This window comes from Amycolatopsis vastitatis (genome assembly GCF_002234595.1).
In the GTDB taxonomy this organism is placed as follows: Bacteria; Actinomycetota; Actinomycetes; order Mycobacteriales; family Pseudonocardiaceae; genus Amycolatopsis; species Amycolatopsis vastitatis.
This window is the reverse complement of sequence record NZ_NMUL01000060.1, coordinates 57,053-107,641: the sequence shown is the minus strand read 5'-3', so window position 1 is coordinate 107,641 and position 50,589 is coordinate 57,053. Positions and strand designations below refer to the sequence as shown.

30 protein-coding genes and 2 pseudogenes (1 of these 32 running past the window's edge) are annotated in these 50,589 nt (G+C 66.2%); 17 read left to right on the top strand and 15 right to left on the bottom strand.

From position 1 onward, the window contains the following. Nucleotides 1–141 precede the first annotated feature (141 nt). Nucleotides 142–306, top strand: a complete 165-nt coding sequence (locus CF165_RS51475) for a hypothetical protein (protein WP_158226915.1) — start codon at nt 142–144, stop codon at nt 304–306. Nucleotides 307–744: 438 nt separating this feature from the next. Here the strand turns inward: CF165_RS51475 and CF165_RS50720 are convergent, their stop codons facing one another. The 4 genes and pseudogenes from CF165_RS50720 to cmtR all read right to left on the bottom strand — a co-directional run bounded on the left by CF165_RS50720 (nt 745) and on the right by cmtR (nt 2,949). Further along, nucleotides 745–969 (bottom strand): hypothetical protein, encoded by a 225-nt coding sequence (locus CF165_RS50720; RefSeq protein WP_143268821.1) that lies wholly within the window; start codon nt 967–969, stop codon nt 745–747. Between the two features lie 584 nt (nt 970–1,553). Continuing rightward, nucleotides 1,554–1,783, bottom strand: a pseudogene (locus CF165_RS42585) (transposase); the annotation flags it as partial. Between the two features lie 74 nt (nt 1,784–1,857). Then, nucleotides 1,858–2,581 (bottom strand): annotated as a pseudogene (locus CF165_RS42580) (cation efflux transmembrane domain-containing protein). Then, nucleotides 2,578–2,949, bottom strand: a complete 372-nt coding sequence (gene cmtR / locus CF165_RS42575) for a Cd(II)/Pb(II)-sensing metalloregulatory transcriptional regulator CmtR (RefSeq protein ID WP_093953266.1) — start codon at nt 2,947–2,949, stop codon at nt 2,578–2,580. Before cmtR ends, CF165_RS42580 begins: the two are co-directional and overlap by 4 nt. Before the next feature lie 384 nt (nt 2,950–3,333). Between cmtR and CF165_RS42570 the strand changes: the two genes are divergently transcribed. Then, a complete protein-coding gene (locus CF165_RS42570) occupies nt 3,334–4,257 on the top strand; it encodes a hypothetical protein (protein WP_093953265.1) in 924 nt (307 codons plus the stop codon). A gap of 115 nt (nt 4,258–4,372) precedes the next feature. Here CF165_RS42570 and CF165_RS42565 read toward each other — a convergent pair whose 3' ends face one another. The 4 genes from CF165_RS42565 to CF165_RS42550 all read right to left on the bottom strand — a co-directional run bounded on the left by CF165_RS42565 (nt 4,373) and on the right by CF165_RS42550 (nt 11,655). After that, nucleotides 4,373–5,221, bottom strand: coding sequence for a PIN domain-containing protein (locus CF165_RS42565; RefSeq protein WP_338023657.1), 849 nt, complete (start codon nt 5,219–5,221; stop codon nt 4,373–4,375). Then, complete coding sequence (locus tag CF165_RS42560) at nt 5,125–7,911, bottom strand: DUF4365 domain-containing protein (RefSeq protein WP_093953263.1); 2,787 nt, start codon at nt 7,909–7,911, stop codon at nt 5,125–5,127. The genes CF165_RS42565 and CF165_RS42560 overlap by 97 nt, the downstream gene beginning before the upstream one ends. A gap of 1,089 nt (nt 7,912–9,000) precedes the next feature. After that, nucleotides 9,001–10,392 (bottom strand): recombinase family protein, encoded by a 1,392-nt coding sequence (locus CF165_RS42555; RefSeq protein WP_093953262.1) that lies wholly within the window; start codon nt 10,390–10,392, stop codon nt 9,001–9,003. A 318-nt stretch (nt 10,393–10,710) separates the two neighbouring features. After that, nucleotides 10,711–11,655, bottom strand: a complete 945-nt coding sequence (locus tag CF165_RS42550; RefSeq protein ID WP_143268819.1) for a PIN-like domain-containing protein — start codon at nt 11,653–11,655, stop codon at nt 10,711–10,713. Nucleotides 11,656–11,873: 218 nt separating this feature from the next. Between CF165_RS42550 and CF165_RS42545 the strand changes: the two genes are divergently transcribed. The 7 genes from CF165_RS42545 to CF165_RS42515 all read left to right on the top strand — a co-directional run bounded on the left by CF165_RS42545 (nt 11,874) and on the right by CF165_RS42515 (nt 29,457). Continuing rightward, nucleotides 11,874–13,454 carry a TIGR02677 family protein gene (locus tag CF165_RS42545; RefSeq protein ID WP_143268818.1) on the top strand — a complete coding sequence of 527 codons (1,581 nt, stop codon included), beginning with the start codon at nt 11,874–11,876 and terminating at the stop codon, nt 13,452–13,454. Next, entirely contained in the window at nt 13,451–14,638 is a 1,188-nt protein-coding gene (locus CF165_RS42540; RefSeq protein ID WP_093953259.1) for a TIGR02678 family protein, read from the top strand. The genes CF165_RS42545 and CF165_RS42540 overlap by 4 nt, the downstream gene beginning before the upstream one ends. Beyond that, on the top strand, nt 14,635–18,804 hold the full coding sequence (locus CF165_RS42535) for a TIGR02680 family protein (RefSeq protein ID WP_093953258.1): 4,170 nt from the start codon (nt 14,635–14,637) through the stop codon (nt 18,802–18,804). Before CF165_RS42540 ends, CF165_RS42535 begins: the two co-directional genes overlap by 4 nt. Continuing rightward, the gene (locus CF165_RS42530; RefSeq protein ID WP_093953257.1) at nt 18,794–20,086 is read left to right on the top strand and encodes a Wadjet anti-phage system protein JetD domain-containing protein; all 1,293 of its coding nucleotides are present in this window, start codon (nt 18,794–18,796) and stop codon (nt 20,084–20,086) included. Before CF165_RS42535 ends, CF165_RS42530 begins: the two co-directional genes overlap by 11 nt. 272 nt (nt 20,087–20,358) lie before the next feature. Continuing rightward, complete coding sequence (locus tag CF165_RS42525; protein WP_093953256.1) at nt 20,359–23,895, top strand: AAA domain-containing protein; 3,537 nt, start codon at nt 20,359–20,361, stop codon at nt 23,893–23,895. Further along, nucleotides 23,892–27,131, top strand: coding sequence for a phospholipase D-like domain-containing protein (locus CF165_RS42520; RefSeq protein WP_093953255.1), 3,240 nt, complete (start codon nt 23,892–23,894; stop codon nt 27,129–27,131). Before CF165_RS42525 ends, CF165_RS42520 begins: the two co-directional genes overlap by 4 nt. Continuing rightward, nucleotides 27,124–29,457: an ATP-binding protein gene (locus CF165_RS42515; protein WP_143268816.1), complete on the top strand. Its 2,334-nt coding sequence runs from the start codon at nt 27,124–27,126 to the stop codon at nt 29,455–29,457. The genes CF165_RS42520 and CF165_RS42515 overlap by 8 nt, the downstream gene beginning before the upstream one ends. Here the strand turns inward: CF165_RS42515 and CF165_RS42510 are convergent. Further along, nucleotides 29,431–30,495 carry an AfsR/SARP family transcriptional regulator gene (locus CF165_RS42510; protein WP_143268815.1) on the bottom strand — a complete coding sequence of 355 codons (1,065 nt, stop codon included), beginning with the start codon at nt 30,493–30,495 and terminating at the stop codon, nt 29,431–29,433. The genes CF165_RS42515 and CF165_RS42510 overlap by 27 nt on opposite strands. A gap of 74 nt (nt 30,496–30,569) precedes the next feature. Here CF165_RS42510 and CF165_RS42500 point away from each other — a divergent pair, with 74 nt between their 5' ends. Then, nucleotides 30,570–31,937, top strand: a complete 1,368-nt coding sequence (locus tag CF165_RS42500; RefSeq protein ID WP_143268814.1) for a S1 RNA-binding domain-containing protein — start codon at nt 30,570–30,572, stop codon at nt 31,935–31,937. Nucleotides 31,938–32,763: 826 nt separating this feature from the next. Here CF165_RS42500 and CF165_RS42495 read toward each other — a convergent pair. Both CF165_RS42495 and CF165_RS53085 read right to left on the bottom strand, forming a co-directional pair. After that, complete coding sequence (locus CF165_RS42495) at nt 32,764–34,059, bottom strand: recombinase family protein (protein ID WP_240522061.1); 1,296 nt, start codon at nt 34,057–34,059, stop codon at nt 32,764–32,766. 567 nt (nt 34,060–34,626) lie between these two features. Then, nucleotides 34,627–34,968 (bottom strand): hypothetical protein, encoded by a 342-nt coding sequence (locus CF165_RS53085; protein WP_240522060.1) that lies wholly within the window; start codon nt 34,966–34,968, stop codon nt 34,627–34,629. A 182-nt stretch (nt 34,969–35,150) separates the two neighbouring features. Between CF165_RS53085 and CF165_RS42485 the strand changes: the two genes are divergently transcribed. Further along, the gene (locus tag CF165_RS42485; RefSeq protein WP_093953250.1) at nt 35,151–37,322 is read left to right on the top strand and encodes an NACHT domain-containing protein; all 2,172 of its coding nucleotides are present in this window, start codon (nt 35,151–35,153) and stop codon (nt 37,320–37,322) included. Between the two features lie 606 nt (nt 37,323–37,928). Here the strand turns inward: CF165_RS42485 and CF165_RS42480 are convergent. Continuing rightward, on the bottom strand, nt 37,929–40,178 hold the full coding sequence (locus CF165_RS42480; RefSeq protein ID WP_093953249.1) for a hypothetical protein: 2,250 nt from the start codon (nt 40,176–40,178) through the stop codon (nt 37,929–37,931). Nucleotides 40,179–40,534: 356 nt separating this feature from the next. Here CF165_RS42480 and CF165_RS42475 point away from each other — a divergent pair, with 356 nt between their 5' ends. The 5 genes from CF165_RS42475 (at nt 40,535) to CF165_RS42455 (ending at nt 45,104) form a co-directional block, all read left to right on the top strand. Further along, complete coding sequence (locus CF165_RS42475) at nt 40,535–41,830, top strand: CHAT domain-containing protein (protein ID WP_093953248.1); 1,296 nt, start codon at nt 40,535–40,537, stop codon at nt 41,828–41,830. Between the two features lie 23 nt (nt 41,831–41,853). Further along, on the top strand, nt 41,854–42,177 hold the full coding sequence (locus tag CF165_RS42470; protein WP_143268812.1) for a hypothetical protein: 324 nt from the start codon (nt 41,854–41,856) through the stop codon (nt 42,175–42,177). After that, entirely contained in the window at nt 42,174–42,797 is a 624-nt protein-coding gene (locus tag CF165_RS42465; RefSeq protein ID WP_093953246.1) for a hypothetical protein, read from the top strand. The genes CF165_RS42470 and CF165_RS42465 overlap by 4 nt, the downstream gene beginning before the upstream one ends. Nucleotide 42,798: 1 nt before the next feature. Next, nucleotides 42,799–44,031, top strand: a complete 1,233-nt coding sequence (locus tag CF165_RS42460; RefSeq protein WP_093953245.1) for a tetratricopeptide repeat protein — start codon at nt 42,799–42,801, stop codon at nt 44,029–44,031. A gap of 74 nt (nt 44,032–44,105) precedes the next feature. Next, the gene (locus tag CF165_RS42455) at nt 44,106–45,104 is read left to right on the top strand and encodes a tetratricopeptide repeat protein (RefSeq protein WP_143268811.1); all 999 of its coding nucleotides are present in this window, start codon (nt 44,106–44,108) and stop codon (nt 45,102–45,104) included. 15 nt (nt 45,105–45,119) lie between these two features. Here CF165_RS42455 and CF165_RS42450 read toward each other — a convergent pair whose 3' ends face one another. Together CF165_RS42450 and CF165_RS42445 are read right to left on the bottom strand one after the other, a co-directional pair. Further along, nucleotides 45,120–46,139: a hypothetical protein gene (locus tag CF165_RS42450; RefSeq protein WP_143268809.1), complete on the bottom strand. Its 1,020-nt coding sequence runs from the start codon at nt 46,137–46,139 to the stop codon at nt 45,120–45,122. A 78-nt stretch (nt 46,140–46,217) separates the two neighbouring features. Next, nucleotides 46,218–46,457, bottom strand: coding sequence for a hypothetical protein (locus CF165_RS42445; protein ID WP_093953242.1), 240 nt, complete (start codon nt 46,455–46,457; stop codon nt 46,218–46,220). A 965-nt stretch (nt 46,458–47,422) separates the two neighbouring features. On the opposite strand from CF165_RS42445, the gene CF165_RS42440 reads away from it, so the two are divergent. Continuing rightward, complete coding sequence (locus CF165_RS42440) at nt 47,423–49,579, top strand: tetratricopeptide repeat protein (RefSeq protein WP_143268808.1); 2,157 nt, start codon at nt 47,423–47,425, stop codon at nt 49,577–49,579. A 319-nt stretch (nt 49,580–49,898) separates the two neighbouring features. On the opposite strand, the gene CF165_RS42435 is transcribed toward CF165_RS42440, so the two are convergent. Further along, nucleotides 49,899–50,589, bottom strand: partial view of a recombinase family protein gene (locus tag CF165_RS42435; protein WP_093953240.1) — the 3' portion only. It continues 1,118 nt past the right edge of the window; only the last 691 of its 1,809 coding nucleotides appear in the window; the start codon falls outside the window, past its right edge; it ends in the stop codon at nt 49,899–49,901.

Sequence of the window (50,589 nt, the reverse complement as noted above, 5' to 3'; positions counted from 1 at the left end):
CGCGCAGATACGATCTATCACGGTTTGCCTCAGTTCAGGATAAGTCTGAGCAAGGCGTTCGAGATCGGTGAGACCTCCGATTCGCACGGCCGCCTTATCGCTTCCAAGCTGCTCGCTGGCTTTGGCGGATAGGTCTGTAATGTGATCAGCTTGGTCCGCGAGCCTTTTAGCTTCATCGGCACTGAGTTGCCTTCTATGTTCGTGCTGGCCAAGGCGCAAACGCTCTGCGGTAACGATCGCGGCCAGGATTGCCAGTACTGCGGCAGCACTTTTCCAACCTGTGTCGAACGCATCTCGGTGTTCTGACGTTGTCCGACCCCAAAGCGTCAAGGCTACGACGATCCCGACGGCGAGGCTTAGCGCTAGGAGCGTCCATACCCACCATCGGGAGAACGGCTCGTTCGCACGGACGACCTTCGCTGCGTTCATCCCCTTATTTCAACACGGCGGCTGCCCGCGACTTGTGACCAGAACGCCGTGTCCGAGGGCCTTTTGGCGAGCGAGCACGGGTGGTCGCAGATGGCGACGATCGGTCATGCCTATCTGAAGGTCATGCCGAGCCTGCAGGGGCTCGGCCGTCACCTCCGCGACCAGGTCGGCGAGGCCGAGCGGGACACGCCGACGCTGCGGCTGCCCGCGCAGGTGCAGACGACGCTGCTGAAAGAACAGCTACGGGTGGCGCCCGGGAAGGCGACCAGACTGCGGTCCGGCTTCTGGCTGAGCTGGCAGGTTGCAGCCACCGCGTCAGGGTCGTTGCTGCTTGTCCCGGCCGCCGGCCTCGCCGCCGCGGCCGCGATCGGCACGCTCAAGCTCGGGCTCTCGGGGTTCGCTGACGCGCATAATGAGAGCGACCCGACGAAGTACGCCGAGGCGATCAAGCAGTTGCCGCCCGCGATGGCGGCCGCTGCCAATGCCGCCCACGCCCTCCAACCCGCGCTGCTCGGCCTGTGCCAGGAGGTGCAGCAGCACCTGTTCGCCAGGCTAGCCACCGACATTACCGGGCTGGCAGGGACGTATCTGCCATTGCTGCGTACGGAGCTGGCTCGGGTCGCCTCCGGCTTGAACGCCGGAGCGCGCGGGTTCACGCGGTTCGCGCGCGAGGGCCGCACCCTCGCCGATGTCTCGGCCATCCTCAACGTCACCGCAGCGACCATCGGCTACCTAGCGCAGGGTGTGCAGCCGTTCCTGCAAGCGCTGCGCGACATCGCTGCGACCGGCGCGGAGTTCCTGCCCGGCTTTGGCCCCGGCCGCAATCCTGGTTCCGGCCGTCGCGGCACTAGACTGGCCCCGATCATCGGTGCGACGGCATCGCCCGGGGGAGTTCCGCGATGTCGGCGACGTGCAGGTCGCCGTCGAGCTGCCGCCCGGCGCATGCGGGCGGCCGCGAACGCATCAGCCGCGGCCCGGCCGCCTTCGCGGCCACGGTCGGCGCGGCGCAGGACATCGGCGATGGCGTCCCAGCGGCGGCCGGTCCCCACGGCCAGACAGCCGTGCTTCATCCAGGAGCGCGACGCGTCGAGAGGAGCACCGTGCCCACAACGATCCGTCCGCGCATCGAGGTCGCCGACGGCGTCGTCTTTGACGATCACCCGGTCGAGGATCTTGTCCCAGGTGCCGTCTTTGATCCACAACCGCAGCCGTTCGTGTGCGGTTTCCAGGGCCCGTAGCGTTTGGGCAGGTCACGCCACGGGGCGCCGGTGCGCAGCTTCCACAGGATCGCGTTGACCACCTGACGGTGATCACGCCACCGCCGGCCACCGCCTTGCACCGGCGGCTCGATCACCGCCCACGCTACCCGTCAACTACCGCGGCGGTCATCCATTCCGGTGCCACGAAGGCCCCTTCTTTACGCGACGGTCAGCAGCAGTGCTCGCCGCGCCAGGCTTCGCGGCCTTCCTTGATGGCGACGGCGGCGATGACCAGGGCGACGATCGGGTCGGCCCAGGACCAGCCGAACAGGGCGTTGAGCAGCAGCCCGACCAATAGGACACCGGAGAGGTAGGTGCACAGCAGGGTCTGTTTGGAGTCGGCGACCGCGCTGGCTGAACCCAGCTCGCGCCCGGCACGGCGTTGCGCGTAGGACAGGAACGGCATGACCAGCAGCGACACCGCCGCCAGCACGATTCCGACTCCCGAGTGCTGGGCGGCCTCGGTGCCGAGCAGGCTGCGCGCGGATTCCACGGTGACGTAGAGCGCGAGGGCGAAGAACGACAGCGCGATCACCTTCAGTGCGGCGCGCTCGCGAGCTTCGGGGTCCTTGCTGGAGAACTGCCAGGCCACTGCGGCGGCTGAGGCGACCTCGATGACCGAGTTCTAGGCCGAACCCGATCAACGCGGTCGACGAGGCCACGGTCCCGGCCGCGATCGCGATGATCGCCTCGATGACGTTGTAGGTGATCGTCGCGGCGACCAGCAGCCGCACCCGGCGCGACAGCACCGCGCGGCGCTGAGGGGCGACCTGATTCGTGCCAGCGGAGCTGGTGGCGGCCGGGGCGCAGCACCCGTCGGCACAGCCGTCCTGCTCGGTCGCCGGGGTCGCCGTCAACGGCAGGTCGAGCCGGTGGTCGGTGTCCTCGCTCATCGCCCCGCCTCCACCGCGCTCGTCGCGGCGGCAGGGGCAGCCGGGGCGGTCGTGTCGTCGACGCAGGGTTGTTCGGGATCGACGGCGAGCACCACCTGGACCAACTCGCTCAGCGCGCGGGCCAGGTGCTGGTCGGCCAGGGCGTAGCGGACCTGGCGGCCTTCATAGGTGGCCACAACCAGCCCGCAACCACGCAGACAGGACAGGTGATTAGACACGTTGGAGCGAGTTAGACCCAGCTGCGTGGCGAGCTGGCCGGGATAACTCACCCCGTCCAGCAACGCCACCAGTATCCGGCACCGGGTCGGGTCGGCCAGCGCCCGGCCGAGCCGGGCCAGCGCCGACTCGCGCGTCTCACACGTCAGCATGAAACGAACAGTACAGCCAACACTGATATGACAGCAACCGCTGAACAGTTCGCGGAACAGCAGGTCGCAAAGCCTGCCGAAAACTCGACCGCGCCAGCAGGTATCGATCCGGGGTTGTGCGACACGAGCTTGCCGGCCAGGAAACCCACCGACCGGAGCTAGGTCGTCCCCGAGCTGAGCACACAACCCGGTGGCGGCGCGGTCTACACCCGCCGGCTCCCGCGTCGTGTGTCTCGTCGAGTGGTGGCTGGGATGGCCTATGCTGTGAGGACGGATTGGCTCGGCGGTCGTGCCGCGGAGTTCCCGGATACCCCACTTCTTCCTCGTTGACGGCGAGCCTCGTGTGCTGGCTGCTGTCCACGAGCAGCCTCGTCAGGAGCATTCGTGACCAGCTACAGCGTTCTGCTCTCCGGTCCTCGCGCCACCGTCATCGCCACCTGGCCCGGCGAATGGGCTGACCACAGCGCCAAAGTCACCACCCTCACCGACGCCGACCAGGCCGGCGACCTGGCCCACTCGCTCACCCGCCTCTCCGAAGGCGCCTGGGATGCAGCCGCCTGGCTGGACGCCTCTCCCGCGATCGAGGTCGCCATCAGCGAACTCATCGACCAGCTACGCAGCCCGGTCGACAAGATCGAGGAGATCCAGTTGCCCGAGGACGGCTACCGCCACACCGACCAGTGGAGCTTCACCGACGTCAGGGACCTGCTGGCAACGGAACTACCAGCGGCGATCAACACGCTGGCCCGCGCGCAACGGCTCACACTCGCCGACGAACTGGCTGCCGACGCCGCCGGCCGCGCGGAGGCGTTGCGCGTACTCCGGACCGGACAGGAACCGCTGGCGAACTCCCGCGCGTGGCAGACCTGCGAGGTCACCCGGTCGCTGCGTAATGGCCAGGCCGGGCCGCTTCCGGAAGGTGCCGCCGCGTGGCTGGTCCGGGGCTGGGGGCCGGATCACTCGCCGGCCGAGCGGTGGGCTATCCGCGACCGGCTGGTCCGCATCGAGCAGCTCGTCGCGGCCTGCAAGGCGCACGGCGGCCGGGCGGCGGCCGAGGACGACCCCATGCTCGCGCACCTCGTCGTGCCCCACGGCGACAACATGGTCGATGACGAGGTCTTTTACGTATCGGGCCACGACGATCGTCGCAACTCGTGGGACAGCAGCCCCCAGGCACCGATGACGATCACCCGCTCCGGTAGCCGCGACCGCCAATCAGAGATCCTCGGCGAACTCGACCCGCACGATGACGACGGATTCGCCCGTGCGCTCGGCGAGTGGACCCGGCTGGTGCCCTACCGCCCGTGACCGGCCTTCCCGCCGCCGACCGGCTTGACGACGGGACTCAGCCTCGCCCGACGGGGCCTCGGGACGTTCACGATCGTGATCGGGCAGTCGGTGTCGCGAGTAGGCTGCCACGCTGTTATTGATGACGCTCGTCCCGCTGCCGCCGAATGGTTTCGGCTGCGGCGTGGGCGGCGTCGTGCAGCACGTCTCGAGTAGGCGCGTCGACGGCGAGATGGTCGGCGATCGTGTCGGTGACCAGGCCAAGGGCGTGTTCCAGGGCAGGGTCTGTCACATGGTCGGCGACACCCATGCAGACGTTGACCAGCCATGCAACGAGCAGGTCGGGTTCGTGTGCGTGGACGTTCTCGAAGATGGGCAGGCAGTCGGTGAGTGCGTTGTCGTAGTCGGACCAGAAGCCGCCGCGTTGCACGTAGGTGGCCGCAGCGCCGAGCGACCAGTTCTCGTCGCGAGCGAGACGAAGGAGTTCATCGGCGGTCAGGGTCAGATCGACGACGTGGGCGCGGGCCAACGTCTGTACGTCGGCGCGCAGCGTGTCCTCGATTAGTTCGTCCTCGATCAGCACGTGCAGCAAGGCGAGGGTGCTGAATGCGGGTATGCCCTGCCCTGTTGCCAGTTCGCGGACAACCACATCGTCGCTCCACAGCGTTTTGCCTGTCTGCGCCGCCGTTTCCAGTGGACTGACCCAAACTTCGCGATCGCCCAAACTTCCCCGGTCGGGGAAGACGTCGCGAGCAGGTGTATCCACCGCGACAAGATCGCGGGCGGCGGCGTCGATGTCGGTAATCCGGGTGATGGACTCGCTGGTCTGATGCGGGGAAGGTTCGGTCAGCGTCAGAGCGTCCTGGTCGGGGTCGAATCCGATCCAGCTCAGGCTGTCGGGATCGCGGCGCAGTTCTGCACCGGTGATCTGGATGTCGTGGAGCACGTTGCGAGGCACCACAAGTTCGGCGAACACGGCCCGCAGTACAGGCCACCGGTCTGGAAGCAATGTGGCCGTGGCCAGCGCGCTGGTGTCCACCACGACCGACTGGTTGAGCGAGGCCCTCGCGGCGGCGTTTCCCGGTCGAAGCGGACAGGGTCCAGGGTCATCGCCACAATCGGCCCGCAGGCGCGTTGGATCAGCGCCTGGGCATACGACCGACCGCGGGCGGCGGCCAGCAATCCGATGGGCAGTCGTCCCTGCCTCACCAGGTTCACCAACAGCCGATCCTGCTCGGCGCGTGGCGCCAGTTGCGCGCGCATCATCTCGGCGAAGTTCAGCCCGTCGATGTTGATCGCGCGGATCGGGCCGTCGGGATAACGGGCAATGTAGTCGCGGAGGGCGTCCTGGAATCTCTGCAGGCCAGCCTCGTCGAGATCGGGCAGGATCGGCCGGCCGTCGGGCGCGCGTCGGCCACCCGCGTGCATCAGGGTGGCCAGAATCTGGGCACCGACCTCGGGATCGTCGGACCACCGGGTCAGGCTGTCCAGGGCGGTGGTGATGTCGGCTTCGGTGAACCCGAACTGTGCGTGCAGCCCCATCCACACGCCCAGCGCGCCTCGGTGGATGATCGGCGGAGTGAGCTGCTGCAAGCGTGTCCATGCGTCGTCGAGGCGACCTTGGTTGACGGTGGCACCGATCAACGCCCATTGAAGATCGGCGTGTCCCGAGTGCTCGCCGAGCGCCGCTCGGCTGTGCGTTTCGACGTTCGGCCAGTCCGCTCGCACGGTGTAGAACCCGATCAGCCCACGTCGCAGGGACAGCCGCCGCTCGGCCGGAAGCTCGGTACGCGACAGGAGTTGGGCAGCCCAGTCCGCAGCGGCGTCACGCTGCTCGCTGCGCAGCAGCAAGTTCAATCGCATCGCGTCCAGCACGATCTCACCGAAGCGCGTGATGCCTCGCGCACACTCCTGCAGCGCTTGGTCGTACTGACCGTCGTTCTCCAGCACCTCGACCAGCAATTCCACGGCGCCGGCCGTCGTTGCGGTATGGCGGCGCAGCCGCATGACGGCGGCCTGCACTTGGCCGCGGGCGGCTTCACTGCGGGCGGTCAAGAGGTCGGCCGTGACCGGATCGAGGACCCCGGATTCGCGGGCTTGTTCGAGTTCGGGAAACGGCCAGGCACCCAACGCCGCAAGGCGGTAGAGGCCGCGCACGCGCAAGTCGTGCTGATCGACCGTGGGCAGCGCGTCCTGCCACAGTCGGATCTGTTCGTCTCGCGGAAGATCGGGGTCGGCGACCAGCGCGCGGAGGCCCGCGGCGATCGGGGTTCCTTCGGCCCGGTCGACGAACTCGGTCGCCTTGTCGCGTTGGCCCAGGGCGAGGGCCGCGATGGAGCCGAGGTAGGCGATGTTGCCTTCGCCTGCTTCTTGTTCGCTGGCTTGTCCTTGCGGCATGGGCGTGGCGAGGTTGATCATGGTTGTGTAGGCGCCGGTAAGTAGGTGCTTGCGCAGCAGTACCATCACTGCCTGTTCGCTGGGGCCAGCCCAGCGGCGTCGCTGCTGCCATGCGGCAGTGGCCAGGTTCTCGGCGCGGCGCAGGTCTTCGGCCGGTACCGCCGCCGAGCCGTCCGTCACGCGCCACAGCAGCGCCTCGGCCATCCGCAACTGCAGGCCGCTGTTGTCCGGGCCAGCGGCCAGAGCCTGCTCGGCGTAGGACACGACTCCGCTGATGTCGCGGCGGTTGCCCGCATCGACACCGAGGATCACCAGACACATCGGCTCGCTGGCCAACTCGTGAGGTGGGGCGGTCCGGAGGGCGTCCGGAACCGGGACCTGGTCGGTCTCGTTCAACTGCTGCACATGCCAGCGGACGGCCGCCAGGAGCACGGGTGGCGCACCGACAGCCTCAGCACGGTCCAGTAGTTCGGTTGCCCTCGGCAGGTCTCCGGTACCGGCGGTGAACGCGGCGGCCAGGGCATACAGCCTCCCCGCGCCCGCGTCGACTTGCTCAGCGGCCAGTGTGAATGCTCGAGCCGCCAGGTCAGAGTGCCCGTGTTCCACCGAGTACACACCCAGGACCGCTTCGAACTGGCCAACGCCGCGTTCCAACCAACTCGGCCGACTGGCCAGAATCGTCTCGACCGCCAGTCGCGGTTCATCGCGTCCACGGGCCAATGTGACGGCCAGTCGCAGCGTCCCACGTGGCTCACTGGCCGCGACGCGACGAATGGCGTCCGCCACCGAAGGCGGCAGGAACGGCATCGTCTCGTCCAAAGGATCTTCGGTTGCGCCCACCGCCGCATAGGCAATGGAGGTGATCGCATCCTTGGCGTCTGGAGTGATCGTCTGGTTGCGCGGAATGACGATCGTCCAGTCATTCGGCGTGTAGTTGATCCGCTCCGCGGTCACGTGCTGCCAGTACAAGGTCTCGGTCTCGGGATCACAGAAGATGATCAAGACGGGGAGGGTGTGCCCCAACCAGTAGTGCAGGTGACGCTCGTTGCCCTTCGCGCGATACCGCCACCCCTCCGGGGTGGGCTCGAAGTAGGACTGCCCGGTCTTGATCTGCAGAGCCACCGGGCGCCCCGACGGCACGCCGTCGGTCTTCGGCTCCACGTGCGCGTCGATGCCGTAGTCGCCGATGGGCTGGTTGCGAAACACCCATCCCCACTTGGTGAACGCGACATCAGCCAGACCAACGCCCAGCCGTTCGGTGTCCGAGCTGTCGGTCATGCCAACCCGCGCTGGGCCTGGCGCCGACGGCCGATGCGAGCAGCTCCTGACCCCGCCGAGAGCGCGCACGAGGTCCAAAGACCAACTCTTGCTCAGTGCACCGCACACAACATGCGCGAACCGCTTTTCGCATCGCACCGCCGTCCTACTTCTGCGACTCCCAAGGCGCCCATCGTGGAGGCTACGTGAAACGCCCGACCTTCCTACCGAGCTACGCGCTCCGACAGGCCGATCGGTTTAGGCCGGCCGGACTTCACCTCCGCCCCGGCCAGGACACCGCGGCCCGCTACCGTCTCCGGCACTCCCGCGCGGCCGGTTGCCAGCCCCCGTCCGCGGCCTCGGATCCGCCAAAAAGTAGACCGCGAATAGACCGCGACTGGCCGCACGCCACCGGTTTCAGCCGTACACAACCGGACATCCCGGACTGGATCGCCACTCCAACCAAGGCCGCTCAGAGACCTGTTTTCGCAGGTCAGAGGTGGTGCCCCCGGAGAGATTCGAACTCTCACTACACGGGTTTTGAATCCGTTGCAGCAGGCGATCGGCTCGGCGATGCGTCCGACAATCCCGCGGGCCAATGGATCTTGCCGGGTGTCGAGGTTGCCTGAGCTGTCAATGCGGTCACGAACGTCGTCGGTGCTGGGCCGCTGGACCGTTGGCGGCGGTCCAGCCCGCAAGAGGTCACCGTGGCTGGGTGTCGACCTCGAATTCCGCGTCTCAAAACGGCAGTGGTACGGCTCGCTTGTTCGTCCACCTGGACCCGTTGACGTTCATGTGGCGAAGCTGCTGTCGCCAGGTCGGTCGAGTTCCAACGGTGTGTGGTTTAGGCGGGATGCTATGTCGCCCTCGTTGGATGCTGCCGGGTCGATGATGACCGGGGACCGGCTGGGGCGTGGCGACTCGTCGCCGGTACCGCCCAAGATGGGAATAGGTGCTTGACCAGCAAAGATGGACGAATGTCAGCTAGCGACGGACGGCAGTGTGCAGCTATGGTCTGTCGCATGAACACGTATCCTGTGCATGGATGCTACGAACATGTGTTCGAGTCCCCTCGGACACATCATTGCCCCATGGACGATCGCCTCGCGATCAGTCGTGGGGCCGGGCCGGTCCTGTGGGTTGATCTCCCGCGGATCCTAGCGTCAGTGTCTCGGCGTCGCAGTTGATCGTCAAGTTCTGTGCGCGCAGGTACGCGGCAACATCGTGGGCGGGGCCGCCGTGGGCGTGCAGGTGCGTGGCAATCCGTGCGAGGAGTTCGTCTTCTCGTAGGTAGAGGTTCTTCGCGCCCGTCGCTGGGCGGGGTTGGGCGCTGGTGTACCCATGTCGGCAGCGGTAGCCGGGGCGGTCGTTGATCCAATGTGAGTCCATCCGACGTCCGCAGGACCCGCATCGCACCAGGCCCGACAGCTGGTAGACGCGTCTCGTGCCGTCGGACGCCGTCCGGGTGACCTGGACAGCCTGTGCTGCGACGAAATCCCGCTCGCTCACCAGCGCTGGATGAGAAGGCTTGGCCGCGATGGTCAACTTGCCCCGTGGTGCTTGCGGGTCTTGCAGGTTACGGCCGGGGACGCGGTCCCAGGCTTCTCGGCCGGTGTATCGCGGGTTTCGGAGGATCTCGACGATGGTGCGGAGTGACCACGTCTGGCCGGAACGGTGTCGGTTGCGGCCCGGATCCGCTGCGGACGGGCTTGGCACGCCTCGCTCGTTCAATGCGGACGGGCTTGGCACGCCTCGCTCGTTCAATTCGCGAGCGATACTCGCTGCGCTGCGGCCGCTGAGTCGCTTGGCGAAGATCCACTTCACGTGCGGTGCCGTCACTGGGTCCGGATCCAGTCGCTGGAGTCGGCGCCCCCAGCCGGCGTGTGTCCGGTTCGGATGCGGTCCGGCATCGACCAGGCGATACCCGTACGGCGGACGCCCTCCCAGGTAACGACCCTGCATGCGTACTTGGGCGCGCATCGCCGCCAGCGTCCGGTGTCGGGCCCGCAGCACCTCCCGTTGTGATTGTGCGCCGAGCACCGTCATTAGCATCCGGTGCAGGGGACTGCCGGCCTCGACCGGCCCGCCGGCCTCCGGGAGCCAGACCTGCACCCCGTGCCGGGTGAGTGTCGGGGCCAGCTGTTCGAACTGGTCCGCGGCAAAGGCGCGCTCGTACTCTCCCACCACGATCGCATCGAACCCACGACCCGGATCATGAAGAGCTGTCAGCAGTGCCGCTGCCTCCGGCCGGTCGCGCCACGGCAACCGCCGTGAGCAGCCGGCATCGAAATACTCCGTCACGATCAGACCGCGCCCAGCGATCAAGGTCTCGGCTGCCTCGCGCTGCCACGCGGCGGAACTCACCGGATCCTGGTGTTCAACCGTCGACGTCCGACCGTAGAACGCGAACCTGACCGCGCCGCGCGCCTGCTGGTGGGGACGGTGGGTAAGCCTCTGACGCGCTCCCTGACCCCATTCACTGAGAAGATCAGGAATTCCCATTTCCACCACCTCGCGTCACCAACTGCCACCTGTGCGACGTGAGGAAGGTCGATGCATGACACAACACCGCGTGCGATCACTCGGGTAGACCAACAGGCACGCCAGCGTCGATTGCAGCCACCGGAAAGATCGACTGCAACGCACCCGACCTGGTTGCCATGTGCTCGACGAAGCGGGTTAACACGCAGATGCCGGGGCTCCCGTGTGGGGCCTCGCGCCGAGGGAGTTGTGGTCGCTGTGGGCGCCGGTCGTCAGGTGCGGCGATGATCTTCTGTGGTCGGCGGGCGCTTTGTGTCCGGCCGGCTCGGTTCCCAGAGTTCAGTCGGGGAAGAACGACGGCACCGGGCGGATCGAGCTGGTGGATGCTTCCTCGCCCCAGCCGGTGTCGGCTTTCCACACCTGCTTGCTCTCCGAGTGCTTCACATAGGCCACCAGGTCTGCCGTTGTCATGACGATCAACTGCGTCGAAGTCTGGGCTCGCATTTCGTCCACCAGGTCCGGGTGCGCGCCGGCGGCCTGGCCGTTCCGGTGTGCGACCCAGCTGCCGTCCTTCAGATCCCGGGTGACAAAGACGACGGCTCGGCGAGGGACCTGCGCGCCCGCGAAGTCCAGCATCTCATGCCAGATCAGGCAGTCGTTGTGCCGCAGCAGCTCCTTCTTCTTCCGGTCACCCCAGCTCGGCGCTTTCTCTTCGCGTACTCGCCACTGGGAGTCCGCGATCCAGGCCGCGCGCTTCGCGGCGGTCGGCTCCGGGCCGACCCGGCCGCTCATGAAGTTTCGGATCCGGTCGGTCGCGGCGAGCGCGTGCGCGGTCAGCGCCTGCTCGGGATCGGAACCGTGGTGGCCTGCGGACACCAGAACCCCCTGCAGTGTACGGACCTCCAGTTCGACCTTCCGAAGCACCGTCTTGCCGCGCGGGTCCGCGGTGGAAAACCGCCGCAATTGCCGGGCCGCGACGAACCCCATCTGCTGCATCAGCTTGCCGACTGCGGCTGACGCGTCCTCGGCCTCCTTGAGGATGGCGCCGACAATGGTTTGGGAATTGTCAACAAACTCCGTGAACACTTGATGGGGGACCCACAGACGTTCCTTGATGAAATCAATGGCGTCCGACAGTTGACGGCTGTCATGGTCACGCAACCGGCAGAGTTGAAGGTACGAGCACGTGTCAAGGATGAATGTCGCGCTGTCGAGCTGATCCAGTTGGCCCTGCCAATCCAGTAGCACGGGTTCTTCGTCCCGCCGGTCACGAAGGGCTGCCATGTCACCTCCTTTCGAAGATCAAAAACCACTTTCGGGTGGAACTCGTGCCGCGTGACTAGGCCGTCACGAGGAGAGGTACTCTAGCCAACGTTCTCGTACGTCCGGCGGAACCCCCGTTCACGGCGTGCCGGGTTCGTGGGGAGGGGTTTCGTCTGGAGGGAACGGAAGCCGGCGTCCGCAGTTTCACCGTCCTGCCGGGAGCCGATGACCTTTTTGCGGTGTCCGAGGACGAGGAATTCCCCGCGGCGGATCTACCAGGCCGGATGCAGGTCGTGTCCTACCTGGTCTGCGCCGACGCCGCGTACTACCGGCTGGTGCTGGACGTTCTGTTGGAAGAGGAAGGGCGCCTCGGTCTACACCTGCCCACCGCGGAGATCGAGCGGAGGGTGACTGACCGACTGGCGAGCAGGTCGGAGCTCGACGAGCGGCCCCCGGTCGAGCGGCTGCTCGCCAGCCTTTACGAATGGGGCAACGTCGACCGCATCCAGAACCGGCACCGCAAAGGGACTTACCAGGAATACCTGAAGAAGGACTTTCTCTACCAGCTGACTCCGGCTGGCGCCCAGGTGCACCGCGCGCTGGCCGCAATCGACCGCGAATTGGGCGCAGTCGGCGCGCTGCAGTCGTCGATGCTCCCCGAGGTGCTCCGCGCTCTGGCCGAACTGGTCAGGCTCTTGCAGCCTCGCGAGGCGGGCACGTCAAGGCGCGACGTGTACAGCACAGTGCAGCGCATATTCAACGGCTTCACCCAGCTTTCGGAGAATGCGAAGCTCTTCGTACAGGGGCTGAACCGCGCCCTCGAACCCGGCAGTGACATCGAGGACGAGGTGTTCTTAGCCTACAAGGACGTCGTGGTCCTCTACCTGCGCACGTTCGTCATGGCACTGCTGCGCTACGCGTCGCCGATCACCCAGGCGATCGAGGACGCGGAGGCCGCGGGCGTGGTCGCCCTGTTTCCCGGCCTCGCGGCGATCGAGGCGACTCCGACGCTAGGCATGACGATGAGTGAGGTCGCCGAGCGCGACGCGGCGCAGCTCGAAAGGCAGTGGCGTGGTCTCCGCGGCTGGTTCTTCGGCGAGCACGACCGGCCGCCGGTCGCCCAGACCCTGCAGGACCGCTCCGCTGAAGCGGTCAACTTGATCGTCGCTACTGTGCGTCGGCGGAACAACCAGCGCTTCCGGAAGGTGAACCGGGCCGCCGACATGATGACGCTCGCGACGTGGTTCGCCGGCACCGGCGACGGCGCCGCCCGCGCCGCGATCTGGCGATCCGCGTTCGGCATGTACTCGGCTCGGCACTTCGGATCCGCGCATCCCCCGGTGAGCGACCTCGACGTCCGGAGCAAGACCAGCTGGTGGGAGGGGCCCGCGGCGCCGGTGGAGCCGAGGCTGCGCAAACAAGGACCGCGGTCGGCGACGGGCAGGCCCAACGGGGTCCGCGACCCCCGGGTTGCCAAGCGCGAGCTCGCTCGGAGGCAGGCGGAAGAGCAGGCCGTGACCGACGCCGCCGTGCTTCGGCTGACGGCCATGTCGCCGGTGCGCGTGTCCGAGCTGCCCGTCCTGTCGGAGGTCGAGCTGGACGTGTTCCTCGGCTGCCTGAACGTCGTGCTTTCGACCCGGCCGGACATCGCCGGGACCCGCGAGGGCCGCACCGGCGACGGCCGGCTTCGCGTCGTGCTGCGCCCGGCATCGCAGGAGGCGGGCAAACCACGCCGAGCGGTTGTCCGCACTACGCACGGTGCTCTCGCCATGGAGGACTTCGAACTGAATGTCGTCGATCTGCACCGGGGTGCGAAATGACCAAGGACGCTGACATCGAGAGCCTACGGCTGGCCGCCCGGGCGTTGCTGGCTAGGCCGTTGCTGAGTTCCGGAGGTCCCGACGCGGCGATCGCCGCCGCGGTGCGGCGGCAGCACCGCGACCGGCTTCAGCAATGGTTCGAGCACAACCTGGGCTGGAAGCTCGTGGTCGACCGCGACGTGATCAGGTTGAACAAGGTCCCTGCCGGGACCCCTTGCCTGCCGCACGATGCCCCGGAACAACGCGTGTGCGTGCTGTACTGCCTGGTGCTGGCGGCGCTCGAGGACGGTGGCGACCAGGTGGTGATCACTGAGATTGCCGACGCCGTCACCGCGCTATCGGGGGTGCGGGCGGAAATCGCCACCTTCGACCCAGCCGACTTCGCGGAGCGCCGCCGGCTCGTGCAGGCGCTGCGGTTGCTGGTGGACCACGGCGTGCTCTTGCCCACCCGCGACCGGGCGTCCACCGAGCAGGACGAAGCCGAATACCTGTCTGGTGCCGGCAACGCGATCTACGACGTCGACCACCGGGTGGCGGCGCTGGTGCTCGCCTGCCCGGTCGCGCCGACCAGGGCGGGGACCCCGACGGGACTCATCGCCGAACCGCACCCGGACACCCCAGTGGGGCACAACCGCCGCCGCCGGCACCTGATCATGCGGCGTCTCGTCGACGAACCCGTGTTGTACCTGGACGAACTCACCGAAGATGAGCGCGACTACTTCCGCTCTCAGCGCCATGCGCTGCTCCACGAGGTCAAGGAGTTGCTCGGCGTCCAGGTCGAAGTGCGTGAGGAGGGCGCCGCGATCGTCGACGACGAGCTGACCGATCTGCGGTTCCCGGCGGAAACCACGAGGCCGTACGCCGCGCTGCTGCTGGCGGGGGCACTAACGGCGGAGCCCGGCGCGAGGCTCGGCAGCAGCGTGGTCGTCCCGGAGATCCGGATGCGGGAATTGGCGGTGTGGCTGGCCGAACGGGTGGGCGAGCGGGTCACGACCATCGAGAAGAAGCCAGTAACGCCCTCGACCGCTCTCGATGCGGCGTTGGTGGTGCTCACGGCATTCCGCCTTGTGGAACGCACCACGGACGGGGTGCGCCTGCTCCCCGCGCTCGGGCGGTTCCGGCCGCCGGCGGAACCGCCAGAATTCGCCGGCCCGGCCACATCGCGGAACGGCACACCGGCGTGACCGGGACGGAGGCATCGGCGGAAGCCGTCGACCAGGCGCTGTCCGCGCTCCTCGCCGGCGAGCCACCACAGCCAGCCCGGTCCCGGTTCCAGCCCCTCCGGATGGGCCTGCAGGGCATCTGGCAGTACGACGATCAAGAGTTCGTCTTCCACCAGGGGAGGCTGGTGCTGCGGGGGCGCAATGGCAGCGGGAAGACCAAGGTGCTCGAGGTCACCAGTCCCTTCCTGCTCGACGCGAACCTCACCGCCCGCCGACTTGACCCGTTCGGCAGCTCGGCCCGGTCGATGCGGGACAACCTGCTCTACGCCGACCGCAAGCACCAGATCGGTTATGTGTGGTGCGAGTACGGACGGCTGCGTAAAGACGGCACTCCCGAGTATCTTACGGTCGGCGCCGGCATGCGCGCCCAAGCGAGCAGGAGCGGGTCGCCCGACTCGTGGTACTTCTTGACCGGCCTTCGCATGGGCGAAGACTTCGCGTTGTACGACAAAACCAGGACTCCGGCGAGTGAGAAAAAGCTTGCTGAACTGCTGGAACCACAGGCCGTCTTCACGACTGCGGAGGCTTATCGCGCCGCCGTTGCCAAGCAGCTCTTCGGGCTGACGAGCGAAAGATACCGCTCGCTCGTCGAGCTGCTGATCACGCTGCGGCGCCCGAAACTCAGCGAAAACTTCGGTGTCGAACGGCTGACCGACCTCCTGCGTGACGGCCTGCCCCCGGTCGACCAGGCACTCGTGGACGAGCTGGCCAACGGTTTCGACGAGCTCGCCCGGGATCAGGAGGACCTGCAGGACCTCGTCAAGGCGGGCAAGGATGTCGATCGCTTCCTCACGGTATACCGCGGTTACGCCCGGCGCATGGTCCGGTACGTGGCTGCGAAGGTCCGGTCGGCGGTCACCCGATACGACGACGTGACTAGAGACGAGAACCAAGCGAGGGAAAGCCTCGCCGCTGCCGGAACCGCCGTCGCAGAGCTGGCGGCGCGAGCCTCGGCACTTGAACTCGCACGGTCCCGGCAACACGCGAGCATCCGGGCGCTGGAACAGCGGCCGGAGATCGAACAGCACTCCACCCTCATCGCTATGGAGAAGCAGGCGGCCGCCGCGGCCCGACAGACGGTGCAGGCGGAACAGCGGCTGACCGAAACCCGCAGAGAACTCGATGCAGCCGGGACCGAAGCCGAGGCCGCGGGCGGTGCACTGAACGAGGCCAAGACGGAGCTCGCTGAATCCTCCGCCGAAGCCGGTGAACGCGCCCAGGCGAGCGGTCTTGAACTCGAGCACGAGATGCAGGCCGAACGCTTGCACACCGACGCGGCAGCCGTGCGGACGGTGTTGCACGCGGTGATTTCGGCACGGCGGGCAGCAGTTGGCAACGCCCGCCGATTGCTGCGCGAAGTAGAGCAATCTCAGACTGCTTTCGACCGGGCCCAGGCGGTTCGGGATGACCTGGTGGCTCGCCGAGACGAGTCGGCGGACGACGTGGCGCGCAAGCAGGGGGCCGTGCACACCGCCGTGGAAGGCGTAAGCACCGCCTTGGTCTCCTGGATGGACGACTGCCGCGAGCACACGTGGGACGAAGCGGACGTGTCCGCTCTGCTGGAGGTGGTCGCGGCCGCTGGCGAGCCCGGCGCCGGGCAGCTGTTCGACGAGGTTCGGGTCCGTTCCGTGACTGCCGAGGACGCAATCCTGGCCGAGCGAGCGGTCCAGGACGCCGAACGGCGGTCATGCGCGGCCGACCACGCGGAGGTCGCTGCTGAACGCGAACGCGTCGCCGCGGCGGAGGAACTGGCACCCCCGCCGCCCTTGGTCGAGCGCCGGGACCGGACCACGGAGACGCTGGCCGGATCGCCGTTCTGGCGACTGGTGAACTTCGCTGGGGAAACCGAGGAAAGCATCTGCGGTGTCGTCGAAGCGGCGTTGCTCGGCGCTGGTGCGCTGGACGCTTGGGTGATGCCCGATGGGACGCTGAGGGGATCGGACGCTTTCGACACCTTCCTGCGTCCGGCCGATCCACCCGCAGCAGGCGTCACGCTGGCCGCGGTGCTGCGTCCGGTGGCCGACGCCGACGTACCTGCCGCCGTCGTGGAAGCTATCCTTCGGAGCATCGCGTTCCTGCCCGTCGCCGATCCGGATACCGGCGGAGCCTGGGTGAGCGCTGACGGCGGCTGGTCGATCGGGCCTCTCACTGGCCGCACAGGAGGCGGAGCGGCCTGCTACATCGGGGCCGCCGCACGGGCGGCAGCCCGGGAACGTGAGCTGGCCCGGCTCGATATCCGGCTCGCCGAGCTGGTAGCGCGAGCCGAGCGTCTGGACGAGGTGATATCCGTCCTGGACGGTCGCATCGCGCAGGTCCGGCTGGAGCGGATGAGCTGCCCGAGCGACGAGCCCGTCCGGGCGGCACGCCTCGAACTCGATTTCGCGCTCACGGCGACGGCCGCGCTGACGGCAGACGTGAACCGAGCCACGGAGCGGCTAGATGCCCGGCGTACCGAGCTGACGACCGTGACCGGCCGGCTCAAGTCGTACGGGAACGAGCATTCGTTCGCCATCACGCCGGTGGCTTTGGACCGGCTGGAAGAAGCTCTCGGTGACTACCGCGAGGCCGTCGCCGACATAGTGGCCCTGGCCGGACGCGTCGCCGTGCTCCGGTCCTCCCACACCTCCGCGATCGGCCGAGCCGATCGGTTGCGCAGCCGACGCGAAGCAGTCGAGGCGGAGTACCGGATGGCCGCCACGGAGGCGGCGGAGCTCGACGCCGAGTACCAAGCCCGCAATGCCTTGATAGGCGCCGACGTCCAGCGGGTGCTGGCCGAGCTAGAACAGTGCCGCGCGGTGCTTCGGCAGCTGGATCAGGAGGCAGTCGTGCTTCAACAGCTGGAACGGGACGCCGCGGAACGTCTCGGGGAGGCCAAAGGTCGACTGGGCGCCGTCGAGAATGATCGGAAGACCCGGGAACGGCAACGCGCCGACGCGGTCGCCGAGTTCGAGCGGACACGCCGACTCGGGTTCCTCAACCTGGCGGAGATCTTCGGCATCGAGACCGAAGCCGTCAACCCGACTCTCACGCACAGCGTGGACGACGCACGCCGAGCCGAGCAGGTCCTGCGCGAGGAAGACAGCTCCGAAAAGGGACGCAATTCGGCACGCAACCTCGTCGACGAGCATTTCCGCGACCTGCAGCGGAACATCACCGGGCCGGACTGGCGCCCTTGGGGCGACAACGAAGGCGAGCTGTTCGTCGTGCGGGTAAACCACAATGGGGCAGACCAGTCCGTGCCGCGGCTGCGGGAGATCATCGGCGACGAGGTGGAAACTCGGCGCGGCTACCTTGATGACCAGGAACGCAAGCTGTTCGCCGAGGTGCTGCTCGGCCGGATCGGCGAACACCTGAGGCAGTGCCGGGTCGAGGCAAAAACCCTTCGCGACCGGATGAACCGGCTCCTCGCCGAGCGGCCCACTGCGTCCGGCCTGCGGATGCGGCTGCAGTGGGAACCGGACGAAGAGGCGGGCGCCGACGTGGCCGAGGCCATCTCGCTGCTCGACCAGCAGGCAACGAGGTTCCTCAGCGACGACGCTCGAGACCAACTGGTGGGCTTCCTTGCGGACCGGGTCCGGCAGGTGCGCGAGGACGATTCCGTCGGCGACTGGCGAGTGCACCTAAGGGAAGCCCTCGACTACCGCCTGTGGTCCCGGTTCCGCCTCCAGGTACAGCTCGGGGCGGGGGACAGATGGACGCCGCTCAACGACGCCAAACACCAGCAGGGGTCCGGCGGCGAAAAGGCAGTCATGTTGCAGCTGCCATTGTTCGTCGCCGCCGCGGCGCACTACGAAGCGGCCGCGAAAACCGCGCCTCGACCGGTCTACCTGGATGAGGCGTTTGCTGGCATTGACGCCGAGATGCGCGGCAGTTGCCTGCGCCTGCTGACCGACCTGGACCTAGACTTCGTCCTGGCTAGCCACGACGAGTGGGGCTTCCACAGTGAGGTGCCTGGCTTGGTCACCTACAGTCTCTTCCGGGATCCGTCGACATACGGTGTGCTCACCACGCCGTTCATCTGGGACGGCCACACCAGGCACAGGCTGGACGATCCGGCGCTGGCCTGGCCGGATCCGGATCCGGATCCCGAGCGGAGCGAGGAAGAGGACACTGTCATTGGACCCTGAGCTCGTCGCCGAAATCCGCGACTGGGCAGCCAAGCCAGGACCGGTGAAGTTCCTTCTCGCCCTGCACACCCGCCTGGTCAACGGCGGGGGAATCGATCGTCCATTGCACTTCACGTCACCGCCGCTGAGCGACGACCAGTGCGGCGAGCTGGTCGAATTGTTCGGCAATAACGGAGCGGTGCGTCCTGACCGGATCAACCTGCGGCTGGCACAGCAAAGCCTCGACAGTGGTCGGGTGCGGCTCGGACTGCACGACCTCGTCGAGCTCGTGCACGGTCCGGTCGTGACCAGAACGGAACGGCGGCAGCGGGAACTAACAGAGAAGACCGCGCGGGTCGCGCACGACCGGCAAGAGCTGCTCGCGATCATGGATCCGGTCGCGCAGTTGGCTTTCGAACGGCGCTTGCTGGCGGCGTTACCGCCAGGATCGACCTACCGCGTTCCCGAGGAAACGCGCACCAAGGCTGGCGCCTGGAGCAGCTTCAGCGCGGCGATCCGGGCCGCGGCGGTGTGGTGGCCGTGTTGGGAAGCTGGAGAGATCGTCACGGAGAAGGGGTTGGCGGCAACGGCGCTTGGCGGCGCGAAGAACTGGACGGACGCGGGCCGGGCCGCGTTCCATAACCTCGTCCGTGTGCCGTTCGACCGGGCCGTTAAGGTGGCGGACACCGAGATCCGGTTGCGCGGTCCGCTCGTGTGGCGGCTCGACGACGTACTCGTGGATGCGCACCGCAGCAGGCCCTGGGTCAGCCTGCCCGCTCGGGGCGTGTTGCGCCTGGGCCTGATCGAGGGCACACCACGCGGGGTGCTGCTGGTCGAGAACGGCGAAAGCTTCGATCGGGTGTGCACCGAGACAGCCGCTCCCGACAGCTGGCTATGTGTGTGGATCAAGGGATTCGCCACGGACGGGTTGATTAGCTTCGTCCGGAGACTCCCCGAGGTGCCGCTGGTCGCTTGGTGCGATCTCGATCCCAGCGGGATCGAGATCATCCAGGACGTGCAGCGCCGAGCTGGCCGGAAAGTCCACCCCGTCGGCATGACCGCCGACCTCTGGGAGCTCGGTGCCAAACGCGCTGACGAGCCGGCTGATCGCAAACGATGGCAGGAGCGCGCGGCTCAACTAGCTCTCCACGGGCCGCCGGCGTTGCGCGAGCTCGCCCGCCACATCGCGACGACCGGCGAGCGGGTCGAACAGGAAGGCATCGAGGTCTGCAACCCTGTCATTCGCGAGCTCACGGGCCGACTCGCGGAGATCGTGCGCGAAGCAGGGTTTCCTTGCTCATGATGTGGATTGCTGCCGAGCCCGGTCCAGAGCGCCTTCAACCGAGCCCGATTGTGGTTGCCGAAACGTTAGGTTATTACGACAAACAGGTGAATGAGACCCGGTAATCCGGGAATTCAGGAAACGAAGGGCGCGGCACGAGCGACGGTCGCGGTAGCGGAACGTCATGAGTTTACAGATCGGATGCTACAACGCACTGACTTTTACAGTCGAACCATCGATGTGGGATCGCTAGTGGCTCGGCGTGTCCAGTTCAACCGACCGAGGAGACACCCGTGAGCATAGTTCAGGCGGATCGGGTGGTGCGGGCGGTGCTCACCACCGAGGCGTACGGCGGCGATCGGTTCGTCCCGCTGAGTGGAAGCATCGAACGACTGGACGGCAAGGAACTCGTCGAGGGAAAGATCTACCGATACTCCCTTCTGGACCGTAACGACCACGATGTCGCCCTAACGGTCTACCTTGGGCTTGGCGAGGTTGGCGGGCATCTCTGGGAGCAAGAACTCCGTGTCCTGCAACGTATCGGAGGTCTGGGGCACCCCAGTCTGCCGATGCTGGAAGGTGGCGGGTATGTCCGGCCGGAGGACATAGAGAGCGGCGGCTCGGACACCGCAGGCGCCGGGTTCATCCGGACGAAGGTGCTCATGAGCGACGAGGACTCCAGGGCGATGGCTACCTACTTCCATGAACGTCCCGCGCAGGCAGTGCGTACGTTGTGGAAGCTTGCCGATGGCCTCGCGGTTCTGCACGACTCCAGGATCGCTCACCGGAACCTCTGGCCGGGCACTTTGGAGCACGAGGAGGGAGACGACGGGATCCGAGTGTTGCTGGCGCGTTTCGAGATGAGCTCGATGGTGTCGAACCTCTTGCGCGGTAGTCAGATCGACCGCGAGGGCGCCGGCCGGGTCCGTCCACTCTACCTGCGGCAGGACCCACGCTTTCTGGCGTATACTCCACCGGAGCGGGTCGATTTTCTCCTTGCGGCTCCCGGCAACACCGGAGCGGGTGACTTCCCGGGTGACGTCTTCAGCCTTGGTGTGATCGCGGCAGAGTGGTTGCTTGGGCCGGACTTGCTGGGTGAGGTACCTGAGCTTGGACCGGAGTTGCGCGAGTTCCAGAAGGGATTGCGGCGTCGGGTAACTATCTCGCAGGAGTTGCCGGCGGCGTTGTCCGAACTGCTGGGAGAAATGCTGCAGTCCGATCCTCGGTCCAGGCCATCGATGTCCGAGGTCATGACAGCGCTTAGCCGGAACTACGATACGATCGCGGGCCGATATGCGCCTGAGAACAACAGTGGTCAGCCGTACCTTGTTGCCTACATGCGGGAGGACAGCGACCGCACGTTGTTCAAGTGGGGGCATCTGTCCGAGTCGTCCATGACCGACGAAGGCTTGAAGCAACTGGTCGATCTGATCGAGAGCGATCTCCGCGGCGCGACAGTGTGCCACTCGTCTGAAGGTGCGGTGCCGTTCGTCAAGGTCGGTAAAACAGAAGACCGGCAGCGAGCACAGACAGTCCTGTTTGGACACAACTTTGTGTGGTTCGCCGAGACACTCTACCGCATCCGTTTCGGTCGCAAGGAGTACTTCGACAACATAAAGGTCATCAAGTACGTGATCGAGAACGCGCGCGCGTCGAAGGAGTTGCACTCGTTGCGGGCGGGCAGTCTCGGCAGGAACTTGCACCGCGTCGAGGCGGTCGACCACAAGGCGAGCCCTGTCGAACTGGAAAAGCGTTCATCAGACCGGCCGAGTTGGCCCGCGCTGCTGACGTCGACCGCTCAGAGGCATGCCAAGACGCGTGAGCAGCGAGAGTATTTGGACGCGTTACGCTGGTTCATCGACTACCAAGGTGCTCAGTTGTTCGCCAGGGAATACGCGTATGTGCGCGAGGGACTTCCTGCCGGGCGAACGGTGGCGGTGCGCTGGGACCGCTCGCGCGACGCTGACCGGGCGTCACGGCAGTCCTCGATGCACAAGAAGATCATCGGTGATGAGCGGCTGCGTCTCGGCATGGCCGACTTCCTCGCGGAAGAGGTCGCGAAGGACTTGGCCTCCCCAGAGATCGAAGTGCTGGCGGACAAAGGTGGCATGCCCGGTGATGTAATGGGTCGGTATCGGTTGGTGGAGGTCCACGGCAGGGAAACCGCCACGCTGGAAGCGGCCCGGTTCGCAGACCTTCCTGAGCGAGGCTGGCTGCGCATGGCCAACGACCGGGCGGGGCGGGGAAACCTGTTGGCTCAGTCGAGCGCGGTGGACGAACTCGAGAACAACGTGGTGCTGCTGCAGGGATTGGTCCGGCCGACCGGCGTGCGCGGTGCGCCGAAGTGGCAAGACACCACTGGGGGCAAGCTAGAGGGCGAGGGGCTTGAAGCCATGCGCACCATGCTCGAGCACCAGTCGATGTTCGCGGTCCAGGGTCCACCCGGAACGGGCAAGACGGAGGTTACCTCCCAGGCGGTCGCTGAGTATCTCTCGAAGGATGACCAGGCCCGCGTGTTGGTGTCGGCGCAGTCACATGACGCGCTGGACAACCTGGCTGCCCGCATCCTGAGCAAGATCGGTGCGGTGGACGAGGCCGGCAATCCGACTAGGGCGAACTGGCTCGCGGTTCGCCTCGCCAGCGATTTTACCGCAGGCAACGTCAAGGCTCCAGTGACCGAGTTCATGCCCGGCCGTGTGGTGCCGCGGCTCGAGCGTGAGATCAAGAGCAAGCTGGACGGACGAGGTGCGCGGCGGTACGACAACCCCGCCATCACGAAGATCCAGGAGATGTGGCTGCACGCCGTCGCAATCTCCGGACCCGAGTTGCAGACGCGGGTGCGTCGCGGTGCGAACCTCATCTTCGCCACCACGGGCGCGTCCACCAAGACCCGGTTGGTGGATCACGGCTCCAATGAACCGTTCGACTGGGTCGTGATCGAGGAGGCGGCGAAGGCGTGGCCCACTGAGCTCGCGTTGCCGTTGGTGCGCGGGATCAGGTGGACGCTGGTCGGTGACCAGGCGCAGATTGGTGCGTTCGCACTGAACGACGTGATGGCGTTCCTGGATAACTGCCGCGACGATCCGGACGAGAACGTGGCGGGGTGGTGGGAGATGCGCGATCGGTACAGGCAGATCTTCGCCACCTTCGGGCACATGTTCACCGAGGCGAGAGACGGAGCGCCGCGGTTGGAGCTGACCGAACAGCGTCGCATGCGCAAGCCAATCGCGGAGGTCGTAAGCCGCGGTTTCTACTCATCGCTGAAGCTTGGCGGCCTGAAGACCGTGCGTCCCGACCGCGATCACGGCCTGGTGCGTCCGCTCTGGGCACGTGGACGATCTCTGGTCTGGATCGACACCGGCGTCACGCAGAAGGCGACCGGCTACTGGTTCAACGACGTCGAGGCCGAGCTCGTGTCCACCGTGGTGCGGTCCTTTGAACCGTCACTCGAGCACCTCGCCGCGGACACGAAGGGCAAGGTGCTCGCCATCATCACGCCGTACCGCAAGCAGGTCGAGCGCATCCAGATGCGCCTGGCCGAGCACGCCGACGACGTGTGGACGGTGGATTCATTCCAGGGGCGTGAGGCGCGCATCGTGATCGCATCGCTGGTTCGCGATCGCGATTCAAGAGAGGCCTACGCAGGCCTCGGTCACGTCGCTGATCCGGCGCGAGCGAACGTGATGCTCAGCAGGGCACAGGACTTGCTGGTGGTGGTGGGTCGGATCTCGAAGTACGAGCACTGCGGCATTCCGGAGTGGGAGGCGGTGGTGGCAGCGGCGCGGGAGTTAGGTCGGGTCGTCGCGATGAGCGAGGTGATGCCGTCGTGAAGGTAATCGACGTCTACGTGGAATGCGAAGTGCTCACCGTGCGGCTCCAGCTCGGCCCGAGGTCGCGCACTTCGGTGCTGGAAACGTTGGTGCTCAAGGCGGTCGACGCCGGCGTGACCACGATGCAGGGGCTCGCGGACCTCTTCGGGCTTACCCCGCGTTTGATGGTCGATCTGCTCGGAGACCTGTGGCGCACACAGCGGGTTTTCTTCGAGTTTGACGAGTTCGGAGCGGAGACGATCCAGCTGTCGCCATTGGCGGCCGATGAGCTCGCGAAGTTGCCGGAGGGACAGGCCATCGACGCGGCGCTGTCGATACCGGACACCGAGGACGTCCTACTCGACACCCTGACCGGGCGGGTGCTGCCGCTGACCGCTGGGCGATTCGCACCGGGACGAGCGAATCTCGTCGTCACGCGCTCACCCCAGGACTGGACCGCGGCAAACGTCGAGCCGGACGCACTCGCGGCTGCGCTGAACCGCAGCCTAGAGCGCCGCAAGGACACCGGGCTCGACGGGGACATGCAGGTGCTGCAGGCGTACCTGGCGCCCAAAGACCTGACGAAGGCGGCGTTCACCAAGTTCGCCCCGCTGAGCGTGCAGGCAGGTGTGGACGGGGGCAGGCTCGTCGTGCGAGTAGTGGACAAGTCGTTGCCCTCAAACGTGCAGCTGCAGGCGGAGAGCCGGCTGCAGTTACTGGTGGAGACGCAGTCGAAGAGTGCCTTCGTGCAGGCGCTGCGCGGCGCGGCCGACCAGGTCGCAGATCGGCGGGACGACATCCACCAGGACCTGGCGGGCTTCGTCGTCGCAGCTGGCTCGCTCGTGCACACCGCACCCGCGAACCGCAGACGAGACCACGACCGAACGGCCTCGCGGGCCGACAACCTCGTGGCGCGCGTCCACGACATGGCTGAGCGGCAGATGTCCATCACCGTCGTCCGCACGTCCGAGGAGCATCGCACGGCGATCGTGGCCCTGATCGATGCCGCGGCCAAGCAGGTCGTGATCTCCGTGCCGTGGCTGAAGTACCACGGCGGCATCGAGAGCTACGTCGATGCGCTGAAACGCGCGGTGCGACGCGGCGTCGAGGTGACCGTCCTTTGGGGAATCGACCGCGACGAGGGTCCGCTTGACACCCGTGTGATCGACGCACTCCACGACGTCGAGCGGGTTCGCCTCGCGTCGGGCGGTACCGGTGCGGTGCGCTACGACCGCGCCCAGCCCGCCCACGTCCACGCGAAGGTCGTCCTCGTAGACGACCGACAGGCATTGGTGACGAGCAAGAATTTCGCCAGCCACGGGACGCACGCTGAGGTCGGCCTGGTCGTGCGCGCCGCGGACGACACACCTGCGCCGGTCATCGACGAACTGCTCGAATGGGCGCACCAAACCTCGCCCAACTACGACCACGCGTGCGCGATCATTCGGGACCGCAACGTCTTCGGCGATAGGTCGCGGGCGTTGCCGCATGTGGTGCCGCCGCGTCCAGAGTTCGCGGAAGAACTTGATGCCGCGCCCGAGGACGCGACGTCGGTATCGCTGTGGTCGCGTTCGTGGGCGACGTTCGGAGCCTCCCTCGCCAACTCGGTCTCCGAAATGGAACCTGTGGTCGGCGTGGTGCGAGATCATTTCCACAGCTACCTGCTCTGGGACGGACTGGGCGCGGCGCGCAGCAGAGTGTTGATCTCTTCCGATCAGTTCTCCGCGGCCGTGGTAAACGACGGTTTCGTCGAGCGAATCCGGCAATGCCTGCGACGCGGCGCCAACGTCGCACTCGTGTATCGGAGAACCCACCGCCAACTTGACGACGACGAGTGCTTGCAGAAGTTGCGCGCTCTCGCAGACGCGACGGTCCGTGAAGGTGTGGGCAAACTGATCATCATACACGACGAGCAAAATCACGCGAAAATTCTGATCATCGATGATGAAGCGGTGGTCGGCAGCTACAACTTTCTCTCCTTCGAGGGCAGGTCCGGCGCCGGCCGCAGGAAACAGCGCAGCGAGATCAGCCTCCGCGTTCTCTCGTCGGCGCTGGCCGACGACATCTCCCGCCCCATGCTAGGAGATCAGTGGGCGACCTGGTCCGGAGACATGCGAAGAACCGTTGCTGCGCCACGGGACATCGTTCGTGGACAGGTGGACATCGCGGCCACGCGGGTGCTTGCGGCCCTGCGCAAGACCGGATCCTCCTTCGACCCGAAGGAGATCGTCGCGGCCTGCCGTCCGCTGCCCAGTCCATTCGACGTCGCCGACGTGCTCGCCGAGTGCGGAGCCAGCGACAACGAGCTGACTCGCCTGAACGCCGCGATGTACTCCTTCACGGAGCAGGGTGGTGCTGATCATCTGCGCTGGGGCCGGCTGCTGTTCGGTTCGCTGTGGACCGGACGCGACTGGCGAAGCGCCTACGCGGTGCGATTGGCACTTCCCGACGACGGTGCGCCGGTCTCCGTGCTGCTCAGCGCTGCGGCCACCGCGTTCGGTGCGCCGTCTCTGGCCAAACTCATCGCGTCGGCGTCGGAGAAGGACTATCGCGCGCTGTGCGCGTACGCGAGCGCGGACCTTCTGCTGAACAGCGGCGGCGACCTGGTGGAGCCCGTCGAATTGCTCGCAGAGTTCGCTTCCGACGCCAGCGTGCAGGCGTTCGCCGCTGCCGCCGTCGCACATGTCACCACGCGCGGGCAGCTGCCGGTTCAAGCGTTGCGTGCTCGGGCGGCCACTGTACGTATGGAAGCGGTCTCCGACGAGATCTGGGATGGCGTTCGTACACCGTTGACCGCGTTCGAACGGTACGACCCGAATTGCGCCAACGGTAATGCGACGAAGGACTACCTCGTACGCGACGCCGGACCTCTCGCGGTGCTGCGCGACATCGTGGAGCGGAAGGACGCGGCGCGTCTCGAAACCTGGACGAGCGACAACGGAACAAATGAGGGGCACTGGCTTGACGACGCCACCCGCGCCGCCAAGCAGCCGTTGCTCACCGACAACCGCCGCAAGTCGATGCTGATAAAGAGCTCCGCACTGCTGAGGGCAGTCCGGCGCGCCACGAACGATCTGCGCGCACTGAGCCCGATCACCGACCGCGCCATCACCGGTGACGAGCTTGCCGAGATCGACGCCATCGCGGAGCACGCGAGGCAGTTGAGGGAATCCCTGCCTGCCGAGCCGTGCTACGAGCTTGCTGTATGGGCGCTCGAGAAGCTGACGACCGTAGTCCGGGGTGACGCCGATGTCTGACCATCTGCCTGATCCGACCGTCGGCCTGGCGTCGTGGCGCTTTCCCGACCTGGTCACCACTCTGCTCGACTCCAACGAGTTGCCAACGCGCACGGTGGCGAGAGTCGCGGCCGAGGACCTGGCACGCGGGTGGTCACCGGAATCCGCTGTACGCCGGCTCAGCGACATGGGTGAGTACGCCGTGGCGGTGAAAGCCGTGACCGAGTTGGAAGATCTTGCCGTCATGTCCGCGGAGCAGGTGGAGCGCTGCCGGGAGTACCTCGCGGATGCTCGCAACAAGGCCGACGAGGAACTTACGGCGAAGCGACATCTACTGATGGCTCGCGCAGACCGCGCAGGACTCGAGCTGCCTTCCGAGGTGACCGGCCGAGTGCAAGTGGGCTCCCGCCGCGTGAGCGTGGAAGCGCCGCTGAACGAGGCAGCGGCCGCGTTGGCGGGCGCGGAACGCGACAAGGAACAGCGTCTGCTCGCCCGAATCGAGAGGCACCGGCGGGAACTCCCCGACGGCCTCGCCTGTTACCTCTTGGACCTCGTCGCAGCAGGCGAGTACCGGTTGGCAGAGGAGGCGCTGAAGGAACCTGACGACCACATTCGGATCCCCGTGTCAGTGTCCGAGCAGCCTTGGCCGTTTCGCACCGTTGAACTGGTGCGCATCTGCCAGTGGCTGAGCACGTCCGGGGCTGGCCAGCCGCTGGTTCGGCGGTATATGCCCGATGACGCGGCAGGACAGGCGATGATTGCCGCGATCATCGACCTGCCCACCGGTTCACGTGCAGCTATCGCGGCGTACGTGGCTGCGTTGCAACGGCTTGTCGCCGACGTGGACGTCGCGCCTCCGCTGGAAGAAGAAGACGGTGTGCTCTACACCCGGTTGGTGCTGCCCGACGACCCGAAGCTGCCGCAGCTGGCGTTCACCGGGAGGGAACCTGTCCGGTTCGCAGTGGGACGTGAGCAGGGTGAGGCCGCGTTCCGCCTAGCTCTCGACGTCGTGGACAATGGGAGCAGCACACAGGTAGTCGTGGACGTCGCCGCGGTATTAGGCCTGCTCGTCGGGGACGACGACGGGAAACCAAGAAGTCGTGAGGCTCGGTTGATCTCGTTGCTGCGTACCATATGCACGCAACGAGGTGTCGGGGCAGTGCTCGCGGGCAGCCTCAGCACCGAACATCCGCAACGGTTGCGCGCACACGCGTGGTGGCTGTTGTACCTATTGGGACATACGTTGAAATCGGCACAGCTCGACGCCTTGCTGGAAGTGACCGGCCGGCACGTACCCGCCCTGCTCGCCGTCATCAGGCGAATGGTCCCTTCAAAGGAGTTCGACCTCACGGCGGAGCGCGAAGCGGCCGAGTTCGACAAGGTGCTGGCGGACGCTGTGCGCGCCGATCTCGGCGACGAACTGTTCGCGATGCTGTCCGCCATCGCCATGTACCAACCAGCGGACGAGCAGAGCCTTCGGGAGTACCTCCTTACGCTACTCGGCGAAGCGAGCTGCGAAGCCGCAGTTGACAGCATGATCAACGTGGAGGAGACGTTGGCGCGCTTGAAGGAACTACGCTACCTGCCGCATTGGTCACCGGACAGCGTCGATCTCACGCCGTGTGGGTGCGGCGTGGTGCGCGCACTTCGACGCCTGCCAGAGGCCGTCGTGCAGGATCCCGTGTCCCGCTTGGTCGAGCAGTACAACCGCAGTGTCGAGAAGCGCAGCCACGACGCGTTGTACCGCAGGGTCCTCGAGGACACCGTGCACGTGTGGGCGGGGCAACACGATCCGGGACCGGCCGACGATCGTGCCAATGTGTCCGCGAACCGGAAGGTGCGCCGATCGATGGCGGAGTGGATGGATCCGAACCAACGCTTCGATCTCAGGCTCGAGTGCGAGTTCGTGTGGCGGAAGATGGAGGCGTGCGACCGCGCTGTCGACGTACTCTTCCATTCCGCTGCGGAGGCGACTTGCGTCGGCCGGGTGATGGGGCTGCGGCTGGCATTGGAGAACATCATCGGCAACGGTGTCCGCGCAGCGCGAGCCACCACACGTTCCGGCGGCTCTGGGACGGTGACCATAACACTGTCGGTCGACTCGGCCACACGGACGGCGTTGATCGAGATCGCGGACAGCGGGGCTGGCGTGCCGAAGCACGTGTACGAGGTGTTGGAGAGCAACGTCATTCCGGATTCTACCGAACACACGGGCAGCGGCGGTGGGCTGGAGTGCGCGCGGTTCTGGATCGAGTCGCTCGGCGGGACGGTCCGGTTGATGCTGGAGAAGTCGGTGCTCGGCGGCGCCCGCTTCCTCATCTCACTGCCGGTAGTTACCGGGGCGTAGTCCGAATTCGATTTCGAACTGACTGACGGCGTGGCGCAGCGCGGCGAGATCGCCTTGCTGTGCGACGTCGACAACCTTATTGTACTTGAAATGCATCATGTCCATGCCGTCGAGCCGCCCGGTCAGGTGCAGTTGCTTGCCTGCCCGCCGTCGCAGTGAGGGCAACGTGTCCTCCAGCGTCTCGAGGAGCTTTGTACCCACGTCGGCGGCGAACATCTCTCGTACGACGGAGACGACGCCGCCGAAGTCGCCGTTAGGCCCGTCGTCCTTCTTCGTCACCACGGAGACGAGGTTGTAGCGGCGCTGGAAACCCATCACGTCGAAGCCTCCGGGCATGCGGAAGGTCATCACGACGGCGGGGAGAGCGCTGGAGTTGTTGATCGCGTCGACCACGATCTCCCCGTCGCGGTCCTCGTAGCCCGGCCGCAGGTGCAGATCCACCAGAGCGCCGTCGAACATGCTGGCGAGGTGCGGACGCACCGCCCAAAATCCCTTGAGGTCGCGCACCACCGTGCAGTCGTACTCTCCGAGGACCTCGCACAGGCGATCACCTACCTGGTCCTCGACAATCAGAAGTCGCCGCCGTACGAGCTGCACGCGGCGCTGCTCGAGCTTCCTCCTGGCGCGGTGGAGCTGGTTCCACAGGAGAGTGGAGCGCAGGTGGTCCGGCGGCCCTGACCTCCACAGCGCGAGTGCGCCTTGCACCTGATCGGCTGTCGCGTGAGCTTCATCTAGCTCCGCGGCGTCGATGAACTCCGTCGCGTCCGCAGTCAACGGACCGTGGAGGATCTGGTACCGCTCGTTGTCGTTTTGGATGTGCAGGCCGTGCTGGGTACGCAGACGGTGGAGATTCTGGTGCAGAGCGCCCTTGTTGCAGCCGAGCGCCCGGATGAGATCTTCAGGTGTGGCACCGGCTTGGGAGCGGGCGAGCAGTTCCGCGACAAGGCTTTGAGTGGTGGGCCCCTTAAGGGAGCGTTCTTGGTCATCAGCGATGAGCCGCACCTCGCCGTCGAGGAGTTCGATACGGGTGACGTCCATGTCGACTCCCAGCGGTCGGAGGTGGTATCACACTGGTCATCGCTCACGGGGCCCTCACTGTAACGCTGTGAGGTGTGAGCGGGTTGTCAGCATCAGCCTCATGTGCTGTGAGTGGATGCCCTGGATGCTGTCTGTATCAACAACAGCCACCAGAGGAGCAGATCATGAGCGCCATCTTCAAGCCGACCCGGACCCTCAACCCGGAGCCAGATCACGTGTTCTTCGCGATGCCCTTCGGCACCAAGGAACTGACCAACGGCCAACCGTTCGACTTCGACGCGTTCTACACGGACGTGTGCGTGCCGGTGGTGCGCGAGTGCGGCATGACGCCGGTGCGCGTCGACGGCCTCTACGGCGCCCAGGGCGTGCTCGAGGCGGTGTGGCGCGCAATGCAGCAGGCGGGTGTCGTCGTCGCCGACTGCACCGGCGGCTCGCCGAACGTCGCGTTCGAGATGGCTTGGGCGTTGATGCTCAACAAGCGCACAGTGGTCATCACCCAGGAGTCAACCGACATCCCGTCCGACATCCGCGGCCTGTACCGCTACATCGCGTACAGCCAGAACTACCAGGACATGCAGACACTGAGGAAGGAGCTCGCGCTGCAGCTCACCGCGCTCAGCCAGGAGCCCTCCGACGAGATGGCGCCCATGCCGATGCCGGGTGGCAGCACAACCTCGGTCAAGGCCAAGGTCATCAACGCCGACAAGGATTACGTGATGGTGCGCGACGACTCCGGTCGCTACGGCGTCATGGGAAGCGCGGATGCCGACGTTAGCAGAGTGGTCAACGACATGAGGAAGGTGTTCCCGGTCGGTACCGTCCTCGACGGAGCCTTCGTGATCGACCCGATGCGCAAGGAGATGCGGTACACGCTCGTGAGCGGCGAGCGCAGCCCGTGGCCGCTGCTCAGCAACAAGTACAAGCCCGGCACCGTGCTGAAGAGCCGTGTCGTCAACGTGGACGAACGCCACGGTGCGTTCGTGCACGTCGAGTACGGCATCAACGGCCTCGTGCCCCGTCAGCAGTTCGGTGGCACGCTCCCGGCGGTCGGCGCAGAGATCGAGACGATGATCGTGACGGTGGACGAGCACCGCCGCAGGATTGCCCTGCGCCTGATGAGCGTCGGGACGCGGCCGCGGGCCATCTCGTCGAACGAGGCGTCGAGGGCGGTCCCGAACTGGCGAGGGCATGCCGAGGTGACGCGAGTCGTGCCGGAGGACAACGGCCACGGTGGCTACCTCCTCCTCCGCCTGCCCACGACCGGTCGCAACGCCTTGCTGCTGGTCAAGGACATGTCCGAGGACCTGAGGGCGGACCTCAACAACAACGAGGTGGACCTCGGTGAGGAGATCTACGTCGAGGTCTACCGGACGAACAAGGAGACGGGCAAGACACTGCTGCGCGAACTGCCAGAGCCCGAAGAAGCGCCGAGCGCGGCCTGACTGCTGCACTCGCCGATGCCCCCGTGTCTCGCACGGGGGCATCGCTCTGTCTACAGGACAGGCGGCTCGTGGAGTCGCCGAGCCCGGCCGATACACCTCTCGGAAGCTGGTCGCAGAATTGACCGGCGCGGCCGGTGAGCCGGCGACTTGCAGGTTGCGTGGCCTGATTCGACGGCCCGGCCCACCTGTGCGACCCCGGACCCATGTGGTTGCAGCTTGCAGCGGTGTTCGACGAGCTGCCCAGGTGGTCTGGCGCGCGGGTGGGTCGATAGTGGCGGAGAGCACGACCGTGCCGTCCCGTCTCCGTCCCGTGGAGTGGGTAGGGCAGCCCGGCAACCACCCCCAACACGCGGCCAAGTGCGGAGCATGGGCGGACAAGTCGCCTGCAATCAGCTCCGGTCCGGCCGGTCTGTGATCATGTGGTCGGTGAGACGGGTTCGTCGAGGCCTGTGGCGTCGGAGAAAGGACCACCGAAGAGTCAGGCTTGGGCGGGGAAGGTATTCGGCGATGCCGTCGGTGGCCCCGACGGCCAGCGGCCCGTGCTGGCAGGTCCTGGCGCGGGCCCGATCACGCTCGGTGAGGCCGGCGGCTGTCGGCCAGGACCTGGCTACACATACGAGGCTAGGTGGTGCCGCGCTCGGCGTGGAGCTGGTTGTGCTGGATCGAGGTAGGTGGCGTAGCGGCCGCGGTGGGCTTGGCTGGGAGACGTGCTCGGATAGGCGTTTGACCAGCAAAGATGGACGAAGGTCGGCTGGCGTTGGATGACGGTGTGCCGCTATGGTCTCGGACACTCAATTACCCCATAGAGCCGCGCGTCGCGGCCAGGTCACAGTAACAGCAGCTGGCCGCCGGCGGTCTCGTCTTCTACGAGATGTATGGGGATCGAGCTGAAGGCTTTGACGTCTCGTGTGGGGCCGCCGCACATGATCGTGAGGTCGTTCGATCTGAGGTAGTCGGCGATCGCGGGCCCATCATGACCGACGGTCTCGGCGAATCGGGCGCGGAGATCGTCGAGTAGGTGGTCTTCGCGGACGTAGACGTTCTTGGCGAGTTCGGCTGGTCGGTTGCGGGCGCTGGTGTGGCCGTGTCGGCAGCGGTAGCCGGGGCGGCCGTTGACCCAGTGTGAGTCGAGCCGGCGGCCGCACAGCTGACATTGCACGAGTCCCGTCAGGATGTACGTCCTGGTGCCGCCGTCCTGGGTGGGCCGGGCCGCGCGCATGCCCTGCACCGCCAGGAAAGTCGCCTCGTCCACGAGCGCCGGATGTGTCATCTTGTCCGACGTGGCCCAGCCTCGTGCCGCCGGCGGTCGGGTGGGATCACTGTGGCGGGCCGGACCGGTTGTTCTGGCGCCGTGCCGGTTCCACACCTGCCGCCCCGTGTACCGCGGGTTCTCGAGGATGCCCACGATGGTCCGGACGATCCATTCGTGCCTGGTCCGGTGGCGGTTGCGGTCCCGATCGGCGCTTGACGGGCATGGGACGCCGCGGTCGTTCAGTTCCCGGGCGATGCTGGCCACGCTGCGTCCGGTGGCTCGTTGCTGGAAGATCCACCGCACCCGCGGTGCGGTGGCCGGATCGGGTTCCAGGCGGTGCAGGCGGCGACCCCAGCTCGCATGGGCCCGGTTCGGGTGCGGACCGGCGTCTGCGAGACGGTAGCCGTAAGGTGGCCGGCCGCCGAGGAACCTGCCCTGCACGCGGGCCTGGATGTGCATCGCGGCGAGCACGCGGTACCGAGCACGCAGTACCTCACGGCGTGACTGGGATCCGAGGAGCAGCATCAATGCCTGGTGCACGGGGTCCTTGAGGTTCACTGGGCCGTCCGCTTCGGGCAGCCACAGCTGGATACCTTGTCCGCGGAGCGCGGTCAGTACGGCGTCGAACTGGTCGCCGTAGAACGCTCGCTCGTACTCGCCGATGACGACGGCATCGAACGAGCGGTTCGGGTTCTCCGCGGCTGCCATCAGCTGCGCCGCAGCCGGCCGCTCCCGCCAGGGCAGCCGGCGTGAACATCCTTCGTCGAAGTACTCCGCCACGATCACGCCGTGCCCGCGGATTGTCTCCTCGGCCACCTCGCGCTGCCAGCCCAATGACGTCGTCCGGTCCTGGAACTCGACCGTGGACATCCGTCCATAGAACGCGAACCTCAGCCCACGACCTCCGAAGGCTTTCTGGCGGCGTCGGGCGCCGGCCCGGCGCGGCGACACAGCGCGTGTCGTGGTGTCTCTGCGAGCGGTACTGATCATTGTGTACCTCGGTGCTTGAGCTGGGTTCGGGTTGAGGGAACGCAGTTGCCCTGCACCGATGACGAGGTTGGAGCTGACCAGCACCCGAATGGCCGCATTGCAAACCCGATCACGGGTGTTGCACCGTAAGTGGTCGACCTTTGTCCGTCGGTAGCCATCGGGGAGGCGTCGGACGTCGTGCGCTCTGCGTCAATCCAGTCCACGACCAGCAGGTCGTCGAACGGACCTGTTTCAAGTGCGATCGTGGACTAGCCGGTCCCGGCGGCGTGCTGTGTCTCGCTTGCATGCGCCATGGAGAGCCGCCCGGCCCGCGACGACTACAAGTCGCTGCTGAGTTGAGCCCGCGATGCGGTCCAGCCCGGTCGAAGTGAAGCACCGCCAGGGCCATCGCGTATAACGCTCTATTCGTTGGCGCCACGTCCGCGTGCAAGTGAACCCTTGTGACAGTCACATGACGTCGAGTCGGGGAGCGGCCGACGCTGCCTCCGCGGCGTTGCTCACACGCACAGCCATGGCCGGCACCGCGCGTTTCGTCGGCCGGGTCGTGTACACGGCGAGGAACCTGGTCGAGCGGTTGTAGATCGCCGCTTGGGCTTGGTGCCAGTCAACCTCGAGGACCTGCTTGCGCACGATACCGACGAAGAGGAACAGCAGCCGCTGGCTCGTGCAGGCGACGACGCCGAAGCCTTCCCCCTGCGCTCCGGTCAGTGCCAAGACCCGCTCCTCGGGACGGAGATAGCCGGCCAGGACGTTGACCTCCTTCATCGAGTCGACGAGCAGGCCGCTCATCCGGCTCCCCGCGTGCGCGATGCGCGGCCGGAGGCATCCAAGGACCGCCGCGAGCGCGGAGCGTACGCACATCTGCAGCCGAATCCATCGGACTCGGCTGGGCAGGTGATGCGGGTGGGACATATGGCTGAATCGAACGGCGTGATTATTTTTCCTTGAACCGGCCAAGGAAGGATGTCTGCATGGATAACCGACGCGACTGGTCTCCTCGGCGGCTTGCCTTTTCTGTATCGGGAATCGCGCTGGCGGGCCTGCTGGTCTGGCTCGGGGTCGAGCTCGCCCAGGGAAGGCTCGGACCTAATGACAAGGTGACCACTTCCGTCGGGATCTTGACAGCTTTCGCCGGACTGGCGGTGAGTGCCGCGTCATTCACATTGACGCTCACTCGCGGTAAGCGGTCCGACATTGAGCGCGCACCTGGTGAGACACTCGACACGATGGCTGACATCCTGGCGATGACTGTAGGTCGCCAGTGGGAGAACGAGGAGCGTATCCGCCGGGTGCACGACCCTTTTCCGCTCCCCGTGCAGTGGAGCAACGCGGATGACGTCGCCGATCATTGGGAGAACGTGCGACGCTCGCCGGCCGACAACAGGCCGATTTCCTTGGCGGGTCGAATCGATGAGATCGTGGAGGTTTTCAACCGGGTGCCTTCCGGTAGGCTCGTGATCTTGGGCCGTGCAGGCGCGGGAAAGACCGTGCTGATGACCCGTTTCGTCAGGCGCATGCTAGTCGGCCGCGGTGACGGGAACTCCGCGCCGATACCCGTCGTCTTCTCTATGGGTACTTGGGACCCGCTCAAGCGCCGGCTAAGAGACTGGCTGGTCGACGAACTGCTCTTGCATCATCCGGCGCTTGCTGCGCGTCACAATTCTGGCGTGACCATCGCCGCAGCCCTGCTGTCGGACAACCGGGTTCTCCCTCTGCTGGACGGATTCGATGAAATGCCCCTGAGGTTACGGGGACCAGCACTGCTCGGCTTAAACGCGGATCTTGGTGAGGCGATGCCTGTCATATTGACGAGTCGTCCGGACGAGTATCGCGCGGCTGTGCTCTCTGCGGACGTTCTCACAGGGGCCGCTGTGGTCGAGATCTCGGATCTGGACATCGACGACGTGGCAAAATATCTCGTTCTGGCTACACCGCGAGGCAGAGTCGCTGGAACGGCGAAATGGAACGCCGTGTTGGAGAGCATTTACCACGGCGTGGATCCAGGTGTCGCGGACATCGCCGCAGTTTTGACGACCCCGCTGATGGTTTCACTTGCGCGAACCTGCTATTGCGAGACGGACGCCGACCCTGTCGAATTACTTGCCATGGCGGCAGGAATGGTTGACGAAGAGCGACGTGCGGCCATCGAAGATTTGTTGTTCGGCAGTTTTGTTCCCGCTGCATATGGATCGAGTGCACCGCCCCACGACACTGTTGGAAGACATCAACGCTGGCTGTGCTTTATCGCCCGTCAATTCGCGGCGGGCGAAGTAGGCGAGATCGCTTGGTGGCGCTTGGCTGATAGACTTCCGCGTCTCCTTCGATCTGCCGTCGTGGCGATCGTTACGCTTGTGGCCATCATGACGCCGGTCGTTACGTTCTTCGCACTTCCTGAATGGCTCTCCGGGGCGCGCTACTTGTGGCTTCTTTGTGGGGTTGTCCTCGCCCTGATTGGAAGTTTCGTGTCAGGAGCTGTGGTCATGCGTGGGCATAGTGTCACTCGGCCGCCGGAACCATCTAGGATCCGGCTACGCGGTGTCCGGCTTGGACGAGTCCGCAGGAGCGCGCGGTGGCGGGCTGCGCTGTGGGGTGTCATCTGGCTGGCTGGCGGACTCGTCTTCGGTAGTGGCGCAGCGGCGATTGGACTGCGCGGTGGCCTGTGGGCAGGAATCGCTGGCGGGTTGGGAGTAGGTACGGCTGGGTGGCTTATTCTCGGGCTCGTCAGCCGGCTCGCGGTTCCACTCGAGCCCACCGAAACCATCAGCCCTGGCCACCTTCTGACGATTGAACGGCGGACGACACTCGCCCGCGCCGCATTGTCAGGGCTCGCAGCGGCATCCACCGCAACAGCGGTGGTGCTGGTTCTGATCGACGGGTTTTACGATCTTGTCACAATCAGCCTCGTGAACGCGATTCTTCTTTTCGTTATCAACGCAGTCGACATTGCTGCCGCGTGGTTTTTCTTTTTCACTGCTTGGGGTCCGTGGATGTTTTCCCGGAGCTGGTTCGCGATCCGCGGAGAACTGCCTTGGTCGACAATGTCATTCCTAGAGGACGCGCACGTTCGTGGCGTTCTTCGACAGGCTGGAGGCGTCTATCAGTTTCGGCACGCGCGGCTTCGTCAGCATCTGGCTCAATCGTGATTCGATCCGATCCCGCCGTCCTGGGGCCAGCGGAGCCATCTGTGGGCTTTCTCGGTGACGGTGAAGCTCAGCTGGTCGGTGCTGTGGAGGTCGCGGGGCGCGGTACTCGGTGCCGTTGATCGTGGTAGTCCGGCTGCCCGGGGCGACGGGCCGCGGGAATCCGACGCGCCGGCCAGTCGAGGGCCTCGACCATTGATCGCCGGGGCAGGAGGGCCGGGGCGTCGTTGACCTGTGTAACGACCTTCACGGAGGGGCCGGGCGGAAGCGACAGAGAAGCTGGTCAAGAAGAATCGATGGCGCGTCGTCACCCGAGGGGCGGGATCACATCAGCTCTGAGTCGCTCGATAACACCGCGATATGACCGACCGTATCCGAAGGCGGCTCCTGCCCGGTCGAAGCAGAGCAGCACGGTCGGTGGGGCGCGGTGCGGCAAGCTCCGCTCAGCCAGGGACCGCAACGACCTCGGTTTGCGGATCCACTCGGACGACATGCCCATGCTGGGGCTGATGCGAGCCTCGTCGGCTGCGAGCGCAGGCCTGTCTTCTCAACGGTGACGCTGAGCATCGCGTCGGGTCGCTCACCGGTCGAATACGCAACTGACCTCGCTTACAGACCTACGTCGTCAGTGAGACGTAATTTCACGCTCCGTACACGTTCTGCCAGGTCAGGATTCCGCTCTTCAACGCGGGAAAGCGCGCGGTCGTCCAGCAGCGCATTCGCGAGCAGGACTCCGCGTCCGGCTTCGAGGACTTGTACGGCAGTCGCTGGATCACTGGCGTTGAGATTGGCCGCCGCCGCGTCGGTGGCCAATCCGGACAGCCGGATGAGGAGTCGTTCGTGGTCGAACCGGTCGAGGCGGTGTCCGGGCAGTCCAGCGAGTCGTTCGACCGCGCCGGTGAGTGACGCGGCCGCCGGTCCCCAGGCTTCGGCTTCCGCCGCCTGATCGGCCCATAGCCGGGCTGCGAGGATCGTGTCCTGCTCCCGAAGGTGCGGGTGCTCGACGCTCTGCCTGAGCAGCTCGCGGCCACGGGTGACGTCGCCGCGGGCGAGGAGAGCCTGGCCGAGGTTCAGCAGCATTCCGCCGTACCGCGCGTCGGTCGGATCTACAGCAGTGATGACGCTCTCCAGGGCGGTGACGGCTTCCTCGAGAAGTTCGGGAATGCCGAGGTGTACCGCCGCTTGCCACGCGACCACGCCCAAATTGCCCAGGAAGCTGACGTGCTCCGGATGCTTTTTTGCTGCTGCCGCGATCCGGACAAATCTCGTTGCCTGGCGCAGATCGGTATCGTCCCCGGCGAGCCTCCAGCGGGCCAGGTGGCATGTCGCCGCGGTGTTGGCGTACATCGGTCGGTTGCGGTCGTCAGCTGTAGCCAGCTCCATCGCCTGCTCGGCGCGCCTGACCGCTTCTTCCAGTGCCGATGCTTCAGATGTTACCGAGAACAGTCGCTGGTACATCGATGCCAGATTGTTCAGGTACATCGCGGTGGCCGGACCGTGGTCGTCGGGCCCGTCCACCACGCGGATCAGGCAGGTGATCGCGTGCCGGACAGCCACGCTGTCGCCAGTGCGCTCCCATCGGGCACGAAGAGAGCGAGCCAGCAGGTTCAGCACAATCGGCGGTGTGTCCGCGGCCTCGACGCGCTGGGCCAGATGATCGATCACCTGGTCGATGTCATCGAGGTTGCGTGCCTGCTCCCACCGTGTCCACAACCCTTCCGCGAGTGACTCGCCGTGATCGCGTACGCCGGGCCGGGCTCGGCCCTGGACGGCTCGGGTGAGGAGGGTAACGGCCCGGTCTAGGGCGTCGGCTTCATGCGGGCCTAGCCGGTACAGCAGCAACCAGGTCTCTCCCAGCAGCCCGGGGTCGGCGTGATCCCCGGCCTGCTCAAGGCAACGCCGGGCTTCGGTGATGTCCACATTGTCGCCGGCTAAGTAGGCAGTGGCCAACCACGCTGGCAGGTCGGCGACATCGGGGTTGGTTAGCGTGCTCGCCTGTTGAAGGCGTACGCGCGCGGCCTCAGGCCAGCCACCGGCTCCGCGCAACGCCCAGCGGGTCATTTCGGCCCGACCCAGGTTGACCAGGAAGCCGGCCTTCTCCGGCAGGTCATCCGGCATCATCTCGACCGCCTCTTCGAGATGCGCGACAGCACGGTCGAGTAGGTCGACGTCGCCGGAACGACTCGCGGCGACGGAACAGGCACTGCCGGCGTTCGCCAGCAGGGTCGGCCAGTACGGGTCGCTCCTACCGCGTGAACCGGCGATCCTTTCGGCCAACACGGCGATTTCGTCACCGACATCATCACCGATCATCTCGAGCCGCATATTGAGGGCTTGCAGAAGCCCGACCAGTATGCGCGAATGCCGGTAATCCGTTGCCGGGACACGCTTTGAAGCCGCCCGGAGCAGCGTCTCCGCAGCCGAGACCACGGACACCTCCGGCTCTACGCTCACAAAGCGCAAGAGATCTATGGCCGTGTCTGCGGCAAGGTACGGGTCATCGAGTGTGGGCACCTTCGTCGGATCTTCTGCGGCCATGGCGTCGAGTATCCGTATGATGTCCTCGGGGATTCTGCCCGGCAGGTGAGGTGCGTGCCGCAGCATCCTGAAGAGCGTAGCCGCAGACCACAGATACTGGTCCGGCTTGTGGGGACCGACGCGCGCCCGGGCATAGTGCAGCCGAGCGACCGAGAACAAGGGCGCAATGACACTTGCGCTCTGCTGCGCATGGACGGAATTAGTGATCCGCGAGACCGCCTCCTCGATGGGATCACCGAAGAGCAAATCGGCATCCTGGGCAGCGCGGGACTTTTTGATCGCGGTTTCGATCATGACGACGTATCGCTCCAACTTCTCCATCGCTTCATCCTGGCCGAGGCTGACTTCGGGTGCACCACCCGATCGGTGGATCGCCGGACATCCGCTCCTCGGGCATCGTCGTCGCGTGACGTTCGGCGCGAATCGGAGGACCATGGCACAGTCGGCCTCGGAAGCGGCGCTGTTGCGAGCGGAATTGCGCTGGCCCGCGAGCGCGGGACCGGCTCGACGGGTGCCGCGGAATGACGACCTCCGGGAACTCCTGCAGCCACCACGGCTTTCAGCTCTGTCGCTGCTGCTGAGCGCGGCCGGTCGCGTTGCCGAACGCGAGTCGGCGGGAAACTAACAATCTAATTGTCTCCGGTTGACCGGAATTGCGAAGGTGGTGATGGCAGCCGATGCCGGACATGTTCGATTCACGCACGGCCGGTCAGCGTATGGCACTGTCACGAGAGTGGGAGCACCTCGTCGGCGAAGTCCGCGCGACGCCGGGTTTCGAGGAGTTCCTCAAGCCACCCGAACTTGCCGACCTGCTGCCTGCGGCCGAGCGTGGCCCGGTCGTGATCGTGAATGTCAGCCGCTGGCGTTGTGACGCGCTCATCGTCACCAGCGAAGGCGTGTCAACATGCCCGTTGCCTGGTCTGACCGCGGAGGACGCGGTGGCGCGCACCAATGTCTACCTGCACACGTTGCAGGCGGCGGAGTGGGCGGCGGCGGCCCGCGATTTGGCCCGTGAGCAACTTCGCGATGCGCCGATAATGGCCCACCGACAGGCTGTACAGGCTGCCGAGCGGGTCGTGCGAGCAGCGGACGCGGCTGTCGAGGGCATGCTGCTGGACCTGTGTCGCTGGATGTGGCAGGTGATCGCGGAGCCGATTCTCGATGCACTCGATCTGCCGGATTGCGGCGGCGACCCTCTACCCCGGCTCTGGTGGTGCTCGACCGGAGCGCTCACCCTGCTACCTCTGCACGCCGCCGGATACCACGACGACCCGCCACCACGTCGGCGGACAGTCCTGGATCGGGTGGTCTCGTCCTATACGCCGACGCTGCGTGCGTTGCTGGCCGCCCGGCAGCCGCTCGATCGGCTTGTCGCCGACGATGACAGGCTGCTCACCGTCGGGGTGAGCGAGGTCGTCGGTCAGCTGCCGCTGCCGGGCGTCGCCGCGGAACTCGCGACACTTGCGGAGTTGGTCCCGGACCGCCGGACCGATCTCGTCGACGGAGCCGCCACCCGCGACGAGGTCCTGCGGGCACTACGGACGCATCGGTGGGCGCACTTCAGCTGCCATGGCAACCAAGATCTCAACGATCCCGCAGAGGGTGGCCTTGTCCTCGCCGACGGCGTCCTACGGATCGCTGACATCACCAGCGAGCAATACCACGCCGAGTTCGCCGGGCTATCTGCCTGTAAGACCGCCACCGGCGGCATCACCCTCCTCGACGAGGCGATTACGCTCGTCTCGGCCCTGCACTACACCGGCTACCGGCACGTCATCGGCACGCTGTGGTCGGTCTACGACAGCCCCGGCACGACCGGTCTGTTCTCCTCGATCTACCAGGACCTCGCCGACGGCGGCCGGCTCCACCCGGAACGCAGTGCGTATGCCTTGCATCGCGCCACGATCCAGCTTCGCGACACAGAGCCCCGCCGACCAAGCACCTGGACTCCCTTCATCCATGTCGGTCCCTGAACGATCCTGCGAGGAGCGGTGTGTTGCCCGACGAATACCAGGAAAAAAATGAACCGGAGTTCACGAATAAGGTGGCGACGACCTTCACGTCGCACGAGGCACCGGATGGATCGGTGCTGCTCCGCGGCCCGTGTCCGCGCTGCGGACATGTGACAGAGCACCTGATCTCGGCCGGTGTGCTTCGGCGAGCCTCGCGGCTGTGGTCCCGGCGCGCCGACAGGGAACTGCCGCCGGACGAGGACGAGGACGAGCGAATGTGCTGCTACTGCGACGGCGAGCACAGCGGCCAGCCGGACGGATACCGGGGTTGTGGTGCGTTCTGGTCGCTGAAAGTGGACCGCACGTGAGCATCGTTCTGCGGCCCGCGCAGACTCGCCCGGGCGACGAGTATCCGCAGCACGTCCAGGTGGTGCAGCGAATGCTCCGCGAAGAACTCGGGTTGGTCCGGGAAAGCGCCCTGGCCTGGCGCAACGGCCTAGCCGCCCTGCTGGCCGGTCTGCTCGGCTTCAGCCTGATCAAGGGCCGTTCGGACATCAGCACTCTGGTCACCCCATGGCGGATCACCGTTGGTGCGCTGCTCCTGCTGGCCCTCCTCGCGGGAGCAGCGAGCGCTCTGGTCCTGCTCCGCGCCGCGCACGGTCATCCAAGGCGGATCGCGCGAACCGCGGTGCGTTCGGCGGTCGCCCAGCAGCGATGGGAAGCCGAGGAGGCCCGCACGGACCTGAACCGGGGCACCGTCGGCGTGCTGACCTGCGCCGCCCTGCTGGTCGTCGCGGTCGCCGTCACCTGGTACGGCCCGGCCGCCGCCAAACCCACCCTGGAGATTGTGGTCGGCGGCGAGACGATCTGCGGCAGCGTAGTGCGCACCGACGCCGGACGCCTGACGCTGAAGACTGACCACGGCGAACGGACGACCGATCTGACCCAAGCCACTGGGTTTCGACCGATCGACAACTGCGGCAGATGAGATGACCGATCCCGCAGAGGCGGCAGCGCGTGGCCTGGAAGCGCTCCATGCCGGCCGAACCGTCGAGGCCGTCTTTAACCTGACCTTGGCGGTAGACGTCACCCCCGAGGGGCATCCGGCACGGCCGTCGCGCCTGAGCAATCTTGCCGCCGCTCTGTTTGCACGCAACGAGGGCACCGATCTCGCTGACGCCCGGCAGATGTTTCAGGCGGCGGTGTCTGCCTCACCGCCCGGCGACCCGTCCCGCTCAGCCTATGTGACCAACCTCGTCACCGTCTCCACCCGGCTGGCTGACGCCACAGGCGCCGAGGACGACTTGGCTCAGGCGATCGACGCTATCGAGCGACACCTATCGGAGACCTCCGTCGACGACCCGCAGAGGCCACGAAGACTAGCGCTGCTCGGGGCCGGAATTCGCCGGCGGTTCGGCATGACGACGGACCGGGCAGATCTTGAACAGGCGATGACCGTGTTACGGGAGGCAGCTGCCATCGAAGGCCCGTTCCCGGCAGCAGCGCTCGCTGAGCTCGGCAACACCCTGGTGGTCGCAGGTCAGGCTGACGCCGCGATACTGATCCTTCAGCAGGCCATCGAACTCGCGTCCCCGCCGCCGACCTCTTACCGAGCGAACCTCGGGTCTGCGCTGCTGGCCAGGGGACGCGATCGCCTCAGCGATCTCGACACCGCCGTGGCCGAGTTCGAGACTGCGGTGGACGCCACCTTCAATTCCCTGTTCTTGGCCGGGCTGGCCGACGCGCTACACGCGCGGTTCGAGGTGACCGGCCAGTTCGAGGATCTCGTCCGGGGCTCCGAAGTGGCCCGACAAGCGGTGGCCGGCGGTACGGCTCCCGCCCAGGTGCTCGCGGTGGCCGGCAGCGTACTCAGCGCGTTCGCGACATTCACCGGTACGACCGCGGTGTCGGAGGAGGCGCTGGGCCTGCTCCGCACGGCGGTCTCGCAGACGCCCGCCGGTTCAGCGTTGCAAGCTCGACGCATGGCTCAGTTGGCGTCGGCACTGCATCGACATGGTGACCTGGACGCCGCCATCACGTTGCTGCGCACCGCAGAGACGCACGCCGCCCCTGAAGACGTCGGCATGATTCGAAACAATATTGCGGTGGCCGCGACACGGCTGGCTGAACGCACCGGAGACCGGGAGCATATCGACGAGGCCGTCCGGCTCACGGCCGCCGTCGCCGCCGACAGCGATTTCCCGGCGCGCGCTGCGGCCTAGGGAACGCGGCAACCGCCCTGCTCTTGCGGGCTGCGGCCACCGGCTCGCGACCAGACCTCGATAACGCCTTAAGCATGTCCGCGAAAGCCGTCGATGAGGCCGGAAAACACCCCTTGCGCCGAGCCGCCGCCCTCAGTGTCCTAGGTAGCGCATTGCACACACGCTATCTGTGGACGGCCGCGGGCAGCGATCTGCAGGACGCGATCGACACTCTTCAGGCCGCCGCCGACACACCCACTGGGCCCGTGGACCGGGCAGACCGGCTATCCAACCTCGGTAATGTGCTGCGCCTGCGCGCCGTCCGTGGACGCAGCACCGAAGCTGCGGATGCCGCGGTGCGGACGCTTCAGGAGGCCGACAGGCTCACCGCACCCGATTCTGCGGCGAAGGCAGGCCGCCTCTCCAACCTAGGTTCGGCGCTGCTCACCCGAGCGGAAATCACCGAGGATCCGGCTGACCTCGAGGCCGCCGTCCACGCACTGACCCATGCGTTATCAGTGACCGCCGCTGATTCGGCCCACCGGGCCCACTACCTGTCCAACCTCGGCAACGCGATGCTTCGGCAGGGCCGAGCGGGCGAAGCAGCCGCGAATCATCGCGCCGCCCTGGCGCTGCTGCCGCCGGGCCACCCAGACCGGATCACGGTGCAGGGCAATCTGGTGACCGCGCTGATCGCCGAGGCCGAGAAGACCGGTGACGAGTCGATATTGGGCGAGGCGACCGCCGCCATCGATGAGGCGGTGTCGGGCCCGGACGGAAGCCCGCATGACCGGGTGCTCGCCCTGTGGCGTCACGCGGACCTGCTCGTTCGCCGTTCTGGCGGGAACGCGGCAGCCGGCCTGCAATCAATGCTGCGAGCCACCGAGCTCGCAGAACGGGTCGCCTTTACCGGCGTCGCCCCGACCGACCGGCAGTATGCCCTGAGCCGATTCGCAACCCTTGCTGAGGACGCCGCGGCTGCGGCCCTTACCGCTGGCCGCCTCGGTACGGCGATCGAACAGCTCGAGCTGGGCCGCGGCGTGGGCTGGCGGGAACAACTGCGGACCCGGACAGGCGCTCAGCTGTCGTCCTGATCAAGCTCTGCCGGTTTAAGACTGTGGAGTGGGTGCCCAGGCGTGCGTGGCGAAATCCCAGTCGAAGTACTTTCCGGTACTGGTGATACCCAACCGGGGTCCGTTGCCCGGTGCGTCGTCGCTCTCGAACGCGAGCAGAAGCGGTTGCTGACGGCTACCGAATTGAACTGTTTCCTGCTCACCGTTCTCTACGACCTTGAACTCCACCGAGTAGGCGTAGACCAGCCCTGGGGTTCCGTTCATCATGATATTCAGCGGTTCGGCCTTGCTCGCGTCCACGACGAAGAACCCACCCGGCAGCTTCGTGTCGGGGATCATGTCGTTGTCGGTGTCCATCGGCACCGGACGGCTGGGGTGGTCGAGGTCGGGGAACACGGTCGTGCCACCGAAGCCGCCTGCCCCGAACTCGCACTGCACCCGGTCGTGTCCGTTGACGGGATGCTTCCCGTAGACGGTGTACTTCATGTCGAGGATGGTGATCGGCGAGGTGGTGCTGGCCAGCGCGTCGATGCGGAAGACATTGCCGGTGGGTGCGGCCTTCACGCTTTGTGCCCAATCGGCCCACGCTGCGCAGTGTGAATCGTGGTTCTTGAACGGAGGAGGCTCGGTGGTGGGAAGCACCCCGTTGTCCGGATAGTACGCTTGGGTTTGCGAACCCAGCTGAAGGAAGCCGGGCTTCGCGGCGGCGGAGGACGGTGCGGCAGGCAGTGAAACAGCGGCCGGGGAACCCGTCGGGGACGTGCTTGGCGACGGGGTCTCCGGCGCGCGCCCACGCGCGCCGTAGATGATGATGACGGCCGCAGTGAGCAGCACGGCCAGCTCGACCGCGATGGTCCACTTGCCGGCTCGGCCGATGTAGTAGTTGGTCGTCGTGCTGACGCCTCTGCTGTCGGTCGGCGGCGGTAGTTTTTCCCCTGACGATCTTTGAACGGCGACGTTGACCCACGCGACTACCAGCGTGAGGACAACGACTCCCAGCCATGCCAGCCAGCTCGTCTTCAGATCGGTGGCGAGGTTGACCACCACCCCGAGCAAGGTCGCCGCTCCTGAAGTCAGGAGCGCCCACCTGGTCCCGGGTCGGTTTCGTTTCATCGGTTGTTCTCCTTCGCAGCCTCAATAGCGATCAGGAAGGCTGTAGTACGCAGTGCGGATCTGCACCGCCGGGCCACCTGTGTAGCCGCGCACCGGATCGAAGTGGGCGCTCTTGACGGACCAGAGTGGAGTGCTGCGATCGACATCTCGCGTCAGGTTCAGAGAAGGATCGTTCTCGCAGGCGTAGTCGACGACGTGGCCCTCGAACTTGCCGTGGCTTCCGCTGATGCCGAAGCACTTCTCGCCGGTCGTGAGCTCCACGGCCCATGGTCCATCTTGCCGTGGGTCCGTGCGGTGCCCTCGGTGCTGCCAGGCGGATGCACGAGCATCAGCCGGATCACCTCGTGCGACGTAGGATCGAGCAAGCACAGCACGCTCGGTGCTGAATTGGCTTCATCGTATCGCCAACACGGGTCGTACACACCACTGCTCCCGCTCCGTCTGTCGCCGAAGCACCGGTAGACCTTTCCTGCAAGCGTCGAGTCCGTGCAAGGGTCGATACCCTCATCCGGGAGTGAACCGATGAGTGTTCTCGTGATCGAGTAACCGGCCGCCAGGCTGGAGTTTTCGAAGACCGGCCGTACTTGGACAATTTCGGTTGCGGTGGTGTTCGCGCCGCACCCGGCAACAGAACATATGAGTGCGATTGCACAGAAAATACGCAGCAGTGTCAGTTTGGCACGGTTCATGAACGACTCCATCGGTAATCTCGACAGAGGTCGTCGTCTTGCTGTCTGGCGTTACAACTGCACGCCCCTGAAGCTTGGTCCTGGATCGCCGGTGCGACGTCGCCAGGCATTTAGGGTGCTTGACACCTCTGGCGTAGGTGTACACCCTCCCAGCCGCCGGCAGGGACGACCTTGGTACCCGGCGGTGCCGCAGCTCAGAACCACCGCCATCGCACAGCCGGCCGAGCAGGCCGCCGAGATGGTCGGCAGGAGGTTCATGGATGGCGGGGTGTGCGGATGGTTGATGAATGACTCTCTCATCTGCGTCGGCTGGCTCGTTCGGCTTCGAGCGTGGATCCTCTGGGCGCGTTGGGGTCAAGGGCTGGTGGACTGGGTATCGTGCTGCGGCAGACTTCGCGAGGGAGCCCGTCCGCCTGGCTCAATCCACGCCGTCGACGCGAGGGCGGGCTCGCGGGCTTGACGGGAGTGTGCGGGGCTGTGGTGGCGCGGTGGCTGAGGCGCATTGCGGTCGGCTCGTGCCTGGCGGTCGGCGTCTGGTTGGCGATTCGCTTCGGCGCTGCGAACTGGCTGCTGGTCAGTAGCAGTCCGGTGCGCAACGTACTCGAGGGACTCAGCTGGCCGGCTGCGATCCTGGCTGTCTTGTTGGCAGTGCCTTGGCGTCGACGAAAGCAACGCAAAGAACCGTTCGGGCCATACGACACCGCCGAACGGGTGAGCGAGCGAGCTGGCGGCGAAGTAATTCCCGCGAGCCTCAGGGAGCGACTGCTTCACGTGAAGTGCGGACGGCTCCCGCTTGTGGAGCAGGTCGGGCTGCTGGAGCTGCGTGTGAAGCGTGCCATCGAGCGTGACGCGCAGTCGCCTGGACCTGACATGCCGGCCTATGTCGGTCGGGATGTCGACACATCGCTTGACGAGGTGGTCGAGGGCGGTGGCATCGTCCTGCTCCATGGGCGCGCGGCTACGGGCAAGACCCGGATCGCCGCCGAAGCGGTACGACGTTGCTGCCCGGAGCACACCCTGGTGGTTCCCGTCGACGGTCCGGCCCTCAGAGAGCTTGCGTCAACTCGTTTCCTCGAGGGGGACGTGGTGCTGTGGCTGGACGATCTCGAACGGTTCCTTACGCCCGGCGGCCTGGACCTCGGTGTCCTGCAGAAGCTTTGCGCGGAAGAATCTACGCGTGTGGTGGTCGTCGCGACCATCCGGGACCAGCAGCTCGCGAAGTATGAGACCGCAAGGCTCATCGGGGAACAGGAGTTCGACCGCGCCGCAGCCGATCTCGTCGCTGCGATACCTCCTGAGCGGCGCATCCGGGTCGGGCAGGATCTGACGCGAACCGAGTCGAAGCGCGCTCAACTGCTACGGACGCGTGATACCAGAATCGGCCACGCGCTCAAAGCGATCGAAGGATTCGCTGAGTATCTCGCCGCAGGGCGGGCGATGATGGACCGCTGGTCGATCGGAGACGGTCCAGCTCACCATTGCGGAGCCGCTCTGATCAGTGGAGCTGTGGACTGTCGTCGTGCCGGTTACAACGAGCCGGTGCCGGGCGCGCTGCTCTGCCGGATACAGCGTCACTACCTGCAGCCAAGCTGGCGAGACCGCGCAGACCTACCGTCGGCGGAGGAGGCGCTGCGCTGGGCGGTCGAGCCGGTCCTCGGCGCCAGTTCTTGCCTGCAGCCGCGCGCCGACGACCTGTATCTCGCTCCCGACTACCTGCTTGATCGCGCACAAGCCGGCGACAGCCCGCTGGGGACCGCGAAGCCACCGGTGCAGCTATGGCCGGAGCTTCTGCAGATCGCCGTAGCCACTGAGGCGTTCAACATCGGAGTCAGTGCGCACTCACTGCGTGAGCCGGAAGTTGCGATCACGGCGTTCCGACAGGCTGTCGAAGGAGGGTTCACCAGCGCGCACGTGAACCTCGGCGTCCTGCTCGAGAGCCTTCAGCGCGACGAAGAAGCTGCCATTGAATACACGGCAGCAGCGGAGGCCGGACACAGCGAAGGCCTTCTCAATCTCGGCTTGCTCCGGCACAAGCAGGGTGACCTCGACGACGCTGTTCAGCAGCTCCAGGCTGCGGTGGATGCCGGCAGCAGAGAAGCCGAGGTCAACCTGGCAGTCGTTCTGGCTGAACGAGGCAGAAGCGAAGAGGCCGAAGCAGCATTCCGCTCGATAACCGGAAGCGACGAAACCGCAGCTAAGTTCGGGCTTGAGCATTTGAAGTACGAGAGGCGCCGACAAAAGGCGCGTGCCGGGACCGAGCCAACAGAGAACGAGCTCAGGTATAGGCGGGGAGGAATCCTTCATGAGTCGGGCTCGGTCGCCGCGGCCGAACTGGCCTACCGGGCCGCTGCGGAAGCGGGGCTCGTCGACGCGCGGCTGGACCTGGCCCTTCTCCTGCACGAGCAGCGACGCGTTGCGGAGGCCGAGGTCGAATACCGGGCCGTGATCGGCGCCGGGAGGCGTGAAGCCAGATTCCATCTTGCCCGCTTGCTGGAAACTGTGGGCAGGTCCGACGAAGCGCACCGGGAGTATGTGCTTGCCGCCGAGGCCGGAGCCCCATCCGCGCGGTACTACCTCGCGCGCATGTTGTGGTTGGCGGGACGCGCGGAAGAGGCAGAGGAACAGGTAGACCTCGCTGCCGAGTTCTACGCCTCGCCGTCGCCCTCGACTGAGGTCGGCGACGCGGAGAAGTAGCGACTTGCTTCGGCTCAAGTCCTTGACCGGCGCCGCCTTGATGACGGCGATTTCCAGCCGTGGCCGCATGACAAAGCGTCGTGATCGGTTGGCAGCCGCTGCACCAGCTGGAGCAGGAGCCGTGGAGCACTTCGCGATCCGGATCTTCGCCGCACATCGCGGCTCCATTTCGCGTTACTCGGTCGCGGACGTGCTCGGCTTGGACGAAGCATCGAAAACGTCATTGCACGTGAGTGCTCCGTGCGGGTGGACCTGATAGCTCTCGCCGTGTTGGCAGCAGATCGACGAATGTCAGCTGGCGTTGGATGACGGTGTGCGGCTATGGTCTGTCGCATGAACACGCATCCTGTGCAGGGATGCTACGAACATGTGTTCGAGTCCCCCCTCGGACACACGCACTATCTACACCCGGGCTGGTCGTCGCATAGACGGCCAGCTCTTTTGGTTCGTAGCGTAGCTCCAGGTTCAGGGCGCGGTACAGGCGGCTCATGCCGGCCGTGGTTGCGTCGGCGATCGTCCCGCAGACGTCGCCGAGTGCGTCGATCCTCGCGTAGATCTCGGCGCGGCTTACTGTCGAGTCGGCTGGCACGCTCTCGATCTGTGCTTTCGCGGCGGCTCGTTCGGCCTGTGCCTGGTTGATCGGATCGACGAGTGCTTCGGGCTCGACGCCGGCCGCGATCGCGGCCTGGTAGCGCTGAAGCCTCGCCTCTGCGTCCGCCAGCCGGTTTCGCGCCGCCTCCAGCGGTCCACCGCCGGCCGTGCTTCCGTCCGACCCGAGAAGTGCGGCCGCCGTCCGGTCGCGGTTGTCCGGGTGGAACAGCTCGTGAAGCCATCCGTTGAGCGCCTCGACGACCACGCCTTCGCGCAAGTTGACCGTCTTCGGATGGTCCGCCAGCGTCAGTGAGCCGGGCGCCATGGTCCGCGAAGTACAGCGGTAGTAGGCGCCCTTCCGGATCGTGGCGCCTTGCATCTTTCGGCCGCAGATTCCACATCGGACCAGTCCACGCAGG

Excerpts from the sequence above, each read along its gene's own strand:
- cmtR (WP_093953266.1), bottom strand. The coding sequence starts at position 2,949 with ATGCTGACGTGTGAGACGCGCGAGTCGGCGCTGGCCCGGCTCGGCCGG.
- CF165_RS42560 (WP_093953263.1), bottom strand. The coding sequence starts at position 7,911 with ATGACCGACAGCTCGGACACCGAACGGCTGGGCGTTGGTCTGGCTGAT.
- CF165_RS42555 (WP_093953262.1), bottom strand. The coding sequence starts at position 10,392 with ATGGGAATTCCTGATCTTCTCAGTGAATGGGGTCAGGGAGCGCGTCAG.
- CF165_RS42550 (WP_143268819.1), bottom strand. The coding sequence starts at position 11,655 with ATGGCAGCCCTTCGTGACCGGCGGGACGAAGAACCCGTGCTACTGGAT.
- CF165_RS42540 (WP_093953259.1), top strand. The coding sequence starts at position 13,451 with ATGACCAAGGACGCTGACATCGAGAGCCTACGGCTGGCCGCCCGGGCG.
- CF165_RS42515 (WP_143268816.1), top strand. The coding sequence starts at position 27,124 with ATGTCTGACCATCTGCCTGATCCGACCGTCGGCCTGGCGTCGTGGCGC.
- CF165_RS42510 (WP_143268815.1), bottom strand. The coding sequence starts at position 30,495 with ATGGACGTCACCCGTATCGAACTCCTCGACGGCGAGGTGCGGCTCATC.
- CF165_RS42495 (WP_240522061.1), bottom strand. The coding sequence starts at position 34,059 with ATGTCCACGGTCGAGTTCCAGGACCGGACGACGTCATTGGGCTGGCAG.
- CF165_RS53085 (WP_240522060.1), bottom strand. The coding sequence starts at position 34,968 with ATGAGCGGCCTGCTCGTCGACTCGATGAAGGAGGTCAACGTCCTGGCC.
- CF165_RS42485 (WP_093953250.1), top strand. The coding sequence starts at position 35,151 with ATGGATAACCGACGCGACTGGTCTCCTCGGCGGCTTGCCTTTTCTGTA.
- CF165_RS42480 (WP_093953249.1), bottom strand. The coding sequence starts at position 40,178 with ATGGAGAAGTTGGAGCGATACGTCGTCATGATCGAAACCGCGATCAAA.
- CF165_RS42475 (WP_093953248.1), top strand. The coding sequence starts at position 40,535 with ATGCCGGACATGTTCGATTCACGCACGGCCGGTCAGCGTATGGCACTG.
- CF165_RS42460 (WP_093953245.1), top strand. The coding sequence starts at position 42,799 with ATGACCGATCCCGCAGAGGCGGCAGCGCGTGGCCTGGAAGCGCTCCAT.
- CF165_RS42455 (WP_143268811.1), top strand. The coding sequence starts at position 44,106 with ATGTCCGCGAAAGCCGTCGATGAGGCCGGAAAACACCCCTTGCGCCGA.